This is a genomic window from Lachnoclostridium phocaeense, from assembly GCF_959599685.1.
GTDB lineage: Bacteria > Bacillota > Clostridia > Lachnospirales > Lachnospiraceae > Claveliimonas > Claveliimonas monacensis.
Genome location: NZ_CAUGIN010000018.1, coordinates 1 through 57,671, shown reverse-complemented (window position 1 = coordinate 57,671; position 57,671 = coordinate 1). Strand labels below are relative to the sequence as shown.

At 51.4% G+C, this 57,671-nt stretch carries 54 protein-coding genes, 1 tRNA gene and 1 other RNA gene (1 of these 56 running past the window's edge); 9 read left to right on the top strand and 47 right to left on the bottom strand.

Translation table 11 applies throughout. The annotated features are described in order from the left end of the window. From Q5911_RS09650 to Q5911_RS09595, 12 genes are all read right to left on the bottom strand, one after another. On the bottom strand, positions 1 to 705 hold the start of the coding sequence (locus Q5911_RS09650; RefSeq protein WP_303182539.1) for a PD-(D/E)XK nuclease family protein. It extends 2,682 nt beyond the left edge of the window; only the first 705 of its 3,387 coding nucleotides appear in the window; its start codon is at positions 703 to 705; its stop codon lies off the left edge, out of view. 1 nt (position 706) lies between these two features. Further along, on the bottom strand, positions 707 to 1,966 hold the full coding sequence (gene hflX, locus Q5911_RS09645; protein WP_303182538.1) for a GTPase HflX: 1,260 nt from the start codon (positions 1,964 to 1,966) through the stop codon (positions 707 to 709). A gap of 27 nt (positions 1,967 to 1,993) precedes the next feature. Then, positions 1,994 to 2,521, bottom strand: a complete 528-nt coding sequence (locus Q5911_RS09640; protein WP_303182537.1) for a tetratricopeptide repeat protein — start codon at positions 2,519 to 2,521, stop codon at positions 1,994 to 1,996. Between the two features lie 34 nt (positions 2,522 to 2,555). Further along, positions 2,556 to 4,421, bottom strand: coding sequence for a heavy metal translocating P-type ATPase (locus tag Q5911_RS09635; RefSeq protein ID WP_303182536.1), 1,866 nt, complete (start codon positions 4,419 to 4,421; stop codon positions 2,556 to 2,558). A 28-nt stretch (positions 4,422 to 4,449) separates the two neighbouring features. Continuing rightward, positions 4,450 to 4,809 (bottom strand): ArsR/SmtB family transcription factor, encoded by a 360-nt coding sequence (locus Q5911_RS09630; RefSeq protein WP_303182535.1) that lies wholly within the window; start codon positions 4,807 to 4,809, stop codon positions 4,450 to 4,452. A 122-nt stretch (positions 4,810 to 4,931) separates the two neighbouring features. Next, a complete protein-coding gene (locus tag Q5911_RS09625) occupies positions 4,932 to 7,229 on the bottom strand; it encodes a heavy metal translocating P-type ATPase (RefSeq protein ID WP_303182534.1) in 2,298 nt (765 codons plus the stop codon). 138 nt (positions 7,230 to 7,367) lie between these two features. Beyond that, complete coding sequence (lpdA, locus tag Q5911_RS09620) at positions 7,368 to 8,798, bottom strand: dihydrolipoyl dehydrogenase (protein WP_303182533.1); 1,431 nt, start codon at positions 8,796 to 8,798, stop codon at positions 7,368 to 7,370. Between the two features lie 11 nt (positions 8,799 to 8,809). Beyond that, on the bottom strand, positions 8,810 to 9,478 hold the full coding sequence (locus Q5911_RS09615; protein ID WP_033126834.1) for a uracil-DNA glycosylase: 669 nt from the start codon (positions 9,476 to 9,478) through the stop codon (positions 8,810 to 8,812). Positions 9,479 to 9,511: 33 nt separating this feature from the next. Continuing rightward, positions 9,512 to 10,273: an imidazole glycerol phosphate synthase subunit HisF gene (gene hisF, locus Q5911_RS09610; RefSeq protein WP_033126833.1), complete on the bottom strand. Its 762-nt coding sequence runs from the start codon at positions 10,271 to 10,273 to the stop codon at positions 9,512 to 9,514. A gap of 17 nt (positions 10,274 to 10,290) precedes the next feature. Next, positions 10,291 to 10,896 (bottom strand): imidazole glycerol phosphate synthase subunit HisH, encoded by a 606-nt coding sequence (gene hisH / locus Q5911_RS09605; RefSeq protein ID WP_076779091.1) that lies wholly within the window; start codon positions 10,894 to 10,896, stop codon positions 10,291 to 10,293. Positions 10,897 to 10,960: 64 nt separating this feature from the next. After that, entirely contained in the window at positions 10,961 to 12,418 is a 1,458-nt protein-coding gene (locus Q5911_RS09600) for a sensor histidine kinase (RefSeq protein WP_303182532.1), read from the bottom strand. Then, a complete protein-coding gene (locus Q5911_RS09595; protein WP_033126830.1) occupies positions 12,419 to 13,096 on the bottom strand; it encodes a response regulator transcription factor in 678 nt (225 codons plus the stop codon). It abuts the gene before it with no gap. 316 nt (positions 13,097 to 13,412) lie between these two features. Between Q5911_RS09595 and Q5911_RS09590 the strand changes: the two genes are divergently transcribed. Continuing rightward, positions 13,413 to 13,700, top strand: coding sequence for a hypothetical protein (locus Q5911_RS09590; RefSeq protein WP_303182531.1), 288 nt, complete (start codon positions 13,413 to 13,415; stop codon positions 13,698 to 13,700). A 76-nt stretch (positions 13,701 to 13,776) separates the two neighbouring features. Further along, a tRNA-Ser gene (locus tag Q5911_RS09585) sits at positions 13,777 to 13,868 on the top strand. Positions 13,869 to 13,937: 69 nt separating this feature from the next. Here Q5911_RS09585 and Q5911_RS09580 read toward each other — a convergent pair. The 9 genes from Q5911_RS09580 to Q5911_RS09540 all read right to left on the bottom strand — a co-directional run bounded on the left by Q5911_RS09580 (position 13,938) and on the right by Q5911_RS09540 (position 21,289). After that, on the bottom strand, positions 13,938 to 14,642 hold the full coding sequence (locus Q5911_RS09580) for a hypothetical protein (protein ID WP_303182530.1): 705 nt from the start codon (positions 14,640 to 14,642) through the stop codon (positions 13,938 to 13,940). An 86-nt stretch (positions 14,643 to 14,728) separates the two neighbouring features. Then, positions 14,729 to 15,080, bottom strand: a transfer-messenger RNA (tmRNA) gene (gene ssrA, locus Q5911_RS09575). Between the two features lie 86 nt (positions 15,081 to 15,166). Continuing rightward, on the bottom strand, positions 15,167 to 16,369 hold the full coding sequence (locus tag Q5911_RS09570) for a pyridoxal phosphate-dependent aminotransferase (RefSeq protein ID WP_303182529.1): 1,203 nt from the start codon (positions 16,367 to 16,369) through the stop codon (positions 15,167 to 15,169). 85 nt (positions 16,370 to 16,454) lie between these two features. Continuing rightward, a complete protein-coding gene (locus Q5911_RS09565; RefSeq protein WP_303182528.1) occupies positions 16,455 to 17,009 on the bottom strand; it encodes a zinc ribbon domain-containing protein in 555 nt (184 codons plus the stop codon). A 1-nt stretch (position 17,010) separates the two neighbouring features. Beyond that, positions 17,011 to 17,277, bottom strand: a complete 267-nt coding sequence (locus Q5911_RS09560; RefSeq protein WP_033125166.1) for a hypothetical protein — start codon at positions 17,275 to 17,277, stop codon at positions 17,011 to 17,013. Between the two features lie 18 nt (positions 17,278 to 17,295). Continuing rightward, positions 17,296 to 17,769 (bottom strand): SsrA-binding protein SmpB, encoded by a 474-nt coding sequence (gene smpB / locus Q5911_RS09555; protein ID WP_033125167.1) that lies wholly within the window; start codon positions 17,767 to 17,769, stop codon positions 17,296 to 17,298. Further along, on the bottom strand, positions 17,726 to 19,927 hold the full coding sequence (gene rnr / locus Q5911_RS09550; RefSeq protein ID WP_303182527.1) for a ribonuclease R: 2,202 nt from the start codon (positions 19,925 to 19,927) through the stop codon (positions 17,726 to 17,728). Before rnr ends, smpB begins: the two co-directional genes overlap by 44 nt. A 144-nt stretch (positions 19,928 to 20,071) precedes the next feature. Further along, positions 20,072 to 20,314 (bottom strand): preprotein translocase subunit SecG, encoded by a 243-nt coding sequence (gene secG / locus Q5911_RS09545; protein ID WP_033125169.1) that lies wholly within the window; start codon positions 20,312 to 20,314, stop codon positions 20,072 to 20,074. Positions 20,315 to 20,383: 69 nt separating this feature from the next. Further along, entirely contained in the window at positions 20,384 to 21,289 is a 906-nt protein-coding gene (locus tag Q5911_RS09540) for a LysR substrate-binding domain-containing protein (protein ID WP_303182526.1), read from the bottom strand. A 151-nt stretch (positions 21,290 to 21,440) separates the two neighbouring features. Here Q5911_RS09540 and Q5911_RS09535 point away from each other — a divergent pair, with 151 nt between their 5' ends. Next, entirely contained in the window at positions 21,441 to 22,475 is a 1,035-nt protein-coding gene (locus tag Q5911_RS09535; protein ID WP_281725817.1) for a YeiH family protein, read from the top strand. Position 22,476: 1 nt separating this feature from the next. Here the strand turns inward: Q5911_RS09535 and eno are convergent, their stop codons facing one another. The 20 genes from eno to Q5911_RS09435 all read right to left on the bottom strand — a co-directional run bounded on the left by eno (position 22,477) and on the right by Q5911_RS09435 (position 45,901). Then, entirely contained in the window at positions 22,477 to 23,766 is a 1,290-nt protein-coding gene (gene eno / locus Q5911_RS09530; RefSeq protein ID WP_081957983.1) for a phosphopyruvate hydratase, read from the bottom strand. Positions 23,767 to 23,917: 151 nt separating this feature from the next. Continuing rightward, positions 23,918 to 25,267: a phosphoglucosamine mutase gene (gene glmM, locus Q5911_RS09525; protein ID WP_033125173.1), complete on the bottom strand. Its 1,350-nt coding sequence runs from the start codon at positions 25,265 to 25,267 to the stop codon at positions 23,918 to 23,920. Positions 25,268 to 25,380: 113 nt separating this feature from the next. Beyond that, on the bottom strand, positions 25,381 to 26,559 hold the full coding sequence (locus tag Q5911_RS09520) for a phosphoribosylaminoimidazolecarboxamide formyltransferase (RefSeq protein ID WP_033125174.1): 1,179 nt from the start codon (positions 26,557 to 26,559) through the stop codon (positions 25,381 to 25,383). Positions 26,560 to 26,583: 24 nt separating this feature from the next. Further along, on the bottom strand, positions 26,584 to 27,297 hold the full coding sequence (locus Q5911_RS09515; protein WP_226395635.1) for an IMP cyclohydrolase: 714 nt from the start codon (positions 27,295 to 27,297) through the stop codon (positions 26,584 to 26,586). Positions 27,298 to 27,470: 173 nt separating this feature from the next. Further along, a complete protein-coding gene (locus tag Q5911_RS09510) occupies positions 27,471 to 27,707 on the bottom strand; it encodes an HPr family phosphocarrier protein (protein WP_033125176.1) in 237 nt (78 codons plus the stop codon). Positions 27,708 to 27,855: 148 nt separating this feature from the next. After that, entirely contained in the window at positions 27,856 to 29,379 is a 1,524-nt protein-coding gene (locus tag Q5911_RS09505; protein ID WP_303182525.1) for a response regulator, read from the bottom strand. Further along, the gene (locus Q5911_RS09500; protein ID WP_303182524.1) at positions 29,339 to 31,087 is read right to left on the bottom strand and encodes a sensor histidine kinase; all 1,749 of its coding nucleotides are present in this window, start codon (positions 31,085 to 31,087) and stop codon (positions 29,339 to 29,341) included. The genes Q5911_RS09505 and Q5911_RS09500 overlap by 41 nt, the downstream gene beginning before the upstream one ends. After that, positions 31,088 to 31,819, bottom strand: coding sequence for an amino acid kinase family protein (locus tag Q5911_RS09495; RefSeq protein ID WP_033125178.1), 732 nt, complete (start codon positions 31,817 to 31,819; stop codon positions 31,088 to 31,090). A 17-nt stretch (positions 31,820 to 31,836) separates the two neighbouring features. After that, a complete protein-coding gene (gene greA / locus Q5911_RS09490; protein ID WP_303182523.1) occupies positions 31,837 to 32,340 on the bottom strand; it encodes a transcription elongation factor GreA in 504 nt (167 codons plus the stop codon). A 73-nt stretch (positions 32,341 to 32,413) separates the two neighbouring features. Then, positions 32,414 to 35,128, bottom strand: a complete 2,715-nt coding sequence (locus tag Q5911_RS09485; protein WP_303182522.1) for a translation factor GTPase family protein — start codon at positions 35,126 to 35,128, stop codon at positions 32,414 to 32,416. Between the two features lie 19 nt (positions 35,129 to 35,147). Continuing rightward, positions 35,148 to 35,633, bottom strand: coding sequence for a hypothetical protein (locus Q5911_RS09480; RefSeq protein WP_303182521.1), 486 nt, complete (start codon positions 35,631 to 35,633; stop codon positions 35,148 to 35,150). Continuing rightward, positions 35,588 to 36,259, bottom strand: coding sequence for an MFS transporter (locus tag Q5911_RS09475; protein ID WP_303182520.1), 672 nt, complete (start codon positions 36,257 to 36,259; stop codon positions 35,588 to 35,590). The genes Q5911_RS09480 and Q5911_RS09475 overlap by 46 nt, the downstream gene beginning before the upstream one ends. Before the next feature lie 188 nt (positions 36,260 to 36,447). Then, positions 36,448 to 38,052, bottom strand: a complete 1,605-nt coding sequence (locus Q5911_RS09470) for an amidohydrolase (RefSeq protein ID WP_303182519.1) — start codon at positions 38,050 to 38,052, stop codon at positions 36,448 to 36,450. Positions 38,053 to 38,206: 154 nt separating this feature from the next. Next, positions 38,207 to 39,313: a PTS transporter subunit IIC gene (locus tag Q5911_RS09465; protein WP_303182518.1), complete on the bottom strand. Its 1,107-nt coding sequence runs from the start codon at positions 39,311 to 39,313 to the stop codon at positions 38,207 to 38,209. Between the two features lie 145 nt (positions 39,314 to 39,458). Then, a complete protein-coding gene (locus Q5911_RS09460; protein ID WP_303182517.1) occupies positions 39,459 to 40,253 on the bottom strand; it encodes a hypothetical protein in 795 nt (264 codons plus the stop codon). A 549-nt stretch (positions 40,254 to 40,802) separates the two neighbouring features. Continuing rightward, positions 40,803 to 42,584 (bottom strand): hypothetical protein, encoded by a 1,782-nt coding sequence (locus Q5911_RS09455; RefSeq protein WP_303182516.1) that lies wholly within the window; start codon positions 42,582 to 42,584, stop codon positions 40,803 to 40,805. Between the two features lie 69 nt (positions 42,585 to 42,653). After that, positions 42,654 to 43,103, bottom strand: a complete 450-nt coding sequence (locus Q5911_RS09450) for a very short patch repair endonuclease (protein WP_303182515.1) — start codon at positions 43,101 to 43,103, stop codon at positions 42,654 to 42,656. A 1-nt stretch (position 43,104) separates the two neighbouring features. Continuing rightward, a complete protein-coding gene (locus Q5911_RS09445) occupies positions 43,105 to 44,280 on the bottom strand; it encodes a type II restriction endonuclease (RefSeq protein WP_303182514.1) in 1,176 nt (391 codons plus the stop codon). Continuing rightward, the gene (gene dcm / locus Q5911_RS09440; protein WP_303182513.1) at positions 44,281 to 45,594 is read right to left on the bottom strand and encodes a DNA (cytosine-5-)-methyltransferase; all 1,314 of its coding nucleotides are present in this window, start codon (positions 45,592 to 45,594) and stop codon (positions 44,281 to 44,283) included. Continuing rightward, entirely contained in the window at positions 45,587 to 45,901 is a 315-nt protein-coding gene (locus Q5911_RS09435; RefSeq protein ID WP_150311412.1) for a hypothetical protein, read from the bottom strand. Before Q5911_RS09435 ends, dcm begins: the two co-directional genes overlap by 8 nt. A gap of 118 nt (positions 45,902 to 46,019) precedes the next feature. On the opposite strand from Q5911_RS09435, the gene Q5911_RS09430 reads away from it, so the two are divergent. Next, positions 46,020 to 46,256 carry a helix-turn-helix domain-containing protein gene (locus Q5911_RS09430; protein ID WP_150311413.1) on the top strand — a complete coding sequence of 79 codons (237 nt, stop codon included), beginning with the start codon at positions 46,020 to 46,022 and terminating at the stop codon, positions 46,254 to 46,256. A gap of 145 nt (positions 46,257 to 46,401) precedes the next feature. On the opposite strand, the gene Q5911_RS09425 is transcribed toward Q5911_RS09430, so the two are convergent. From Q5911_RS09425 to Q5911_RS09410, 4 genes are all read right to left on the bottom strand, one after another. Beyond that, a complete protein-coding gene (locus tag Q5911_RS09425) occupies positions 46,402 to 47,943 on the bottom strand; it encodes a MobA/MobL family protein (RefSeq protein ID WP_303182512.1) in 1,542 nt (513 codons plus the stop codon). Between the two features lie 336 nt (positions 47,944 to 48,279). Then, positions 48,280 to 49,575: a virulence-associated E family protein gene (locus tag Q5911_RS09420; RefSeq protein ID WP_303182541.1), complete on the bottom strand. Its 1,296-nt coding sequence runs from the start codon at positions 49,573 to 49,575 to the stop codon at positions 48,280 to 48,282. Position 49,576: 1 nt separating this feature from the next. Continuing rightward, positions 49,577 to 50,200 carry a CHC2 zinc finger domain-containing protein gene (locus Q5911_RS09415; protein WP_303182511.1) on the bottom strand — a complete coding sequence of 208 codons (624 nt, stop codon included), beginning with the start codon at positions 50,198 to 50,200 and terminating at the stop codon, positions 49,577 to 49,579. Between the two features lie 109 nt (positions 50,201 to 50,309). Further along, positions 50,310 to 50,558, bottom strand: a complete 249-nt coding sequence (locus Q5911_RS09410) for a hypothetical protein (RefSeq protein WP_070087366.1) — start codon at positions 50,556 to 50,558, stop codon at positions 50,310 to 50,312. A 181-nt stretch (positions 50,559 to 50,739) separates the two neighbouring features. On the opposite strand from Q5911_RS09410, the gene Q5911_RS09405 reads away from it, so the two are divergent. Together Q5911_RS09405 and Q5911_RS09400 are read left to right on the top strand one after the other, a co-directional pair. Beyond that, complete coding sequence (locus Q5911_RS09405) at positions 50,740 to 51,357, top strand: helix-turn-helix domain-containing protein (RefSeq protein ID WP_083262768.1); 618 nt, start codon at positions 50,740 to 50,742, stop codon at positions 51,355 to 51,357. 29 nt (positions 51,358 to 51,386) lie between these two features. Next, a complete protein-coding gene (locus tag Q5911_RS09400) occupies positions 51,387 to 52,448 on the top strand; it encodes a tyrosine-type recombinase/integrase (RefSeq protein ID WP_070087364.1) in 1,062 nt (353 codons plus the stop codon). Positions 52,449 to 52,633: 185 nt separating this feature from the next. Here Q5911_RS09400 and rpsI read toward each other — a convergent pair whose 3' ends face one another. Both rpsI and rplM read right to left on the bottom strand, forming a co-directional pair. Next, positions 52,634 to 53,026 carry a 30S ribosomal protein S9 gene (gene rpsI / locus Q5911_RS09395; RefSeq protein ID WP_033127024.1) on the bottom strand — a complete coding sequence of 131 codons (393 nt, stop codon included), beginning with the start codon at positions 53,024 to 53,026 and terminating at the stop codon, positions 52,634 to 52,636. Positions 53,027 to 53,054: 28 nt separating this feature from the next. Further along, positions 53,055 to 53,483 (bottom strand): 50S ribosomal protein L13, encoded by a 429-nt coding sequence (gene rplM, locus Q5911_RS09390; RefSeq protein WP_033127025.1) that lies wholly within the window; start codon positions 53,481 to 53,483, stop codon positions 53,055 to 53,057. A gap of 332 nt (positions 53,484 to 53,815) precedes the next feature. Between rplM and Q5911_RS09385 the strand changes: the two genes are divergently transcribed. The 3 genes from Q5911_RS09385 (at position 53,816) to Q5911_RS09375 (ending at position 57,615) form a co-directional block, all read left to right on the top strand. Next, the gene (locus tag Q5911_RS09385; protein ID WP_303182510.1) at positions 53,816 to 55,189 is read left to right on the top strand and encodes an MATE family efflux transporter; all 1,374 of its coding nucleotides are present in this window, start codon (positions 53,816 to 53,818) and stop codon (positions 55,187 to 55,189) included. 156 nt (positions 55,190 to 55,345) lie between these two features. Continuing rightward, the gene (locus tag Q5911_RS09380) at positions 55,346 to 56,653 is read left to right on the top strand and encodes an alpha-amylase family glycosyl hydrolase (RefSeq protein ID WP_303182509.1); all 1,308 of its coding nucleotides are present in this window, start codon (positions 55,346 to 55,348) and stop codon (positions 56,651 to 56,653) included. Positions 56,654 to 56,676: 23 nt separating this feature from the next. Beyond that, a complete protein-coding gene (locus tag Q5911_RS09375; RefSeq protein WP_303182508.1) occupies positions 56,677 to 57,615 on the top strand; it encodes a carbohydrate kinase family protein in 939 nt (312 codons plus the stop codon). The last annotated feature ends 56 nt before the right edge of the window (positions 57,616 to 57,671 follow it).

Genomic DNA, 57,671 nt, shown 5'->3' with positions numbered 1-57,671 from the left:
TTCCCTTCCGTCGATCGTCACTGTGACGATCACATCCCTGCAGATGGTCAGGAGCTCTCCCAGAAGACGATTCTGTACGGGCGTAAACCCGGTGTAACCGTCCAGCACCACTGTGCTCCTCCTCAGCAGGGCGGAATCCCCCGCCACTTTTGCCAGCACATCCAGCAGCTCTTCCTTTGTGGTGTACTTTCCCTTCAGATAGTCCTGGAAGCTCCTGTAGAGAAGTTTTAAGTCCTGCAGCTTAAAGGACAGGTATGAGCCCTCCTGCTCCTCTGCTATGACCTGCTCAAGCTGTTCCTCGCCCACATCGTACTGCATGAACTCGGAGAGGACGGATTTTACCTCGCTGACATAGCCCAGCCTCCGCATGTTGCCCTTCAGCACGGTCAGCTCTTCCTCCAGGTCCCCGCCGATCTTGCGCAGCACCAGGTTCTTCCCCTCGTCATCCAGCACAGGAAAGCCTCCTTTGCCTGTCTCTTCAAAGATCCGGTGAGCCAGGCGCACGAAGCTGAGGACGTCGATATTCATAATCCCCTTCGCAGGGCTCATCATCACAAGGTCCTTCTGGGTCTGCATGGTAAACTGCTCCGGCACCAGGACCAGATAGGAAAGGCCGGGATTTTCCCCGGCCTCCTGTATGATCCTCTCATATAGATAATGGGACTTCCCGGAACCGGAACCCCCAAAAATAAATTTCAATGCCATATTATCTTCCTCCTGACGGATCATGGGTGAGTTTTCCGTAAACATCTACAGGCACATAAGCCCGGACATAGATTCCCTCCTGGGTATACTCTTCTTTTTTCAGTTCCCCGTATTTCCGGATGAGCTGTATCTTACCTGCGTCGCTGTATGGGTAGATCTGCTCGATCTCCACCTTCTGCTCCCGCAACACATCCTCCACACAGGCCAGAAGTTCCTCCACGCCCTCCCCTGTCTTTGCCGAGATGAAAGCAGTCCTCTCCGCCTGGAAATCCCGGGGCGCGTACTCTCCCACAAACCGGTCCTTCTTGTTGAAAGCTGTGATCACCGGCTTATCTGAGGCTTCCAGCTCCCGCAGCGTCTCGTAGACTACATGCATCTGCTGATCCATCTGCGGGTTGGAAGCGTCCACAACGTGGAGCAGAAGATCTGCGTACTTCGCCTCCTCCAGCGTGCTCTTAAAGGCCTCGATAAGATGATGGGGCAGCTTGCGGATAAAGCCCACCGTGTCTGTCAGGAGGACCTCCTGTCCGCCCGGCAGCTTCAGGTTCCTGGTGGTCGGATCCAGCGTGGCAAAGAGCTTGTCCTCCGCCAGGATGCCGGCCCCGGTCAGAGCGTTCAGGAGCGTGGATTTCCCGGCGTTGGTGTAGCCCACGATAGCGATCACCGGTATGCGGCTCTTTGCCCTGGACTCCCGGGTAAGCTGCCGGTGCCGCTTCACCTCTTTCAGCTCTCTTGTGAGCTGGGAGATCCGCCCTTTGATCAGCCGCCGGTCCATCTCCAGCTTCTTCTCACCAGGTCCTCTCGTGCCGATGCCGCCTCCCAGCCTGGACAGAGAGGTGCCAAGTCCCGTGAGCCTGGACTGTCTGTATTTCAGCTGGGCCAGCTCCACCTGGATCTTTCCTTCACTTGTGGAAGCCCGCGCCGCAAAGATATCCAGGATGAGAAGGGTCCTGTCCATGATCTTCACATCCAGCTCATCCTTGAGATTGCCGATCTGGGCCGGTGACAGCTCGTCATCGCAGATGATGCCGTCGGCCTGCGTCTCCCAGATCAGATCTTTGAGTTCTCCTGTCTTCCCTCTGCCAAGGTAAGTGGCCGGGTGAATCTGCTCCCTTTTCTGCAGGACGCGCCCAACGCACAGGGCACCGGCGGTGCGGGCCAGTTCCTCCAGCTCATCCAGTGACTGCTCCGCATCGTCACTGTCCGCCAGGCTCACACCCACCAGGATGACCCGCTCTCTTTTCTCCGCTGTCTCATACATATACGCAAGACTCCTTATCTGGTTTCCTTATCTTGTCTCGAGAAATTCTGCCTCTTTCGCCGCCTTCTCGTCATCCGGATAGTCGGCTGTATAATCTGCCAGCTTGGATCTGGCGCTCTCTATGTCACCTGCCTGCTCGTAGGCGACAATCTCATTGAAGCGCATCTCCTGCATCATCTCCTCGCTGACATCCTCCGCCTCCATACCCAGGCGGAAATAATTCAGTGCATCTGTGGGCTTTTCCAGCTGCATGGCGCAGCATCCCATAAGGTTGTACAGCTCTCCTGTCTTCTCTCCTCCGTTATCCAGAACAGACTGAAAGGCCTCCAGAGCCCCCTCGTAGTCCTGATGCTCCCACTTAGCAAGGCCAAGTCCTCTCCAGCCTTCCGCGTCCTCACTGTCCTCATCCACAGCCGCCTGGAACGTGTCGGCCGCCTCCGCATATTTTCCCTCTTCCAGAAGGGCAGTTCCCTCCTCCAGAAGATTGGAGCCGCACCCTGTCAGCATCAGGGCAGCCAGAAGAACCGCCGCAAATTTTCCTGCCTGTCTTTTCATATTCAAACTCCCTTCGTCTACACTCTCCCCGCCATCAGGCCGAATATTTTACAACGCCCGCCGCATTGATGATGGAGATGATCATAACCCCCACATCTGTAAACACAGACTCCCACATGGTGATATAGCCGGCCGCCGCAAGAAGGAGTACAACAAACTTCATGATCAGCGCAAAATTGATATTCTGGCTCACCACCCGGACAGTCTCCTTAGCAATCCGCACCGCATCCACAACTTTAGGCAGCTCATCCTCCAGAAGAACGATGTCAGCCGCCTCGATAGCCGCGTCAGACCCGAGAGCCCCCATGGCGATTCCTACATCCGCCCGGGCGAGCACCGGGGCATCGTTGATCCCGTCTCCCACACATGCCACTCTCTCCGCCTCATACTGGTACTGCATGAATTCCTCCATCTGTTCCAGCTTGTCTTCAGGCATCAGCTCTGTGTAGGCATAGTCCAGCTGCAGCTCTTTTGCCACCGCATTACCGGCAGCCCGGCTGTCTCCCGTAAGCATGACCAGAACGGCATTGTACCTCTCCCGCAGCATCTTCATGGTCCACCGGGCATTCTCCCGGATCTGGTCCTCGATGACAATATAGCCGGCATACCGGTCTTCACGAGCTACATAGATGACGGTCCCGACGGTCTTCACCTGCTCTACCCTGAGCCCCTGCTCCTCCATCATACGGAGGTTTCCGATATGTACCCTGCTGCCGGCATAGTCGGCGCTGATCCCGTATCCGGGCATCTCCTCCACGTTTGTCACTTTCGAGGCATCATAGGCCCCGCCGTAGGCGTTCATAAGCGACTGGGCGATAGGATGGTTGGAATAGCTCTCCACATGGGCTGTGATCTCCAGAAGCTCCTCCTTCGTGATCCCCTCCGGCCGCACCCGGGTCACTGTGAAAGTACCTTCTGTCAGTGTACCCGTTTTATCAAAAACAAATGTATCCACCTTTGCCAGCATTTCCAGATAGTTGCCGCCTTTGACCACAATGCCCTGGCGGGCCGCCGAGGCGATCCCTCCTAAAAAGGCGATGGGAACAGACAGGATCAGACCTGTCGGGCATGCCGCAATGAGTACGATCATTCCCCGGTAGATCCAGGTCTCCCAGCCGCTTCCGGTGATAAGGAGAGGCGGGCAGACCATGATGAGCAGAGCCGCCAGCACAGCCACGGGCGTGTAGATCCGGGTAAATTTCCTCACAAACCCTTCACTGTCTGCCTTCTGCTTCTGGGCTCCCTCCACCAGCTCCATGATCCTGGACACGGTAGAGTCCTTGTAGAGCTTCTTCACCTCGGCTTCCACCACACCGGTCATGTTGATACTTCCGCTGTAGATCCGGCTGCCAGGGCCCACACTGTCGGGCATGGCCTCACCTGTCAGGGCCTTTGTGTCAAGACTGGTATTTCCGCTTTGGATCACCGCGTCCACCGGAACCCTCTCGCCGGGCTTGATAATGATCACATCTCCCACTTCAAGCTGGGACGGCTCCACCTGCACTTCGCCGCTCTCCTCTTTTCTCGTGGCAAAGGCAGGGCGTATATCTATAAATTTTTCAATCGTCCTCTTTGTCCTGTCCACAGAGACTGCCTCGAGAATGCAGCCCACCTGGAACAGGAGCATGGCAGCTACCGCTTCCATGTAATGCCCCACGGCAAGGGCTCCCACTGTAGCGATCACCATGAGCAGATGCTCTTTCTCCAGCTTTTTCTGGACAAGGCTGCTGCTGATACTATAAAAAGAGCGGAATGCGACCACAAGATACACGGCAAGAAACAGAAAAAAACGCACTTCGTTTTTCATCATCATCTGTCCCGACAAAATAACAGCGGCAACATATAGGATCGCTCCTGCCGCCAGTATACCCGCCTGTATCTTGATTTCCTTCGCCATCATTCCGCCCCTTTTTTGTTATTCTTACACTTTACTCGCTGATATGCTCCATGCCCTGGCTGATGATCGTCTGGATATGGCCGTCAGCCAGTGAATAGAAGACAGCCTTTCCCTCTCTTCTGTTCTTCACAAGCTTCATCTGCTTCAGGATCCGAAGCTGATGTGAAATGGCAGACTGACTCATGCCCAGCAGCTCCGCCAGGTCGCAGACACACACTTCGGCCTGCAGAAGGGCGCAGAGAATGCGGATGCGGGTGGCATCTCCAAACACCTTGTAGAAGTCCGCAAGTTCCTGGATCGTCACCTCTCCGGGCATCTTGGCGCGCACTTCCCGGATGATATCTGTATGTGCAGCCACTACGTCACAGCATTCTGCCTCTGTCTTTTTCATCGTCAGTCACCCTTTCTGAAGTCATCGTTCTGTCTGCCTTATTCATATGAATATCAGTTCATCTGTTAATTATGCCAAAATACCCCTGGCATTTCAACCTTTTCGCCGAAAATCAAGGAAACTTAATACTTTTGTAATACGGTTTTTCCGTACAGGGCGCGGATAGAGTTCAGCACACAGAGCATGGCCACTCCCGTGTCCGCGAACACCGCCATCCACATGTTGGCCATTCCCGCAAATCCAAGGATCATGACCAGCGCTTTCACTGCCAGTGCAAAGACCACGTTCTGCATGGCGATCCGTCCTGTCTTCCTGGCAATGGCAACGGCCTCCGGAACCGCCGTCACCTGGGAGGTCATAAAGACCACGTCTGCCGCCTCAATGGCCGCGTCTGCACCGCTTCCCATGGCAGCCCCCACATCCGCGCCAGCCAGCACAGGGGCATCGTTGATCCCGTCTCCCACGAACAGGACCGCCCCGCTTTCCCGGCGCATTTCCTGCAGATGGGCCAGCTTATCCTGGGGAAGGAGCTGTGCAAACACCTTGTCAATGCCCGCCTCACCGGCCACCGCCCGGGCGCTCTCCTTGCTGTCGCCTGTGAACATGGCCGTCACAAGCCCCTGTTTTTTCATCATGTCTATGGCGTCTTTTGCCTCATTTTTCAGAGAGTCCGCAATGACGATGCAGCCGGCCAGTTCCCCGTCAAAGGCCAGAAGCACCTCTGTGCCGTACTGGTCGTTTGCATACCGGTCCATCTTTACGTGGAACATTTCCATGAGAGCCCTGTTCCCGCAGAGGACTTCTCTTTCCTCCAGAACAGCGTGTATGCCTTTTCCGGAGATCTCCTCCACCTCTTTGGGCCGCTCCAGAGGCATGCCTTTCTCTCTGGCAGCCTCCACAATGCTGGTCCCGATGGGATGGGTGGACCCCATCTCACAGCGGGCAGCTGTCTGCAGCAGTGTATCCATGCTCTCCCTTCCGAAGGGGATCACGCTCTGCACCTGGAATTCTCCTTTTGTGATCGTGCCTGTCTTATCCATGACCACTGCCTTTACATTTTTCAGCGCCTCGATGGCAACGCCTCCCTTAAAGAGGATACCCTTTTTCGACCCGGCCCCAATACCGGAGAAAAAGGCAAGGGGGACGCTCAGGACAAGAGCGCAGGGGCAGCTGATGACAAGGAAAGTGATCGCCGTGTAGATCCACTCTCTCCAGTTCCCGGTTATGAGAGACGGTATGATAGCCGTGGCCACTGCCGCCAGCACTACGATGGGCGTGTAGACCCTGGCAAATTTTGTGATAAAGCGGTCCAGTTTCGGCTTGCTGGCAGCCGCATTTTCCACAGAGTCCAGTATCTTTGTCACCATGGACTCAGCAAGAGGCTTCTCCACTTTCATCTGCAGCACGCCCTGCTCATTGACACAGCCGGACACAAGCCGGGAACCTTTTCGCACAGTCACCGGAACCGGTTCTCCGGTCACAGGGGAGGTGTCGATCCGGCTCTCCCCCTCCGTCACAACGCCGTCCAGAGGGATGCGGTCTCCCGGTCTTACAAGAAGGATATCTCCCACCGCCGCGTCTCCCGCCGGGATCTCGTGCACTTCTCCGTCCTCCAGGCGGCCCACCACCTCAGGACGCATATCCACAGCCTCCATAATCTGAGAACGGCTCCTGGCCACAGCCACATCCTCAAAGAGCTCGCCGACCCGGTAAAACAGCATCACTCCCACCGCCTCAGCGAAATCGCCTATGGCAAAAGCTGCCAGCGTGGCTACGCTCATCAGGAAATTCTCATCAAACACATGGCCTTTTCCCAGATTTTTAAAGGCAGTCCAGACAATCTCCCATCCCAGAAGCACATAGGCGATGACGTAGCACACGGGGGGCCAGAGAGACGGAGCCCCCGCATGCTCGGCAATCTCTCCCGCCGCAAAGAGGACTGCCCCCGCTGCTATGATCAGGATCTCTTTTTTGTTCTCCTGGAAAAGGCTCTTCTTTTCCACTTTCTTTACTGTCTGTATCTCCTCCCTGGGTGTCACCGTCACCTGCTCCTCTATGGAGGCGCAGATCTCCCGGACTCTGGGCAGGAGCTCCTCCTGGTGGTTGGCCGCCACCCGGAGCTGCTTTGTGGCAAAGGTGATGGTGGCCATCTCCACGCCCGGCAGCTCCCGTATCTGCCTCTCCATCTTGGCTGCACAGTTGGCACAGCCAAGTCCTTCAAGAATGTAGACCTTCTGCTCTACGCCGGCAGATACGCCGTCAAATTCCCGGCCTGTGTGGTGCACCTCCTCGTGGGAATGATGGCTGTGGTCATGCTCGTGCCCGCAGGCTTCATGGTCGTGACCATGCTCGTGGCCACAGCCGCAGGCTTCATGGTGGTGCTCATGGGTGTGTTCTGATTCTCTCTTTTCAGCAAGCATTGTACTCCCTCCTGTGTATGTCGTGATATATGAATGATTGTTCATATGTTCATGCTTTAATATAAGCACAAAACGGCACACATGTCAATAGGATAAGCAAAAAAAGAGAGCCAACGCTCTCTTTTTTCTGCACACTCTCTATACCGGGAAGTCTTTTCTGCTGTCCTCCACCGCACAGGAGATGGCCTCATTGAAGGTGGGGTGGGCTCTCATAGCGTAGAGGAGCTGGGTGGATGTAAGCCCATTGGCAAGAGCTGTGGCCAGCTCGCCGATCATATCCGTGGCTCTGGGGCACATGAGTTGCGCCCCAAGCAGCTCATCGCTGTCCGGCGCAAACAGCACCTTGATAAATCCCTCTTCCTCGCCTGTGATGATGGACTGCCCGTTCCCCTGCATCACGTACTTTCCGCACCGCACCGGCACGCCCTTCCTGCGGGCCTCCTCTTCTGTCAGCCCCACGGAAGCGATCTCCGGGTCTGTGTATATGCAGCTGGGGATAATGGAGACCGGCGTAAAAAGTCCTCCTGGAACCATGGATATGATGACGGACGGCTTCCTGCCATTCATCCTTTCCACCACATAGGCAGCCTGGGCTGAGGCCACATGGGCCAGCTGTATGCCGCCTGTCACGTCCCCCACCGCGTAAACGCCCGGGATATTAGTGCGGAAGAAATCGTCCACCACGATCCGGCCTCTCTCCAGTTTTACCGGCACATCGCTCTCAAACAGTCCCTCCGTGGCGGGACTGCGCCCCACCGACACCAGCACTGCATCCACGACCTCTTTATTGTTCCTGCCGTCACAGACAAACCGGCACACCAGCCTGCCGCTCTCTTTTTCCTGCTCGATCCTCTCCAGGATGCTCTCCTTGCAGATCCGGATGCCTCTGCCTGTCAGGATGCGCTCAAGCGCATCAGAAAATTCCCGGTCCATGTTCGGCAGAAGGCGGTCCGAGATCTCCACCACCGTCACTTCCGTACCCAGAGACTGGAAGACTGTGGCCAGCTCCAGCCCTATGACACCGCCGCCCAGGATCAGCATCCGGTCGTACTTGTGGGCGTCCGCGGTGAGAAGCTCCTCACTTGTCATGACACCGGGCAGATCCATGCCGGGCAAGTCCGCAAGGTTCGCCTTCGCCCCAGCGGCCACCAGGATATTTTTCCCCTGGCAGACGGAAGTCGTTCCCACTTCGTCCGTCACCCGCACTTTCCGGTCCCGGCAGATCACCGCGCTGCCCCGGATCAGATCCACATCCAGCTGCCGGAATTCTTCCTCCAGCTCTTCTCTCATGCGGTCCGCCGCCATATCTTTGTACTCATAGATCTTCTGAAGGTCAAAGGAAATCCCCTCTGCGTGCAGGCCGAACATCTCACAGGTTGTCATCTCCCTGTACAGTGTGGCCGCGTGAAGCAGCGCCTTGGCAGGGATGCATCCTCGGTTGATGCAGGTTCCTCCTGCGGGTCCCCTGTCGATAAGGGCCACTGACATCCCCAAACTGGCCGCCTTTCTGGCAGCCACATAGCCTCCCGGCCCTGCGCCCACGATCACGAGATCATACGTATCTCTCATAAATATCCCCCCTACTCAATCTGCCAGTCAATAGGTTCCACACCATTCTCCTCAAGAAACGCGTTGGTCTTGCTGAAAGGCCTGCTGCCAAAGAAACCTCTGTATGCAGACAGAGGGCTTGGGTGCGGCGCCTCCAGGACGAGATGCCGCGGGTTGTGGAGCATGGTCTTCTTACGCTGGGCCGGCGTCCCCCACAAGATAAACACAATGGGCCGGTCCTGCTCATCCAGCACTTTGATGGCCGCGTCCGTGAACTCCTCCCAGCCGATCCCTCTGTGGGAGTTGGCCTGGTGCGCCCGAACTGTCAGCACGGTATTGAGCATCAGCACACCCTGGCGGGCCCATTTCACCAGATAGCCGTGATCCGGTATGGAGCATCCCAGGTCATCGTGGAGCTCCTGATAAATATTGACAAGGGAGGGCGGGATAGCCACTCCCTTTTGAACCGAAAAACACAGGCCGTGGGCCTGCCCCACATTGTGGTAAGGGTCCTGTCCCAGTATCACCACCTTTACATCCTTCAAAGGTGTCAGGTGGAACGCATTGAAAATGTCATCCGACGGCGGGAAGACCAGATGGGTCGCATACTCCTTCTTCACGGTCTCGAACAATTGTCTGTAATAGGGCTTTTTAAACTCTCCCCGGAGAGCTTCCAGCCAGTCATTGGAAATCGCTGCCATGGTTTTATCTCCTTTTAATCTTTTGTAGCCGGATCACAGGCGCACGGGAATTCCCTCGCCCCGGAGGTATTCTTTCACTTCCCGTATCTCCAGCTCCTTATAGTGGAAAAGAGAAGCCGCCAGGGCCGCATCTGCGCCGCCCTCTGTCAGGGCCTCTTTAAAGTGCTCCAGTGTGCCGGCTCCCCCGGAAGCGATGACCGGGACAGACACGGCGTCCGCCACCGCTCTGGTAAGCTCCAGGTCATAGCCCGCCTTGGTACCGTCGCAGTCCATGCTGGTCAGGAGGATTTCCCCTGCCCCCAGCTTCTCCACTTTTGCCGCCCACTCCAGGGCGTCGATCCCCACGTCGATCCGGCCGCCGTTTTTATAGATATTCCAGCCCGTACCGTCGGGACGCCTCTTGGCGTCAATGGCCACCACCACGCACTGGCTGCCGAACTTGTCCGCCGCCGCGCAGATGAGCTCCGGCGTCTGTATGGCGGAGGAGTTGATGGAGATCTTGTCCGCCCCCTCCCGAAGGAGCGCCCGGAAATCCTCCACCGTGCGGATGCCTCCCCCAACCGTGAAGGGGATAAAGACGGTCTCCGCCACCTTGCGGACCATATCCACCACCGTAGCCCTGGCGTCGGAGGAAGCTGTGATATCCAGGAACACAAGCTCATCCGCACCGGCCTCGTCGTAGGCCTTTCCGATCTCGACCGGATCTCCCGCATCTTTGAGATCCACAAAATTCACGCCTTTCACTACCCTTCCGCCTTTCACATCCAGACAGGGAATGATCCGTTTTGTATGCATCTTCTATGTACCTCCGTCTATAGTTCTACAAAATTCTTCAGCATGAGAAGCCCTGTGGAGCTGCTCTTCTCCGGGTGGAACTGGCAGGCAAACACATTGCCCTTCTCCACTGAGGCGTGGATCTTTGTCCCGTACCAGGTGACCGCCTTCACGATCTCCTCTTCTTCCGCCTCCAGATAGTAGGAGTGTACGAAATACACAAATGGTTCTTCCGGCACTCCTCTGAACAGGCGTCCGTTTCCCGACAGTTCCAGCGTATTCCATCCCATGTGGGGAATCTTCAGTCCTTCTCCTCCGGGGATCCTGCGGATCCTTCCCTTCAGTATGCCAAGGCCCTTCGCGCCGGGGCTCTCCTCACTCTCCTCAAAAAGAAGCTGCAGTCCCAGGCAGATGCCAAGGAAGGGGGTGCCTCTGTCCACCACCTGGCGGATCACACCCTCCAGGTCATACTGCCGGATCTTCTCCATGGCATCTCCAAAAGCCCCTACCCCCGGCAGGATCACCTTGTCCGCCGCCAGGATCCGCTCCTGGTCTCTTGTGATCTCCACTTCCTGGCCCAGGTAGTGCATCGCCTTCTCCACACTTTTTATATTTCCCGCATCATAATCAATAATCGCTATCATCTGTCTTCCCGGTTCCTTTCTGTATGTGTCACAGTCTGTACGCAGTTCCAGTCTACCATATTTTCTATTTCACATCCAGCTCAAACCAGAATTCCACGCCGTTATCGTAGTTGTTGACACCATATTCCTGGTGGAAGGAGTCCATAATGGCCTTCACAATGGAAAGCCCGATGCCGTTGCCCCCGTACTCCCTGGTGTGGGCCTTGTCCACCTTGTAAAACTTCTCCCAGATGTGGGGCACATCCTCCTCCGGAATGGGGGTGCCTGTGTTGAACACGGTCACCTTCACCTTGTCCCCGGCGGGGATGATCTTCACATCCACTACCCGGTCTCCGTCCAGATGGTTAAACGCGTTGCTCACATAGTTTCTCACAACCTGCTCCGCCTTGAACTCATCCGCCCACACATAGACCGGATCTTTCTGCCGGAACTGGACCTTGGCCTCCTTCTGCTGGGCCATGATCTCCATGCTCTGGAGCACGCCACGGATCAGTTCCGTCAGGTCAAACCGCTGGAACTCCACATTTTCATCTCCGAATTCAAGCTGGTTCAGAGTCATGAGGTTTTTCACCATCTGGTTCATCTTGGAGGCCTCATCCATGATCACGTCACAGTAGAATTCCCTGCTCTCCGGATCATCGCTGACTCCTTCCTTCAGCCCTTCTGCGTAGCCCTGAATGAGGGCGATAGGCGTCTTCAGCTCATGGGATACATTCCCCATGAAGTCGGTACGCATCTTCTCCATCTTTTCTTTCTTCTCAATATCCTGCTGCAGGCGAAAGTTGGCATTCTTCAGCTCTGAGATGGTGTTTTCCAGCTTCTGGGACATGATATTAAAGTTCTCTCCCAGCACACCGATCTCGCCACCGCCGCCGCTGGTGTACTTGGCATTAAAATCCAGGTCAGCCATCCTGGCAGACAGGACAGCCAGCTCCCGCAGAGGCTCCGTGAGCCGTCTGGAAAAGTACCAGACAAACAGGATTCCCCCTGCGATCACAGCGATACCAACGATCAGAAGGAAGCGGAAAAACAGTCCCATGGTCTCCTGGATACTCTCCAGAGGACTGCGGATAAAGATATTGTAGGAGTTCCCCACTGTTCCCCAGAGGGCGAGATAGTCCACCTGCTGGGTATTATCCCGGAACTCCACCACCTGGTAATTGTCATTTCTCTCCATCACCCGGCTGTCGATCTTATTGAACAGGACGCCGCCCAGCTGCACCAGCAGAATCTGGCTGTCGTGGAGATTGGAAAAACCATTCTCATTGGAAAAATTCCACACGATATAGTAGAAATTGTAGCGTTCTGCCGTGCGGTTGATCTGGCTGACCTCGTCCTCTGTCAGTTCTTCTCCTTCCGCCAGGCTTTCTATCTCCTTGTATAGTTCTTTAAAATTTTCTTCCTTTTCCCTGACATAGTAGGGCTCCAGGCCGGTGCCAACCAGTACAAGGAGAATCACCAGCATACAGACGATCAGTCCCACAAATATGGCGATCATCTGCCTGCGTATTGAATGCTTCATCTATGCCACCTCAAATTTATAACCCATGCCCCAGACTGTCTTGATGTAATTTCCCTTATCTCCCAGCTTGCTCCGCAGTTTCTTCACATGAGTGTCTATCGTCCTGGCATCGCCGAAATAGTCATAGTTCCACACATTGTTCAGGATCTTTTCCCTGGAGAGGGCTACGCCCTTATTTTCCATAAAGTAGGTGAGAAGCTCAAACTCTTTGTAACTGAGCTCTACCACTTCCCCGTCCAGCTTCACAATGTGGGCTGTCTTGTCCAGCTCAATGCCGCCTGCTTCCAGCGTCTCCTGCGCCTCCCCGTCCCGGGTACGCCTCAGGATCGCCTCCACCCTTGCCACCAGGATCTTGGGGCTGAAGGGCTTAGATATATATTCGTCCACTCCCAGGCTGAAGCCCTGGAGCTCATCCCGCTCTTCTCCCCTGGCTGTCAGCATGATAATGGGCACTTTTGAAGACTGTCGCACTTCTCTGCACACCTGCCATCCGTCCATCTTCGGCATCATGACATCCAGGATCATAAGCGCGATGTCTTTATTCTCATAAAAAATATCCATGGCCTCCATCCCGTCCCCGGCCTCCAGCACCAGAAATCCCTCTCTCTCCAGGAAATCCCGGACCAGTTTGCGCATGCGGCTCTCGTCATCGACCACCAGTATTTTCAGCTTTTCCATCAAAATTACCTCCTGCCGCTTCCATTTTACACTATTATAGCAGTATTCTATGTTCCTTTTGTGAAATTTTTTCAGAAATATGGTATAATAACTACATTGTAGTCATTATACCTGCGCATAAAGCGGTTTCTGCGGAACCGCAGAAATCCGCTGCGCATCTGCCGGAGGCCCATGGCCGCTGTGCGGCCATGGTATAATATGAACACTTGGCGAGGTTCTTTCGAGCCTAGTGTGAATATATACCTGGACACTTAGCGAGGTTTCTCACGAGCTTAGTGGCCATGTGACTGTGATAAATGCAAGGAGGAGGACAACCATGAACTGTCCCAGATGTGGAAATGAACTGAGAATAAGCAGAAAGGATCCCAGATTTGGCCTCTGTGATACCTGCAGAAAGAAGTACCGCCTGCCTGAGCAGAAGGCACCTCAGGCACAGGAGGAAGAGGAGGAGCACTATCCGAAATACGCCAACATTCCGCCCAAAGCCGTGCGGGAAAAACGCGAGACCGAGATGCGCCGGGCCTACGACGAGCTTCTCGCCATCGGGAAAGAGGAGCGTGAAGGAAAGAGAGGCCTCTTTGGCCGCAGAAAAAAATCCAAATAAAATCTTTTCTATTTTGGGGGAACATGCTATAATAATCTGTGCTGTTTATCATGTTTGAGACGGGCAGCATGTTTCTGGAGACGTACCGAAGTGGCCGTAACGGGGCTGACTCGAAATCAGTTTATCGGTTTTATCGCCGGTACGAGGGTTCGAATCCCTCCGTCTCCGTTAAAATGACAGAGGGTGTCCCAAAAGTCATGCATTGACTTGAGGGGCACCTTCTTTTTGAAATATCTATCAAACGGTCTCTTCATACAGGTCCGTGAAATAGTCCATCAGCTCGTTAAAGCAGTCCCACTCCTGCTTCACTGTGATGGTCTTCTGCTGCCCGCCCTGTTTGAAATCACGGCGCAGATTGCTGTACTCCCGGATGGCCGCCGCGACTTCCACATCCCGGTTGTCCTTCTGCCGGATGTCTGTCACCCGGATGATATGCCATACATCCTTTCGCCCCGGCAGGTCCAGGATATCGGAAATCCCCCTTATCCGCCCTTCATAAAAGGCTCTGTCCTCCTGACCCCTGTCAGCTATATACTGCCCGATGAGCGGGAAGCCGAGTCTGGATACGGTGGTTGCGGCGGGCCTGTTCTGGTTCATGTACCGGTAACGGTACAGTCCCTGGTCGTAGATGTACACCCACTCTTTCCAATCTCCCGGGTCAATCACATGGACGCCCTGGCAGCGCTCCTCTCTCGCCTTCTGCTCTTTATATTGTTCCAGCTTATCCTTCATATCCGAAGTTGTCTTCCGCGAGTACAGGGGGCTGCCCGCCATTTTCCGCTCCGCATCCCGCAGGGCCTCCTCATGGTCCGGACGCAGCTCCTGGCAGCGGGCGGCCACGCGGCCCTCCCCGTCCACGATCACGCCCCTGTAGTAGTCGCACTGGTAGTCCTTGTGGTACACAGTCTCCACATCCGGGAAAAATGTCCTGTCACTCTTCATAAGCTTCCTCCCTATGCCTTTCTCCTTTTATCGGTGGAATGAAAAAGGGAAACGCCTGCATACCAAGCATTTCCCTTCACTTCCAAAAATGGACCTGGCGGGAATCGAACCCGCGTCCGAAAGCCTTTCCATCAGAGCATCTCCCATCACAGTCATTAGTTTGACGTTCCCTCTGCCGGCCGCCTAATGACAGGCTTCCGGTTTCAGTAGCTTCATAAAGTCTTCCATCCCCTCAAAGCTTTGAGGACGAAGTGCTCCGCCTTGTTGAAGCCGGGATCTTAAGCAGCGGATGACCTAAGGCCGACTGCCGCCAAAATTAGGCAGCGTACGCTAATTCTCTATTGTCTGCGTTTATATTTAATTGGAACTTTTAACGTAGTGTCCCGCTACGGATGGCTTCTCCAACTTCCAAACCCCCGTCGAAACCAGTACAAGCCCGAGCTGTCTGGCCGCAGACGTTTTTGTTGTCTCATTTATTATAGTAACAGACATCTGTCCTGTCAAGTCTTCCCCCGAAGGCTTTTTTACACCTTTTTCTCCTTTTTCTCCAAAAGCCGCAGAGCCGCCTCCATAGCGTCCGCCGCCCTCTCCAGCGTCTCCACGGAAGCCGCGTAGGTGATGCGCAGATGCCCCGGCGCCAGGAAGGCGCTGCCCGGCACTACCGCTACCCGGGCCTTCTCCAGGAGGAATTCCGCAAGGGCCAGATCGTCCGCTATCCTCTTTCCATTATATGTCCGGCCCAGATAATCTGTCACATCCGGCAGGAGGTAGAAGGCTCCCTCCCCGCTTTGGCAGCGGATGCCCTCTATGCGGTTCAGCCGCTCGTGGAGAAAGAGGCGGCGTCTGTCGTACTCCGATGCCATTTCCCTGACACAGTCCTGGCTGCCCTGCAGCGCCGCGATCCCGGCCTTCTGGGAAATGGAGTTGACGGAGGAGACCATCTGGCTCTGGACCACATTGACCGCCTGCACGACCTCCCGATCCGCCGCCAGGTAGCCGAGCCTCCACCCTGTCATGGCATAGGTCTTGGAAAAGCTGTTGATGAGCACTGTCCTCCTTCTGGCGTCACGGGACAGGGCGCTTACGCTCACGTGCGTCCGGCCCTCATACACCATGCACTCGTAGACCTCATCCGACAGGACATAAAAATCATGCTTCTGTGCGAGAAGAGCCAGCTCCTCCAGACTCTCCTTGCTGTACACAGCCCCGGTGGGATTGTTGGGCGTGTTGATGATCACCGCCTTTGTCCGTCCCGTGACTGCCCGCTCGATATGTGCAAGGTCAAGGCTGAAATCCTCCGCCGTCCTCACAGCCACCGGCACGCCACCGGCCATGCGCACCATCTCCGTGTAGCTGACCCAGCAGGGACAGGGGATGATGACCTCGTCCCCCGGATCACAGAGGGCGAGGAGAGCCGCATAGATACACTGCTTGGCTCCCGGGCCCAGGGTGATCTCATCCGGTGCGTACTCCACATGGTTTTCCCGCATGAGCTTCGACGCAATGGCCTCCCTTATCTCCGGCACACCCATGACCGGCGTGTACCTTGTAAATCCTTCCTCAATGGCCTCCTTTGCCGCCCGGCGGATATGGGCCGGGGTATCAAAATCGGGCTCACCTACATTGAGCCCGATCACAGGGATGCCCTCCCTCCTCATTGCAGCTATGCGGTTGGTCAGCTCCACCGTCCTGGACGGCTCCACTTCCTGTATCCTCTTAGAAATCATAGGTCATTCCTCTCACTTATCATATGACTTATTATACAACCACTTTAACACTTTATCAAGTTAAATTTATAAAACCATCCTGCTTTTAAAGTATCTTGAAGGCTCCCACAACGGGCAGCTCCCTTCTCACGCCCCGGCAGGCGTCTACAATGCCCACGATCATGAGGATAAAGAAGACAAGGCTCAGGATACCGCCCACCAGCTCAAGGGGCCAGACAGAGGAGAAAAACGCAAAGCCCAGGAATCCCCCTCCGGACAGGATATCTGCCAGGAGACTCCCGATCCATATCACAAGTCCCTGATCAATGTGGTGTCTCAGATATTCTGAGCTTTTGTTTCCCGCAAGAAGAGGCACGAGGACAAGGATCCCTATGTAGGATAAAACCGCCATCACCTTGTTCGCTCTCACGTCCTCCGGATGAAAATATCCCTCCCTTTGCTGGCCATACGGCCCCTGCTGACTGTACTGTCCCTGCTGGCCGTACTGGCTCTGCTGGCCGCCGTGATCGTAGTACTGCTGGTCCTGGCCCTGCCCCTGCTGATCGTACTGTCCCTGGCCCAGAGGGATCTCGCCCCCGCAGTATGGGCAGTACCGTATCCCGTCATCCACCTTTGCTCCGCACTTCACACAATATGCCATCTTATTTTCCTCCTATGTGCACCGGCTTTTTCTCGTCCTCCAATCCCAGGATCTCCGCAAGGACCTCAATGATGATCTCATTGGTGCAGGACTTGATGTAGCCCATCATGTGAAGGGAGATCTCATCCTGCCGCTGCGCTTCTGTCAGCTCTGTCTTCGCGTTCGTCTCCTGGATGAGCTGGATGAGCTGAGGCGTCAGCTCCTCATACGTCTCGATCGTCGTCTGGGAGACCAGTTTCCTAAGTTCCTCTTTACTCACAGGTACCATATCGTTTCCTCCTATATCCTATCCGAAGTTTCGCACCTTAAATTCCCGTTCTGCCTCTCTCTTCTGGTCCTTCTTGGCAATATCCTGCCTCTTGTCGTAGAGTTTCTTACCCCTGGCAAGACCGATCTCCACTTTCACAAGGCTGCCTTTAAAATAAACCTTTAGAGGCACAATGGCAATCCCCTTCTCCTTCATCTTCCCTGTCATCTTGTTGATCTCCGACTTGTGGAGAAGGAGCTTGCGCACCCGCAGCGGATCTTTGTTGAAAATATTCCCCTTCTCATAGGGGCTGATGTGCATGCCGTAGATCCAGACTTCCCCGTTCTCAATGCGGATAAATGACTCCTTGATGCTGCATTTTCCCATGCGCAGGGACTTGACTTCCGTCCCCGCCAGAGAAATGCCGGCCTCATAGGTATCCAGTATAAAATAATCGTGATATGCCTTTTTATTGTTGGCAATCATCTTCCCGTCTGTCTTCTTTTTCGCCATCTTCCGGCTCTCCTTCCTTCACGATCTCAAAATCTATCGTCCTTTGCAGACAGTCCGCCCCGGTCACCTTCACCCGGATCTCCTGGCCCAGCTTGTAGACCCGGCCCGTGTGGCTGCCCACCATCTCATATCGATCCTCATAATATTCATAGTGGTCATCACTCATGGCTGTCACGTGGACCAGACCCTCCACTGTGTTGGGCAGCTCCACGTACATGCCCCATTTGGTGATACTGGAGACTACCCCGTCGAAGACCTGTCCCATGTGCTGCGACATGTACTCCGCCTTTTTCAGCTTCACGGTCTCCCGCTCCGCCTCCTCTGCCCGGCGCTCTGTCTGGCTGGTCTGCTTTGCCACCTCAGGCAGGATCTTTTCGTAGTGCTCCATCTTCTTCCCGTTCAGCCGTCCCCGCAGGTCATCCTTGATGATCCGGTGGATCTGGAGATCCGGATACCGCCTGATGGGGGATGTAAAATGGGCATAATACTTGGCGGCCAGGCCAAAATGCCCGGTATTTTCCGGCGTGTACTTTGCCTGCTTCATGGAGCGCAGGGCCAGCCGGCTGATAAGGGCCTCCTGGGGCGTGCCCTCGATCTTGCCCATGAGTTTCTGTATTTCCATAGGCTGCACTTTCTGGCTGCCGATGTGCATGGTGTAGCCAAAATTGTTGATAAAGGCCGCCAGAGTCTTCATCTTATCTTCATCCGGCGCCTCGTGAGTCCTGTAGAGAAAAGGCACTTCCCTCCAGAAATACTCCTCCGCCACAGTCTCATTTGCCAGCAGCATAAAATCCTCGATCAGCCGTGTGGCCGCATTTCTCTCGTAGGGCCTGATCTCCACCGGCCGGCCTTTCTCGTCCAGGATCAACTTGGCCTCCGGAAAATCAAAATCAATGGAGCCTCTCCTGTGTCTTCTGTCCCTGAGTATGCCGGAGAGCTCAGCCATCTGCGCGAGCATGGGCACTACGTCCTGATATTTTTCTATCGCCTCCGGGTCCTCCCCTTTCAGTATCCTGCTGACTCCTGTGTAGCTCATCCGGTGATCTACCCGGATCACGGTCTCCGCGATCTCGTGGTCTGTCACATCGCCGTTCTCATCGATGGTCATGATGCAGCTTAAGGCCAGACGGTCCTCCCCCGCATTCAGGGAGCAGATCCCGTTGGACAGGCGGTGGGGCAGCATGGGGATCACCCGGTCCGCCAGATACACGCTTGTGCCTCTCTTTAAGGCCTCCCGGTCCAGGGCGCTCCCCTCCTGCACGTAGTTGGCCACATCCGCGATGTGGACGCCCAGCACGTACCTGTCTCCCTCCTTTGTCAGGGAGACAGCGTCGTCCAGATCCTTGGCGTCCTCCCCGTCTATGGTGACCATCTGCCAGTCTCTTATATCTTTCCGGCCCGCCATATCCGCTTCGCTGATATGGTCCGGAACCCGGCCTGCCTGATTCAGAACTTTTTCCGGGAACTCACAGGGCAGATCGCTCCCCCGCACAATGGACATAATGTCCACTCCGGGGTCATTGACATGCCCCAGGATCTCCGTGATCTTTCCCTCCGGCTTCCTTCCCGGTCCGCCGTAGGAAGTCAGTTCCACAACCACCTTATGTCCGTCCACGGCTCCCCCGTCTCTCCCCTCCGGAATGAACACATCTTCCAGGAAACGCCGGTTGTCCGGGATGACAAAGCCGTAGTTCTTCTTCTTTGTCTTTTCGTAGAGACCTACCAGGGTGGTCATCCCCCTGGACAGGATCTTTACGACACGTCCCTCCTGCCGCTGCCTGTGGCCGTCTCTTCTGTGGCTTCCGTCCCGTGTCAGCGCCACTTCCACCGTGTCGCCGTGGAATGCGCCGCCCGTGTCATCTTCGCCGATGAAGATATCTTCCTCCCGGCCTTCCACAGTGACGAATCCAAATCCTCTGGGATGAGCCTGGTACACGCCGGTGAGTGTCTGCGCCTCTCCTTTGCAGTATTTTCCCTTTTTGCTGACGTAGATCTTCCCCTCATCCACCAGACTGTCCAGCACTTCTTTAAGCTCCCCTCTCTGCTCTTTCGACACCTGGAGCAGTGCTGCCATCTCCTTTTGTTTCATGGGTATATAGAAATCATCACAGATAAATTCATAGATGATCTTCTTTCTCTTCTCAAATGTCCCGTCCATCTCATCACTTCCCTTCTGTCGTAAGTGTGCCCCCGCACAGGGCTTTTATTCTTCGCAGGAGGCCGCTGCCTTTCCCGCAGAATAAAAAAAAGAACACTCCCGTCTATGCAAACAAGAGTGTTCCGCTTTTGTACGTTTCCCGTTTTACGCAAATACCTGCATGTTCAGGACTGCTGCCAGAACAATAAAAAGAATGGCAAGGAACTTGGTAGACTTCACAAGCGCCCCTTCCATGGAACGTCCTTTATTCTGGCCCCAGTATGTGTCGGCCATGCCTCCGATCGTTCCCAGTCCTGCCTGCTTGCCCTCCTGCATCAGAATAATGATTGTGAGTGCAATACAGTCTATGGCAAATATGATCATTAAAACCACTTTTAAAATTTCCACCGTTAACACCTCCTGCGGATAAACCACATTTATTCTAGCACAAGGCGCTCCGTATGGCAAGGGATTTTTTTACATCTGTAAAGGTCCTGCCCCGCTCCCCGCCATCTCATCCAGCAGTTCCATATACTGGCCTGCAAAGAGGCTGTTCTTCCTCCATATGAACGTAAAGTCGTGATACCGCGGAAAACCTTCCAGGCTGACCTGAACCAGGGAGCCTCTCTCCAGCTCCCCTCGCACCGCCGCCTCGTAGAGAAAGGCGATCCCGCCTCCGCCTTCCGCCATCATTTTGATGGCCCCCATGTTGCTGATCTCCACCACGTTGGCGAAATCTCCGATTCCCCAGCCTTCCTCCGAGAGGGCTCTCTCCAGTACTTCCCTTGTTCCGGAGCCCGGCTCCCTGGTGATCAGTGTGTTGTAGAAAAGATCCTGAAAACTCCGGGGCTTCTCTTGGGGCTGCAGAAATCCGGGCGCACAGACTCCCAGGTACTGTTCCCGACGGAAAGTCCGGAAATCATAGTCCCTCTTCTCAAAAAATCCCTCCACCAGGGCAAAATCTATCTCCCCTCGGTCCAGCTTTCCCAGAAGCTCTTCCGTATTGGCAATGGAAAGACGTATCCTGGTCGCCGGATGCCTGCGGATGTAGGATGCCAGGTATCTCCCGATCACGTACTCTCCGATGGTCATAGTGACGCCGAAGATCAGCTGTCTTTCCCCCGCCTTCTCCTCGTCAAACATCCGCCGCAGCGCCATGTCATCGTGCTTCATGGTGGTCACAGCCCCCAAAAGCCGGCGCCCCTCCCCGGTGAGGCTGATCTTCTTGCCCTGAAAGGAAAAGAGCTGGATCCCGTATTCTTTTTCAATGAAATGGATGTGCTGGGTGACAGCCGGCTGGGTGATGTGCAGCTCCCGGGCTGCCTTTGTAAAATTCATATGACTGCACACCGCTAAAAACGTATCCATCCTGAAATCAAGCATAAGTTCCCTCCTTCTTCCCATTCCGCAACAATTCAATAAATTTATTTTATTATATCATAATTTATTATAATTTTACATTATTATTTCTCCGTGCTAGATTTATTGGCAGGCACATAAACAAAAAGACATCCAAAAAGAAAAGAGGTTTACCATGGAATTTTTCAGCAAAAACGCAAAAGGGCTCCTGCTCTGTCTCGTCATCGCGGTTCCTTCCTGGTTCGCAGGGCTCGCCTTCCCCGTCATCGGCGGTCCGGTCATCGCCATCATTCTGGGCATGATCGTCACACTTTTTATCAAGGACAAATCCGCCTTCCAGGACGGCATAAACTACTGCTCCAAGAAAGTCCTGCAGTATGCGGTCATCCTCCTGGGCTTTGGCCTGAACCTGTCGGTGATCCTGGAGACCGGGCGCCAGTCCCTCCCCATCATCATCTGCACCATCACCACTTCCCTTGTCATTGCCTTTGTCCTGAGCAAGGTAATGCACATCCCGGGAAAGATTTCCACCCTTGTAGGTGTAGGTTCCTCCATCTGCGGGGGATCGGCCATCGCAGCCACCGCCCCGGTCATTGACGCGGACGATGAGGAAGTGGCCCAGGCCATCTCCGTGATCTTCTTCTTCAATGTACTGGCAGCTGTCCTCTTCCCCCACTTCGGAAATCTGCTGGGCTTTTCCCAGACAAGCGGGGAGGCCTTCGGCATTTTTGCCGGCACGGCCATCAACGACACCTCCTCCGTGACAGCGGCAGCTTCCACCTGGGACACCATGTTCGGCCTGGGGAGCGCCACCCTGGACAAGGCAGTGACCGTAAAGCTGACCCGCACCCTGGCCATTATCCCCATCACCCTGGTGCTGGCATTTTACCGCGCAAAAAAGGAAAAATCTTCCGCAGGCAGCTCGGTCAGCCTGAAGAAGATCTTCCCCTTCTTTATCATTTATTTTGTCATTGCATCCGTCATCACCACCGCGGCCACAAGCCTGGCCGGTGTGCCGGCGGACTTCTTCTCACCGCTCAAAGAGATGAGTAAGTTCTTTATCGTCCTGGCCATGGCAGCCATCGGCCTGGGCACCAACATTGTCAAGCTGGTCAAAACCGGCGGAAAACCTATCCTCCTGGGGCTGTGCTGCTGGATCGGCATCACTGCCGTCAGCCTTGTGCTGCAGCACATACTGGGCATCTGGTAGGTCAGACGCCGTACCTGGCGGCCATCCCCAGCCTCTCCTCAATGCGCAGGAGCTGGTTGTACTTGGCGGTCCGCTCTGCCCGGCAGGGCGCCCCTGTCTTGATCTGGCCGGCATTGAAGGCAACTGCGATATCCGCGATCATGGCGTCTTCCGTCTCCCCGGAGCGGTGGGATATGATGGTCCTGTAGCCTGCGCTGCGGGCCGTCTCTATGGCATCAAAGGCCTCTGTGAGGGTTCCGATCTGGTTGACCTTGATGAGAATGGCGTTTGCCACATCACGGTCAATACCCTTGCGGAGCCTTTTTGTATTTGTCACAAAAAGGTCATCCCCCACCAGCTGCATATCCCGCTCCAGCCGGGCAGTCAAAAGCTCCCAACCGTCCCAGTCTTCCTCGTCCAGGGGATCCTCGATGGACACCACCGGATAGTCGCTGGCCAGCTCTTCATAGTAGTCGATCAGCTCTTCCACAGACCGGGTTACCTTGTAGCCGTGCTTGCGGCTCTCACCGTCAAACACATACTTCTTCAGTTTTCTGTCATACAGCTCCGAGGCGGCCACGTCCAGGGCGATGCGCACATCCTCCCCGGGGATATAGCCTGCCAGCTGGACGGCCTCTGTTATAAAGCCAAGGACCTCCCCGGCATCTTTCATATCCGGGGCAAATCCGCCCTCGTCCCCCACCGCTGTACTGTATCCGTGTTTGTTCAGCAGCCCTTTCAGATGCTGGTACACTTCCGCGCACATGCGCAGCCCCTCCTTAAAGCAGCAGGCGCCGCAGGGCATGATCATAAATTCCTGTATATCTATCGTGTTGTCCGCATGCCGTCCCCCGTTTATGATGTTCATCATAGGGACAGGCAGAGTTCTGGCGTGAACTCCTCCAAGGTAGGCGTACAGCGGCTGCCCTAAGGCCTGCGCGGCGGCTCTGGCGGCCGCCATGGACACCCCCAGCATGGCGTTGGCTCCCAGATTTCTTTTATTTTCTGTGCCATCCAGACGGGTGAGCAGCTGATCGATCTGGATCTGCTCCAATACATTTTTCCCTACCAGCTCCGGGGCGATCCTGGCGTTCACATTGTCTGCCGCCTGCTCTACGCCTTTTCCCCCGTAGCGCTCCTCCTGATCCCGCAGTTCCACTGCCTCATACTGTCCGGTAGAGGCCCCCGACGGGACGCTGGCCCTGCCCACATATTTCCCGTCTGCAAGGACTTCCACCTCTATCGTTGGATTTCCTCTGGAGTCGAGGATTTCTCTCGCGTACACGTCTGTGATCGGTAAATACTGATACAACATCCTGCTCCTCCTTCTTGTCTTCATCTTAAAATTCATTCAGCCGAAATTTAGTATATCCGTTTTCACAGACGAAAATGCGCCACACAAAATGTGCGGCGCATCTTTTCTCATACGTATCTTTTCTTTTCGTGTTTTTCTCTTTCGGAGATCATGCCTCCACAGCCAGGTTTTCCGCATGCATCACATCCACAACCTGGTCCACATACTTCTCGCAGAGCTCATCTGTCTCTGCCTCCACCATGACGCGGATTACCGGCTCTGTACCGCTCTCGCGCACAAGAATCCGGCCGTCGTCTCCGAGAGCCTTCGTCACTTCCTCCACAGCTTTTACTACAGCCGGGTTCTCACGGGCTGTCTTCTTGTCAGTTACGCGGACATTCTTGAGAAGCTGAGGATAGATCTTAACCTCCTCTGTCAGCTTGGCAAGACTCATCTTCTTCTCCAGCATGACTTCCATAACCATAAGAGAAGTAAGAATGCCATCTCCGGTTGTGGCATGTTTGCTGAAAATGATATGTCCTGACTGCTCTCCGCCCAGAGAGAAGTTGTTCTTTACCATATTTTCGTATACGTATTTGTCTCCCACAGCCGTCTTCTCATACTTCAGTCCCGCCTTGTCGCAGGCCTTGTAAAGACCCAGATTGGACATAATGGTGGTGACAATAGTATCCCCGTTGAGCCGGCCGTTTTCTTTCATGTATTTTCCGCAGATGTAAAGGATCAGATCCCCGTTCACCTCGTTGCCGTTCTCATCCACAGCAATGCAGCGGTCCGCATCGCCGTCAAAGGCAAAGGCCACATCCAGGCCATTGTCCTTCACATATTTTTTCAGCACATCTATATGGGTGGAACCGCAGTTCAGATTGATATTCAGACCATTTGGCTCATTGTTGATCACATAGGTCTTGGCGCCCAGCGCATCATACACGCTCTTGGCAATCATAAACGCACTTCCGTTGGAACAGTCCAGTCCTACCTTGATCCCCTCAAAAGACCGGGTGGCAAGAGAAATAAGATAGCCTACATAGCGGTTTCTTCCGGCCACGTAGTCTGTCGTGCGGCCGATCTGATCTCTCTTTGCCAGGGGCAGTTCTCCTATCTCCCCGTCGATGTACGCCTCGATCTTCTCCTCTACTTCAGCCTCCAGCTTATGTCCTTTCCCGTTGATCACCTTGATCCCATTGTCGTAAAACGGGTTGTGGCTGGCGGAGATCATAATCCCGCAGTCAAAATTCTCTGTCCTTGTCACGTAGGACACACTGGGAGTAGTGGTCACATGGAGAAGGAATGCGTCCGCACCTGAAGCAGTCAGTCCTGCTGCCAGCGCATACTCAAACATGTAGCTGCTGCGCCTTGTGTCTTTTCCAATGACAACTCTGGCCTTGTGATCCTGGCCATAGTACCATCCCAGGAAACGCCCCACCTTGAAGGCATGCTCCACAGTCAGGACTTCATTGGCTTCTCCGCGGAAACCGTCTGTTCCAAAATATTTTCCCATTTGAATTATCTCCTTATCACAGCTAAAATTTTGGCCGATTGTCCGTTTTTTTTGCACAATCGGCCATTCCCTCGTATATTATACTGCGTTTTCTTCAAATATACAACTATTTTCTAGTGATGGAACAGGCGGATACCTGTGAAAGCCATCACCATGTCGTGGCTGTTGCACGCCTCGATGACATTGTCATCCCGGACAGAACCACCCGGCTGAGCCACATACTTCACGCCGCTCTTGTAAGCCCTCTCAATGTTGTCGCCAAATGGGAAGAAAGCGTCGGAGCCGAGAGCCACGTCTGTCATCTTGTCAAGCCACTCCCGTTTCTCCTCCCTTGTGAACACTTCCGGCTTCACCTTGAAGGTCTGCTGCCACTTTCCTTCTTCCAGCACGTCCATGTACTCGTCGCCGATGTACAGGTCGATGGCATTGTCCCTGTCGGCCCGGCCAATCTTATCCAGGAACTGCAGGTTCATAACCTTCGGGGACTGGCGCAGCCACCAGTTGTCCGCCTTCTGTCCGGCCAGCCTTGTACAGTGGATGCGGGACTGCTGTCCTGCCCCGATGCCGATGGCCTGTCCGTCTTTCACGTAGCAGACGGAGTTGGACTGGGTGTATTTCAGCGTGATCATGGCAATGGCAAGGTCGATCTTCGCCTCTTTTGTCATCTCCTTGTTCTCTGTCACAATGTTGTCGAAGAAGTCATCCCCGATGTGGAGCTCATTTCTGCCCTGCTCAAAGGTGACGCCGTACACTTCCTTGTGCTCCAGGGCCGCCGGCACGTAGTCCGGATCGATCTGGATCACATTGTAGTTGCCTTTTTTCTTCTGCTTTAAGATCTCCAGCGCCTCGGGCTCGTATCCCGGGGCAATGACGCCGTCAGACACTTCCCGCTTGATCAGACGGGCTGTATCCACGTCGCAGACATCGGAGAGGGAGATAAAATCTCCGAAAGAGGACATTCTGTCCGCGCCTCTGGCTCTGGCGTAGGCACAGGCAAGGGGAGAGAGTTCTCCCAAGTCATCCACCCAGTAGATCTTTGCCAGGGTGTCTGAGAGAGGCAGTCCCACAGCCGCACCTGCCGGTGAAACGTGCTTGAAGGATGTTGCCGCCGGAAGGCCGGTAGCCTCCTTTAACTCTTTCACAAGCTGCCAGCCGTTAAAGGCGTCAAGGAAATTAATATATCCCGGCTTCCCGTTCAGCACGGTGATGGGAAGCTCGCTTCCGTCCGCCATGTATATTCTGGACGGCTTCTGGTTTGGGTTACATCCGTATTTCAGTTCCAGTTCCTTCATTTCTTATCCCTCCGCATATCGTATTTATTTATTCTTGTTGATGATCACTGACTCATATTTCCCTGTGGCAATGTCAATGTAACGCACGAACAGGGATACTTTGTTGTCCTCATTGAGGCTGCTCCACAGCGTATCTGCGAAGGCGTTCATATCGTCCGGGATGGCGATGCGCTTGGGCTCTCCCTCAAAGCTCGGAAGGGGATTGCCGTCGTGCATGTATGTGTGGATGAAATGTCCCTCTCCGGGCACTGCATTCTCGTAGGCAAATGTATAGCGGCAGCAGCTTCCCGGATCACCGTTTCTGCTCTTCAGGATGGACATGGCGTAGTTGAATTTTCCGCCTTCCACATGCATGATACCGGAAATACGGGGCGTATAGTTGGGAGCGTCGGGCTCAAACTCCCGACTTCTCAGGGCCTGCTCAAAGGTCATCTGCCTGTCCATTCCTTCGTAGATGGTATCTGTCTGGTCTCCGTTTGTAACAATGGTCTTGTTTCCCAGGACCCGCACAGGAGCGTAGATAATAAGGCTTGGATCTGTCAGCTTTGACTCGTCAAAGGCCTGGGTACGGATCCCCTCTCCGTCCTCCACAAAGACACGGTTCCGACTGTTCTCACTTCTCCCCATGATGAAGTATGCCGTGACAGCCTTTGCGCCGTCGGCGCTTCTACCGATGATGATGCCTCTTCCCGGATAAGAATTTTCCTGTAATTCTTTTTCAATTGACAACATTTCCATGAATCATTCTCCTCTTTATCTGGTATTTGCTGTTTTCCAACTTTCTCCATTATATAAGATATACGAATATTTTTCCAGCATTAATCAGTATTAATTATAATTGATTGCTCCGGACAACAAATTCTATAAAACAGAACAGGGAACAGCCTTCTGCTGCTCCCTCATGTTCTTTCTTATGCTATTACGTACCGGCTGATCGCCTTTACCACATCGTCACAATTGTCATCGGAATAAATACACAGCTCCAGAACATTTTCCAGTCCGAGAGCCAGTATTCCAAGCAGTGATTTTGCGTCAACAATTTTTCTGCTGCTCTTCTTCAGATCCATGTTGTATTCATATTTTGAAACAACATTCGTAAAATCCATCACTTCCTGAGGTGTTCTGAATTGTACTTTTACCTGATTCATACATCTTCTCCTTTCCAAAAATTTTCTTAAAACTATATATTCCTTTTTGTCTGCCTTTGTTCTGGGTCAGCATCTATCATATATGATTATTGCCCGGAAGGCAGGCGTATATTTTTTAGAAAGGAGTAATTTTTTAATCTTTTTTTGTCTAAAGATGCATTTTTCTGTATTCCAGCGGCAGCATTCCTACCTCTTCCCGGAAAATACGGCTCATGTATTTCGGATCCGAGTAGCCGGCGGCATCTGCGATCTGCCCAAGCTTCATATTTGTGCTGACAAGAAGTTCCTTGATCCGTTCCATTCGAACATTTTTTATGATCTCGGTAAATGTGTTCCCCGTCTCCTTTTTCAGCCGGGTGCTCAGATATTCGTCAGAGACTCCCAGCTTTGACGCAATCTCCTCCAGTGTAATCCCCTGGCTGTAGTATTCCAGAATCATCTTTCTGGCTTTCCGCACAAGCAGGCTTTCTTCTTCCATCTTCCCTCCTATATTCTCTTCCAGCATATCCAGCAGCCTGTCGAAAATCTCCCGGATCTGATCCCACGTCACCGCCTCCAGGATCTGTTCCATTCTGCGCGACATTTCCGCCGCGTCGGGGACTCTGCGCCCGTACTCCTCCGCTGTATGACAGATGGTATTGAAATACCGGAAACATCCTTCCTTGACCTCCCGCGGCCGGAACCGCCCTTTCCTGCAGTATCCAAGAAAATTACGGACGCATCGCCTCAGTTCCCCGTCGTTTTGCAGTACCGCCTGCTTTGTCATGGTCTCTGTCTCCAGGGGATACTTGAATATCTGCACATCTGCGTCCCTCTCCTCATATACAATAAGCTTTCCTGTCCCCTCGGCCAGGCTGTAGTCCAGCACCCCGCAGAGCTTTACGGCAGTCTCGTGAAACTCCTTCAATCCGCCGCACCACGCCAGTGCCATGACCACCTTCCCCCCTGTCAGACCGGAGAGCATAGGCGCTGCTGCCTTTCTCAGATACTCCGTCGCTTTTTCTCTGTCCTGTACCCGGTAGAGAGCAGCCAGCACAAGCTGCCTTTTTTCCCTTGCCAGCGTACACAGCGAAAAGTATCCGCTTCTCTCCCCCAGCGGCGTCAGCGCACGGCCCACTTCCTCTTCATACTTTCCATACTCTCCTCCAAGCCAGATGATAAAGATGCCGATAAGTCCGTCGGCCAGAAGGCCGTACTCTTCCTCCAGCTTCTTTTTTACGTACGGATCCATTTCTTCTGTCCCTGTCAGCGCGGACAGAAATGCTTTCTTTGGTGTGTATCTGACCTTCTCGTCTTCCTCCTGCCGGATGTGTTTCTCCGCCAGACTCAGCACTGCTTTCAGTTCCTTTACTTTTACCGGCTTCAGCAGATAGCTCTCCACGCCAAGCTCTATAGCCGTCCGGGCATAGTCAAAATCCGAATACGCTGAAAGTACCACGGCCCGGCATACATTGCCCTCATCCCGCAGTGTCCTTAGCATGGTCAGACCGTCCATGCCAGTCATGCGGATGTCCAGTATCACCAGATCCGGCTGCTGTTCCCGGATAACAGCAAGTCCTTCCATCCCGTCGGAAGCCGTTCCCGCCACCTCATAGTCCGGACTGATCTTTGGCAGCAGACCCGCCAGCCCATTACGGATGGCCGCCTCGTCTTCCACGATCACGATCTTCATATGTATCACCCTCTCCTTCTGGTATAGGAACATAAATGTGAACACTGGCAGACTCTCCCTGCCTGCTTTCAAAATGCAGATATGCCTGCTCAGAGTAATACAGCCGCAGACGTTTCCTTACATTCTCCACACCTACATGTCCGCTCCACGTCTGTGTCCCGTCATTCAGCCTGTCAAGCGTCTCCTCATCCATGCCCCGACCGTTATCCTCCAGCAGGATATGCAGAAATCCATCCTCGCAGGTCATGCGAATGTACAGACAGCACTCTCCTTCCTTCCCCCGAAATCCGTAGCGGATGCTGTTTTCCACAAATGGCTGCAGGAGAAGCTTGTGAATCCTCATATTCTGTATTCTCTCTGATGCCTCCACTTTGATCTTGATCTCTTTTCCCAGCTTTTCCTGCTGCAGAAGCACATACTGTTCCAGCCAGTACAGTTCGCTGCGGATGGACGACTCCTCTCCCGCGTTGATAACAGAATACCGGAGGATATCTGCCAGCGCCCCTACCATCTCGCTGATCTCCATCTCATTTTTCTCAATGGCTTTCCAGTTGATGGTATCCAGCGTATTGTAGAGAAAATGGGGATCTATCTGGGCTTCCAGCGCCTGCAGCTCTGCATTTTTCTGTTCCTCCGCAGACTGTTTAAGCTGTACAATCAGCCTTCCCGTCTGTTCAGCCATATCATTAAAGCCTTCCGCAATACGGTTCAGCTCATAAGGACTTTTCGGATTTTCCTCTACCCGCACAGAAAAGTCCCCCTCTCTGGCCGCTGCCATGGCTCCCGCAATATTTCTGACAGAGCGAACCAAAGGCACACTCATAAGATATGCCATCACCGCCAGGATCACCATAACCGCAACAGCTATGAGAACTTCAAAGGCAAGCTGGCTGAACAGAGTATAGTGGTACATCTCAAGAGAGTAAAGCTCTGTGATCTTCCACCCGGTATCCTCCTGGATCATGCTCTGCACATAGTAGTCTCCCCGGGAAAGCTCTTCCGGCTTCCCTCCTATATCGCCAGGATCTGTTGCGCTTATGACTATATCCCCGTCGCTGATAAAGCTCCGGATTCCGTCTTCACCGGCAAGTGTGTTCCTCAGCACTTTCTCGTCCAGCCAGACCACAAGGGTGTCTTCCCTTTCTCCATCTACAGGAGACACAATACGGCAGAAAACACCAAAGATATGAATACTCCCTGTGCCAGTCTGTATCTCATCCGGCACCGGACAGCAGAAAGAGAAGTCTGTTTCCTCCTTCCAGCCCTCACAGGCCGCCATAGCTTCCTCCATCCATCCACCCTCCGGTCCGGACGCCGCCGACACATCGTAGTAAAATGAATCCCCGTTTTCAAGGACAAGTGTCATTCCTGCAGCTTCCGTGCTCTGCCGGCAGATTCTCCCCAGCAGCTCTTCCACTTCCCCTCTGCTTTCCGCCTCCGGCTCCTGCCCCTCCAGCACTTTCTGCACAGCCAGGCAGAACTTTTCGTCCGTCCCTGCCGCGGCAAGCGCATCTCTGTATCTGTCCAGTGTAATATTCAGCAGCTTCTCCGTCTGATCCAGATCACTGTCCACCTGATCCTGGTAGCGGTCTATCAGGATACTCCGCAGACTGACCAGGGCCAGAATAGAGAAAAGAAAAAGAGGAACTGCCGCCAGGAGCAGTATGATCGGCAGCAGCTTCCTCTGAAAGCTTCTTTCTTTTTTCATTTATTCATCCTTCTCATGTGCATACAGACGGCTCTCATCCCGGATCATCACCGTGCCCACTCCGGCCACGCTGAAGAACTCCAGAAGGAGGGCATGCTCCATCCTGCCATCCAGAAGATTGACGCGGTTCACGCCTCTCTCAATGGCAGTCAGTCCTCTCTCTACCCGGGATCTCACTCCCTCTGTCACTTTTCCCTGCTGCAACATCTCCTGCACCTGGGCAACCGTAAGGCGGCTGTACACTTCCGTCCTGGCCTCATCCTTCCAGATCCCTCTGTGGGAGGAGAGATAGACCAGCTTGTCCGCCTTCAGGCCCACCGCCGCGTCCAGGGCCGCGTCAATAGGGTTGATCTCCACATTTTCCGTGTCAATGTCATTGGGCATGATGACCGGAATATAACCGTTGTCCAGCATGATGGCAGGCGTCTCCATGTCCATGCCGCAGATCCCCACCGCCTTGGTGCCGCACAGCTCCAAAAGCTTGGCGATCCTTTTGTTCTCCCGGAACTTATCCACGCCGATGGGGCAGCCGTGCACCACCACCGGTTTCATGCCCACTGTTTTCAGGAGCGCAATGTCCCGCATCAGCTCCTGCTCTCCCACCGGGCTCATGTATTTCCTGCAGCCGTACTCAATGACCGCCACCTGCCGGTTGAAATCCCTGATATAGGGGAGGGCGTCTGTCAGCACCTCCGCTTTTTTCTCTATCTGTTCCAGTATCATCCGATCCATCTTTCTCCTCCTCCGGATCAATATTTCCGTATGGCGTCCCCATCCTCCCCGTCTGTCTTCTCCACGGAGCGGATCACCACATAATAACCTGCATTGTCATTGACCTTCACATAGACTCTGTCCCCTGCCCGGTGTTTCATGATCGCCCTGCCGATGGGGGACTCTATGCTGATCTTCCCATTCAGGGAGCTTCCCCTGACAGATGTGACCAGCTTAAAGACTTCTGTCTCGTCGTCGTCCTCAAAATAAACTTCCACTTTCTTGTCAAGGCCTACCTCGTCGTCCGCCGCGTCATCTTTCACAATGCGGGCTGTCTTCAGCATCCTCTCAAGATAGCGGATGCGGCTCTCGTTCTGATTCTTATCCTTCTTGGCCGCATGGTACTCAAAATTCTCGCTCAGATCCCCGTGGGACCTGGCCTCCTTCACCGCCTCTATGGCATTCTTTCTCACAACCAGCTTTCTGTACTCGATCTCTTTCTCGATCTTCTCCACGTCCTGCCTGGTCAGCTGCTCTCTCACTTCGAAAAACATCCTTTCCGGACATGTAAGTCCATGTCCATTATAGCATAAATTTTCTGTCTGAAAAGGAGGATTACTCCTTCTTTTTCAGCTCCTTCAGCACCTCAGGAGACACATCCTCCAAAAGGTATCTCTTCATCTTCGGGGCGGGATCAAGATGCAGGGCGCGCAGCTCCTTTCGCGCCTCATGGATCTCCGTCAGAAGATCCCTGGCCGAGATGCGGCGGGCCCCCTGGCCCATGATGATGATCTGTTCCATCCCGTCAGAGGTGGCCACCGTTACCTGGTGCTCCCTGGCCATGTCGTGGACTGCCTTTTCAATGTACTGATCCGCCGTCTCCGCCTCACGGGTGTAGACCACATGAATGTTGTGGTATTTCTGCACCTCCCCGGGATTTCCGGGCACCTTGTAGGCGTCAAAGACGAGGATCAGCGTCATGCGCCTGTATCCCTGGTAGTCGCAGAGCACATCCATCAGTTTGTTCCTGGCCGCCTCAATATTATCCTTTGCCAGCTCTTTTAAGTCTTCCCAGGCGAAAATGATGTTGTATCCATCCACCAGCAGGTACTCCCTGCCCTGTTTCTTTGGCGTCCCTTTTGCCTTATATGTACTGTCCTGCGTGCGGACGGTCCTCTTCCATCCGGTCCGCTTCTGCCCTGCATTTCCATAGGTTTGCGCAAAAATAGCCTTCAGCTCCTCCTCGTCGATAACCTCCGAGTGGATGCGCCTCTTTCTCTCCTCTATCCCGGTCAGTATCTCTTCCTGCGGCTCTTCCTCCCCTGTCTCCATCCCTTCCACATGCATGTAGTCCTCCACTTGATACCAGGGCACCACGAACCCTGCACCGTGGGAACAGAACACAGAAGAAGAAGGGTTGTCCAGATCCGCCTCCGGATCATACAGGGACGCGCTGATGACCTCCTCCGGATTGTGGCAGGGCTCGTACCCCTGCAGCCGGCAGGAGAAACGTCCCCGCCCTCCGGTGTAGGACAGCACCTCCCGCATATATCCCTGCATGGTAGCCACAGGAGCGCTGCCTGTCAGCACCGCAGTCTCCTCCCCCACAAGGGGCGCGTCGAATCTTCCGTTCATCCTCTGGACATCGTTCATAGCCCTGCCGATCATCTCCTGGGGCACCTCGATCCGGTACTCGTACCAGGGCTCAAGAAGGACGGAGCGGGCTTTCATCAGCCCCTGGCGGACGGCCCGGTAGGTGGCCTGCCGGAAGTCCCCTCCCTCGGTGTGTTTCTGGTGGGCGCGCCCGGCAATGAGCGTGATCTTCATGTCCGTGATCTGCGCCCCGGTCAACACCCCTCTGTGCTGCTTCTCCTCCAGGTGGGTCAGGATCAGCCTCTGCCAGTTGACATCCAGCATGTCCCGGCTGCAGGAAACGTCAAACTCCAGACCGCTTCCCCTCTCCCCCGGCTCCAGCAGAAGATGTACCTCCGCATAGTGGCGCAGGGGTTCGAAGTGGCCCACTCCCTCCACACTGTCCTCTATGGTTTCCTTGTACACGATGCTGCCTTCGTCAAAGGAGACCTCCGCTCCAAAGCGCTCCCGGATCAGGGACTTAAGGACATCGATCTGCACTTCCCCCATGATCTGGGTGTGGATCTCTTTTGTCTCTTCCCTCCACACAATGTGGAGCTCCGGTATCTCCTCCTCCAGCGTCTTCAGCTTCAGATACAGGCCGTGCACGTCGCAGGCACCCGGCGGCTGCATCCGGTAGGTCAGGACCGGCTCCAGCACCGGCAGGACGGAGGCTGTCTCACATCCCATCCCCTGACCGGAGTAGGTTCCCTCCAGCCCGGTGACAGCGCAGACCATGCCGGCGCCGGCCTCCTGCACCGTCTGAAAACTGTTCCCGGCGTAGATCCGGATCTGATCGATCTTCTGTCCCGTCACCCGCTGGCCGGCAGCCCCCTCTTCACCGGGATCCGCCATGTAGGCGTCCATATTCATTTTCACCCGCAGGCATCCCCCTGTCACTTTCAGGTGGGTCAGCCGCTGACCGGAGGCATCTCTTGTGATCTTGTACACTCTGGCCCCGAACGCTGACTGGCACCCGGGGTACTCCATATACATTCCCAGGCCTTCCAGGAACGCCTCCACTCCCTCCATTTTCAGAGCAGAGCCGAAGAAGCAGGGAAAAATCCGCCTCTCCCGGATCAGCCTGCGGATGCTCCCTCTATCCGGCGCCTTTCCCTCCAGGAAATGCTCCAGCAGCTCCTCATCGTGGAGGGCCATCCGCTCATCAAACTCTTCCGGATCCGAGAAATCCTCGCACTCGTCGGAGAGCCGCTTTTTCAGCTCCTCCATGAGCTTTTCCTCATCTGTCCCCTCCTGGTCCATCTTGTTGACAAACAGAAAGACCGGGATGTGATATCTCTCCAGCAGATGCCACAGTGTCTCCACATGTCCCTGGACGCCGTCCGCCCCGCTGATGACAAGGACCGCATAGTCCAGCACCTGCAGGGTCCGCTCCATCTCCGCCGAGAAATCCACATGGCCCGGGGTATCAAGAAGGGTCACCTTCTTATCCCCGATCACTGTCTCCGCCTGCTTGGAGAAAATAGTGATGCCCCTGTCCTTTTCCATCTGGTCCGTGTCCAGGAAAGCGTCCCGGTGATCCACCCGCCCCAGCCTGCGAATCTGGCCGGTGGTGTATAAGATTCCCTCCGCCAGCGTCGTCTTCCCCGCGTCCACGTGAGCCACAAGGCCCACACAGAGGTGTCCGGTGGTCTGCATTTCTGCGTTTTTTTCTATATTTTCAGACGTATTTTCCATGAAAATACCCCTTTCTGTACTAAGATAATGACTGTATTATCATAGCACAAAAAGGGACGTAAGTCGATAAAGCAATCTTTACTCTGCTTTTCCGCTTGGAATCCGCGGAGATCAGAGGCATCACCGTAGTGGCCGCCGCCTTGCCGGCTTTCATGGAGGCCTCTGACATGATGTAAGGGATGCCTGCTCCGTTGGCAAAGCCCACAAAGACGGAGCCAAGCAGCGTGCCGGTCCATCCGCCCAGAAGCGCCAGCAGCAGATATCCGATCAGAAAGCAAAGGGGCGCCAGGAACTTTGTCTTTCCTCCCAGCAGCCTCTTGGCCCGCACGAACAAAAGGCCGCCGCAGAAGGCGACAAAATCCATGCCTGCCATGATGACTGCAATGTATTTATACGGGATGATCCCCTCAGAGACGGTCTCCATCGCAAAATTAGCCGGGTAGATAAAAAAGGTGGACATCAGAAGGAACATAGCCAGGATGTACATGATATTGACCCGGAACACACCGACGCCTCCAGCAGTCTCCTTCCCCCCCTGTCCTCTTTCGCCTGTGTCTCCTGGGTGATCTTGTCATTAGGCAGATAGAAAAGGCACAAAACAATGCTGATCAGGCCCATCAGATACACCAGGAAGCTGACCCGCCAGCTGATGTTTGCCAGAAGGCCGGACAGTAGTGTGGCGATCACGCCGCCCATCTGGTTCATGGCAGAAGAGTAACCCATCAGTCCCACCTGCTTTTCCGGAGGGAAATAGTAAGAAAGAAGACCTGTGGACAGGGGCATGATGATCCCCACGCCAATCCCCACAAGCGCCCGCATGACGAGCACTGCGAAGATGTTGTCAAAAAGGCCTGACGCGCAGCCCCCTGCCGTATAGAGCAAAAGGCCCATAAGCACCAGTGTCTTGGCACTGAACACTTTGCACAGCTTCGGGAAGATAAAGTTGGTAATGACAATGAACAGGGCCGGCACGCTGATGATCATCTGTACAAAAAGCGGGTTTGTGTCAGAAAAATGTGCCTGAATGACCCGCAGCGCAGGAGCCACAGCCGCACCAGCCATGACCGTCAGCAGAGACAGGGACAGAATGCTCACTGTCAGAGTTTTTCCATGGTTCGTTTGATCAGACAAAAAAATCACTCCTTTATCAAATTTCAAAAAGCACAAAAAAAACGCAAGCCCTGTTTGGACTTACGCATTTTCCGCTACTCAACATACGTATATTAGCACTTTATTTTAAAAAAGTCAAATAGATTTTCAAATATTTTTCTCTCTCTGGGGCGGCCGGGGCCCACACATCCGAGCCCCATCAATGCCCATCAGCTCCGCTGATACACACATTTGCCGCCTTTATAAGTCTGGTCCACCTGCACCTGATCGATCTGTTCAGCCGGGATCTCCAGGATATCCCGGTCCAGGATCAGAAAATCCGCCTTGTAGCCTTCCCTCAGCTGTCCCAGCCTGTCAAATCCCGCCATCTGGGCAGCCTCTTTTGTGTATAGGATAATAGCCGTCTCTATGTCCACGGTCTGCTCCTGTCCGCAGTCTGTCCCGTCCCAGGCCCGGCGGGTCACTGCTCCCTTGAGGTTGGGGAAAGGATCCGAGGGAACTGCCCAGGATGTGGCCGGCGCGTCTGTAGAGAAGCAGAGCTTCACCTGGCTGTCCAGCAGGTCACGCACCGGATAGCACCGCTTCATCCATGCCGGTCCCAGATTGTTCAGATAGCTCTCGATCTCCGCATACAGGAAAATGGGCTGGGTCACAAAACCAATGCCTTTCCGGGCCGCCTTCCGCACACTGTCCGCAGACGGATCTGTAATGTGCTCTACCCGCACATAAGGCTCTGGCCCGTCATTCCACTTTTCCTCTTTGGCTGCCCGGTCCACGACCCGCTCAATGGCTCTGCCGCCCATAGCATGCATGGAAAGCTGACAGCGATTCTCCTTGCAGAACCGGATAGCAGTCTCCATCTGCCTGTCGCTGCACACGGAGATCCCGCAGGAATCCGTCCCCAGATAGGACTCTGCCATCCAGGCAGTGCGCCCCGAGACACTGCCATCCCCTATGAGCTTAAGCCCGCAGACAAAAATCTGCTGCCTCCTGTCAAACCGTTCCCTGGGGATCGAAAAGTCCGGATCATCCATAAAGAAGTCCCACATATAGTACACGCCCACTTCCTGGAGAAATCCTTTTTCGGCCGCCTCCTGGTAAAGCGGATAATTGTCCCCGCTGTCCAGGTTGCCCATATCCGTCACCGCCACAATGCCCTGGGAAGTGAGAAGCCTGCCAAGCTCTGTCAGATTCTCCACTTTCTCCTGCCTATCGGACACAGGCATAAAGGGGAGCACGAGATTTCTGGCATTTTCCTTCAGCACACCTGTGGGCTCTCCATTTTCGTCCCTCTCGATCTCTCCTCCGTCCGGGTCCGGCGTATTGCGGTCTATTCCAGCCAGCTCCAGCGCCCGACTGTTCACGCAGCGGATATGTCCGCATGTGCGGATCACGGACACCGGGGCATCGCTGCATCCTCTGTCCAGATCCCAGCGGGTAATGGATCGCCGCTCTGCAAATTTCCCTTCATCGTATCCCCAGCCCTGGATCCATTTGTCAGGCCCCTGTTCCTGTCTCTTTTCCCGGATCGCCTGCACCAGCTCCTCTATGGAGTGGATCTTGGGCGGCAGGGCTGAGATCTGCCGGCTGAAATCCGCCAGCATGACAGGGTGCATATGGGCGTCCACAAATCCGGGGATCACCCGGCGTCCTCCAAGGTCTACCCGGCCGCATCCCGCCGGAGCCATCTCTTCCACTTCTTCTGCCGTCCCGACTTTGCGGATCAGTCCATCCTCCACAAACATGGCTTCCCCGTAGAGATTGTCCTTATCTGCTGTAAAAATCTTTCCGTTTTCATAGATACAACTGTCCATGAACCTGCTACACCTCCAACCTGAAGCACCATTGCCGCATTTTGAAATAACTATACTCTTTTCTTCTGCCGCCTGTCAATCTCTTCATGGCAAAGGGCGTTTCTGCTCAAAGCCGAAACGCCCTGTTTTCTCTCTGCTTTTATCAACACAAAACCTATGACAGTGTCAGATCGCCGTCTTTTACCCAGCCCATGCGCCGGCACACCTGGTTGATGGCCGGGGCCAGTATGGCCGGAAGCACAAAGGAAATCAGGATCAGTCCCAACCAGTCGAAGGCAGAGGGCGCCATGGCGACTGCTCCGTTGGCGACTGCTGCGTCACTTGGCGCGATCCAGCCAGTCCACACACCCAGCTGTCCGCACAGGCCGCAGGTTCCCATACCGGAATTGATGGCATCTCCGTTCATCTGTAGTTTAAAGATGCAGGTGGCAATAGGGCCGGTAATCGCTGCGGTCACGGTTGGCGCGATCCAGATCCGTGGATTTTTGACAATGTTGGGCATCTGCAGCATGGATGTGCCGAGCCCCTGGCTCACCAGGCCGCCCCATCTGTTTTCCTTAAAGCTCATAACCGCAAAGCCCACCATCTGGGCACAGCAGCCCGCCACAGCGGCCCCGCCTGCAAGCCCGGTCAGTCCCAGGACAGAGCAGATAGCCGCAGAGGAGATGGGCAGTGTCAGCGCCACACCCACAAGCACAGACACCACGACCCCCATCAGGAAAGGCTGCAGCTCCGTTGCCTGCATGATGAGCTGCCCAAAAGCACTGGCAGCAAGGCCAATGGGCGGTGCGATGACCCAGGCCGCACCAATGCCCACCAGAGTTGTGACAATGGGCGTCACCAGAATATCAATCTTTGTCTCTTTGCTGACCGCCTTTCCCACCTCTGCGGCGATAATAGCCACAAACAGTACTGCAAGAGGTCCGCCTGCCTGTCCAAGGGCATTGCAGGCATATCCCACTGTAGCCAGAGAGAACAGCACCAGGGGCGGCGCCTGGAGGGCATACCCGATTGCCACCGCCATGGCCGCGCCGCTCATGAAGGAGGCCATACCGCCAATGGTGTAGCCCACACCGTTGATGGTGATGATCTGGGCAGTCAGAAATCCGATGTGGAACTGGCTTCCGATGGTGTTCAGGATCGTGCCGATCAGCAGTGAGCAGAACAATCCCTGGGCCATGGCGCCCAGGGCATCTATCCCGTACCGCTTAGCCGAGATAACGATATTTTTCCGTTTCAGAAAAGATTTTACTTTTTCCATAACAAACTCCCATTCCTTTAACAAAATATAGTGAATATACAAGTGTCAAGACACATGTATATTCAGTTTACCGCCATACGGAAAGTTTGTCAATCCTTTCCTCTCCTGTTTCCCAGCCTCTTTAATCGAAACCCATTTCACTTTTTCATATCAGATACTTCTCCGCAAGTCTTTTGACCATCCGCAGATCCAATACTGACTTCTCGGTTTCAAATGTTAGTATCAGCTGCTCTCCCGGATAGATCCCGTTTTGCTCGTACGCCTGTATTTTACGGACCGCCCGCTGGGCATATACCGGGTCATCCATCCTGCCGTCATGCTCCCAGTACACTTCCTGCCTTGTCTTTCTGGAAAGGAATGTAAAATCCGGATGTACGATACCAAAGCCTTTCAAGTGCAATGGCCGCTCATATTTATACAGTATGCCGCTTCGCCAGAAGTAATCAGCCAGCAGCTTTTCCGATTTGGAACGCACCCGCTCCCCTCGTTCCGTTAAGATCACTGGCACATCTTCCCGAAATTCTTTCTGCAGGTACTCTTCATTTATCCACGCTTCCAGACGCTGTTCCCACATCGGTTCCACCGGGCGGATCAGTTTTTGCCTCTCTTTGTGTTCATTCAGGAAAAGTCTTTCTATTTCATCATCTTCATAATCTTTTACCATTCTTTTTATCTGGGCCAGCCTTCTCCCGGCCAGCTTTGCCACTTTCTGATCATAAGATTTCTGCGCCAGCCTGCGGACCAGCTGCCCCTCTGTTTTCGAAAGATACTCGCCATTTTTCTGTTTTCCCGGCATGCAGCGGTAATACTGTACGGATTTCCCGCTTCGGGATAAACGCAGCGATCCATCCGGGGCATCTTTCATCCGCTCTTCTGTCTTTTTGAGGATTTGTTCCAGTCTGCTCTGCTCCTTCAGTAACATTTCTCTCAAACCAGCCATATGCTTCCTCCTTAGGGCCATGCAATTTTATACTTTTATTGGATTTACGGTTAGAAATTGATTTTTGATGATTGAACCGTACTTTTTAAGGGTCCTGTACGGTTAAGATTTGATTTTTAAAATTGGAACCGTACCTTTCCACGAGATTGTACGGTTAGAATTTGCTTTTTGAGATCAGAACCGTACTCTTCACAAATTTGCACGGTTGAAGATGATTTTTCCAGATTTTAACCGTAGCTGTGTAAGAATATGTACGGTTAAAATGGCAGATTTTAAGTCAGAACCGCACGCGCGCAGATATTGGCCACGGTGCGGTAAAAAGTTTGAAAAATCCCGGAAGCCAGAATGCTTCCGGGATAAACATACTTCGGTAAATATTAACGTTTGGGTAACCGAAAATGGCGGAAATACGGGGATTCAGCCAGGATTTGTTGCAGATGCGTTACAAACCGTAGAAGACTGAATGCGATTGAGGACACCTCTCTTATTACCCTCAAATGATATAAATTGTGTCTGCTTTTTATTTTCCGTAGTCTTCAACATATATCTTTAGATATATTGATTTATCATGGTTGCATAACTCTCATCACAATCTCCTTCTATATTTATTTGAGTCATAAACTTTTTATCAAGCAACAAAAAATATTCATTAATTAAAGCTTTTTCAAATCGAAATATGTACTCTAATAAAGAACTCTTATATAAATCTTCTTCAATACATATGGTAGAGATATTATTGTAACCTTCCTGTAACATTTTAGCAGATATAAATTCTGGCGTAAAAATTATTTCTGTGTTTTCATCAACAGCTTGTCTGCAATACTCAAAGTTAATACCATAGAATTCATTATAAATATTCCGTTCCATATTTTCTTTTTGCATTTTAACTAATGCTAATATCGTTGTATGAATTGCAAAACTTTTTTCCGCTTCTGTAACATTCATACCAGAAAACAATTTAAAACTTCTTTTATCTTTGTTAAACAAAGCTCTTAACAATAGCAGGCTCATTGCCTGTCCTACTATGCATGGAGACATTATTCTCTTTCGAGGCTCTTTAAAGTCGAAAGCAAAATTGGTTATATCATAGATAACATTGCATCCTGTATGGGCTGACATTCTAAATATATCATATAATTCAGTATAGAGATTTATTTTTTCATTTGAAGTTAAATATTTGTTTTCATAAATATTTTTATATATAATCTCAAAATAATTTCCGTTATAACAATAAAAGGTCAAGTACTTCAATCTATTCTTTTCTATGTAGGTATAATCATTCGACAAGGCAAAATGTTGTTGTAGCTCTATGCCGGTTATAACACTTGATAGTCCTTTCAAATAATTTCTCACTTCATGTTCATTGTTTAAATCCAATATTTTATTTGCCAAATCATCAAATATTTCATTCATTTTATCGTAGGAAACGAAAATATTGTGATAATTTACCCTGTTTAAAATCCATGAATAATATTGCAAAGCCCTCGTATGATTCTTGTGAAAAATGAGATTCTCCAATATTTCTATAAAATCATTGAATATACTCGGTGCATATGGCATATCTAAATGATATTCCTGAAATTGTTTTGGAATATTAAACAGTATTCTATCAATTAACATCTTATACATATTTAAGTTTTTAATATAGGAAATATTATTATCACAAATAAGCTTTAATGTTTCTTCCTTTAAATTAGTTAATAGTTTTGAATCATAATTCCTAGGCGGGATTTTATTAATAATTGTTTTTTCACATTCCCTATAATATTTTGCATATAATAAATTGTGATATCTTTTTGTTGTAACAAATATTGAACCAATTTTTGTAATCAAAAAAATAAGTATATACATCGCAAGAAAAAACAACAAGGATATAATATTTGCATTTTTTTCTTTTATTACCAAAACAATATTTATGATCATTGCAAAATATAGAACAAACATTGGAACGTAAAACTTAAATAGTTTTCCTCCAAATAATAGATCTGTTGCTTTTTCTCCTAAAACATGCTTATTTTCAATGCTTGATACCATAGACAAAATAGCTGTAGTTAGAAAAGTGCCCCCAATTTGTGCAACCACTAAATCTCTATATACATCCTGATATTTTACATCTAAAAGTTTTACAAAATGGCGTGAACTAAAATTAATATCAAGAACATCAAGAAACATCATCAAAAAAAGATATGCTATCATAAGTAGCATAATACTAATAGTGGTTTTCACTTTATACAATTTGGGAGTAATCAAATGTTCATTTAGTTTAAACCATTTCCCATAATCCCATTTTATTTTTTTTGCAAATCGATTTATTCTCTGTATATATTTCATTTTTAATTATTTCTTTCTGTACTAAATTAGTACCATATAGGACACATAAAAAGTTAATAAACCAAAATTTTACAATTCCAATACCTTATCCCGGCTTACCAAAAACATTTTTACTTTTTCTATATAATCTTCATATTTTTCACGGTTTTTCTTCATTTTTTTTACAGTACACTCCCATATAACCAGACACTTTATCCCTCGATTATATAACTCTTCCCGAACCTCACGATCCCTCTTAACATTAGCATCAAATTTTTTCTGCCAGAATTCTATTCTTGACTTTGGCATATAGGCATATTTACATCCTGAATGACGATGCCAGAAACACCCGTGAACAAATATCGCGGTATTGTATTTCCGCAGATAAATATCCGGGTGTCCTGGCACTTTATTTGTATTAAGACTGTATCTGTATCCCTGAGCAAACAGCTGCTTTCTGAACCACACTTCCGGTTTGGTATTTTTTGAATGAATAGCCGCCATATTCCTGCTGCGTTCTTCCGGACTTTTTATATCCATTTTACTTACCCTCAATCATTTTTACATATTCGACAAATCTGGATACCGTCCATATTCTGTCTCTGCGATCCTTGGGATATGTATTTATATAAGGCCTCGGCACAACCAAAATAACATTTTCCGTCTGCATTTCATCCATCTGTGCACCTGATATTCCCTGTTGCAAAGTACAGAGATACTTCGGTCTGTCCCTGAGTCGATCCGCTTCATTTAACACCTGTCTCCAGCGATCCTTACAGGTCGTTTTTGCCGCCAGAGAAATAAGACGTTCCGGCGAAAAATTAAAATCATGATATGCATCCTGCGATGGGAACAGAAAATCTGGTTTTTTGTTTCCTTCCGTTACAGCCTGCGAGGAATACTCAATTTCATTTCCATCGAAAATAGCAGACAGATGATGCTCCAGACTTTTCCCGGCACGGCTCTTTCTTCTGTTCAGCACCGCATTCGCCACTCTGACAAATTCATCCACAGATTGAAAACCTTTTGTAATAATCTCCCCATACCTGGCATATTCCAGAGCACGGAAAAGTGTGTATTCCATATTAGTCCAGCTGATAATTTTTTCATCTGGATTTGTAACTATATACTCTGCATGATCATATGCCTTTTCTTCTATCATTCTTGCAGCTGCCGACATAATCTCCGAAGATGGGAAATCCACATCCAGACCACTGATAAACTCCTGAATTGCCAGTTTCTCCTGTGTTTCTGCTGAAACTTTTCCTGTATCGATCAGACTGTTTGTTTCTGTAGGACTGATACCAAAAGTATCAAGAAATTCCTGTATTTCTTCATCTGTTTCCAGAAAATATCCACTGTAATCTGTATCAGTCTGCTTTGTAAAAACAAACAGAGCTCCTGTCTGTTCCGGTTTCAGGAAAGGGAATCCTCTGCCAAATCTGGTGATACGAAGTTCGTTTTTACTCTCGTAATATGTGAAACTGCTTTCCGTTTCAAAATCATCCTGCCATTTGATTTTTACTGTTCTTTTCGGAATACCTTCCTGTTCCAGTTCCTGACTGGTAAACAGCATTCTGACAGCTGATTTTGAAATCAGAATTCCCGACTGATGACCACCGGTTGCCCCCGTATCATTTGCAGAAAGGAACTTGCAGAATCCCATCTTACTGTTGAGCACGGAATTAATCGCCTGCCCTGCGTATCCCGTCGTCATTTAAATCACCATCCTTTTCAGTTCTTTCTGTTCTGAAGTTTCAAGCTCAGCGATCTCCTTTACAATAAGTTTCGCCACATTTTCCATCAACGGCACTACTACTGAATTTCCAAACTGCTTATAAGCCTGCGTATCAGATACCGGTATCTTAAAATCATCCGGAAATCCCTGCAGTCTCGCACATTCTCTCGGGGTCAGTCTTCTCGGATTTTTCCCTCGCTGGGCAATCAGTATTTCTGATCCGTCTTTGTAATACCTTGCGCTGATTGTTCTCGATACTCCGTTCAGTGGTGCAATTCCATATCCGAAACCATTTCCGGCTGCTTTATGTTTTGCAGCGTAATTCTGAAGATAAGTCCACAATTTATCGGAAAGAGTATACTTGTCATCCACCTTCTTCTCCAGGATATCTCTCATTACCGGTTTCGGATCTTTCGGAGTCAGATTGAATTCAAAATCAACTTCACTTCCGTACCGTTCTCTGTCAAATCCAACAATCACAATACGTTCCCTGTGCTGAGGAACATAATTCTGTCCATCCAGTACAGCATAAAATACACTGTAATTCAATTCATCCAGAGACTCCAGTATAACTTTGAAAGTTCTGCCTTTATCGTGACTGCAAAGATTTTTCACATTCTCCAGCATAAAGGCTTTCGGTCTCTTTTCCTTTAAGATCCGGCACACATCAAAAAAGAGAGTCCCCTGTGTTTTATCTTCGAATCCCGTTGCACGTCCCAGACTTTTTTTCTTTGAAACTCCGGCAATTGAAAAGGGCTGGCAGGGAAATCCTGCAACCAGAATATCATGATCTGGTATGGATGACGCCGGGACCTGGGTAATATCTCCTTCCGGCTGCTCGCCGAAATTTGCAAAATACGTCTGCTGGCTGTATTTATTCCACTCATTGGAATATACACAGTGCCCGCCGGCCCGTTCAAAAGCAATTCTCATTCCACCAATGCCCGCAAACAGATCTATAAATGTAAATCGTCTGTCTTTGACACTCTGCTGCTTTCTTCTCATATCTGTAACATAATAGGCAACTGCCTCACGCACACAGTCCTGCATTGTCTGATCAGTCATTGTGGAATATGTGTTCAGCTCATTGTATAACTCATCATCAATTCTTAAATGTACCTGTTTCATTCTCATCACTCCTGGGAAATATTCTGTACCTGATTTTTCCCTAATTATACTATCAGGCATTCTTAAAATCAAGTACTTTTTTCGAATGTATGTTCTTATTTTGTAAATATTTTTGTCCACATAAAAGGAGGACCGTAATATCAGTCCTCCGTCTAATTTACACATTGTCTGTTGCCGTTTCTTTTTTCTTTTCAGTCATATTCCTGATCATATCCATCATCAGCAGTATGCCCGCCTGCAGCCCTATTTCCGTATACACGCTGGCTGTCTCGCTGCTGAGTTCATTACACAGATCCAGCAGTTCGGACGTCGGATTTTTATCATACTTTCCCACAGCCTTTTCAAATCTCATATAAATCTCATCCAGCCGCTCCTCATAACTCCTGTCATCTTCATCCGGTCCCAGGCCAAACAGAAGATAATCCGCAACTCCCCTGATGGTTGCTCTCTCAAATATTTTATCTACGTTCATGTTCTGCCCATCCTTTCTCTATCGCGAAACATTTCTTTATTACGAAACATTATAATCTCAATACTGCATACAATCAAGATATATTTCTTTATTACGAATTTTCAGGAGTTGTACAGATATGCAGAAACTCAGACCGGATATGGATATTGGACATAATATCCAGCGATTAAGAAAAGCTTCAAACATGACGCAGGATCAGGTGATCGCCCGCCTTCAGCTCATGGGAATTGAAATATCCAAAAGCACCTATGCAAAAATTGAAACCAACCGGATGAACATTAAAGTCAGTGAGCTTGTTGCTCTCAGCAAGATTTTCAGCGCTGATATATCTGAATTTTTTAGCGGACTGGTGTAGACCATCTGACAATCCACCTGCCATTTATTGATCTGTCGACAGCTTCATTCCCGTTCACAGTCGATCAGTACAAATTCATATCAGTTTAGGAAAAGCAACCGTAGCTCTCCGGCATAAAACGGTTGCTTTTCCTGTGAACATTTTTTTACAGACAATCTCTGTCATATCCCCGTTTCTTTGTTCGCTGCCTCTTTTCCAGCTCCCTTTTCTTTTTATCCAGCTGCTCCAGTACACTTTGCCGCTCTGCCCTCTGTTCCGGCTTATTACTTCGGATCACCAGATACTGTTTTTCCGGAACACTTTTCTGATCCCATTCTTTCTGCCTGTTGCGGATTTCTTCCAGTTCCTTCGTTGCAGCTGCATATGCTTTTTTCACTGTCAGCGCATTTTCATATCCATGCAGTCCAGGTATTCCGGCGAGTGTAGCCTTCGCTTTTTTCAGTTCCTGCTGTTTTCCGGCAATCTTCTGATCCAGTTCCCGCTTTTCTTTTCCATGAAACCATTTCCCGTCAATATCCTTCCGTTCTTTCTCCAGTCGGATCAGAACTTTCTCGACAGCATAGATCCTCTGCTCTGCTTTCTTCATCTTCTGCAGAATGTTATCCAGCCTCATTACTTCTGCTTCCTGCTCTGCTGAAGATGGTCTTTTCCCTTTTGCAATCTCCGGCAGCGGCACCGGCGTCACATCAAATTTCAGGTCACGGCGAAATATTGGCTGTCCATTCTCGTCATATTCTGCATTCCGGAGTTCTTTGATATACTGGATAAAGCCTCGCAGCTTTCCAATCGCCTTTTGCAGGATTGTCCGGAAAATCTCCGGTTTCCACCCTGACCTTCGGATGGATTCTGCCACCGGATCTGTGATCTCTTTTTTCTTTGCAAAGCGCAGTTCCTCTTCGGTCACGCCTTCCACTACCGCCCGGTCTACCATGTTGTTCCACTCCTGCCGGAGATAATTATCGATCCGTATCTCCTCTGCTTTCGGATTATTTTTCCCGATCTTTCTGGTGGGAAGATACGGACTGTTCTTATCAAACACCTTCAGTTTCTCCGCCGGATCCTGCACCAGTTCATTGATCAGATCCGTATAGAAATATTTCATATCCTCTGTAAATTTTTTTGACTTGAATTCCGGATTCTTAGGCTGGAAGAAATGTTTTTCATAAACCTCCCCTTTTTTGATGATCCTGCAGCCGGAACGGATTTCTCCATTTTCATCCAGAATTTCTTTCTTCGTCCGGACATGTTTCCCTGTTTCATCGTAAAACATATTTCTTGAGGCGATCTTCTCCACCGGCTCATCATAAGCCTTTCTCTCTGAAAAAATAAGATGGATATGAAGATTGGTTTTCCGTTTATTGTGGTGAAGGGCGCTTGCCACAGCCACGCCGTACCGTTCCACAAATTTCGCAGTAAAATATTTCAGCAGCGTATCATGATCATAATGGATCAGGCCAGGCGGCAGCATGATGATCAGTTCCCTGGCCTCAATACATTTTCCTTCCGTTCCGCTTCTGGCAAAATCCGCCTGATTCTCCTTTGACAGATACTGCCAGAATTTCGGATCCGCGCTGGTATAGGCAGCATACAGATTTTCCTGCCGCTTTGGATCCGAGATATAACGTACCCTGCCCCGGACGTGAGGCAGCTTGACCGTCTGGATAAAACAATTCTTTTCATTTGCCATACATCTCCTTTCCGGCAGTGGTACGTCAGAAATGAACCGGTCTTTCGGTTCTGAGCCGCCCTGCGGGGCGTCCCGGCCCGACGCAGTCGCGAAATACACAGAGTGCAGATCTTCAGATCTGCGCGATGGGTGTATTTCGCTCTCAAGCGCCGAGGGCTTGGTTTCCGGCGTATCCGCCTGTTATTTTATGCCCGTATCCGGGCTGTTTCCTTTTCTCTGGTTTTTAACTTTCAAAGTTTTTTTCATCCTGTTTACAGGTTCTTGTTTACAGATTTCTCATTTTTTGTGTAAACAAACTTTTGTAAACAAAGCTCAAAACATTTTAAAAGTTATCTTTTATTCAAAGGGCAGCTCTGTATTTTCATCTATATTTATAAAGCCGTCCCCGTCTTTTTTCGGATGGATCCGTTTCCAGGAACGCTGAGTTCCAAGACTTCCCGGGAACCGGTGTGTCCCGTGTTTTTCCCATCCGATGATCTCATTATCCATCAGGTCGCCAATCTCTTTGGACTGCCATTTCGGCACCATCCCTTCATGGTGGAACACTTCCTGATAAATAATGGTAGAACATACATAGTCTTCCTCATAACGATCCAAGAACGCCTGGATCATGCCCGTCTGGGTATCTTCCGGCATAAACTCTTTCTGGAGTGCTTTCACATAATCTTCCATATCCGGCGAGAATGTGAGGGAAAAATCTCCGCTGCGGTAGATCTCCATGGCCTCCGCCCATGCCTGCAGGATGTATTCCCTGGACTCTTTCTCATTGCTGTAAATGGTCGTTTCCGCTTTTTCCGGGCATACTCTGACCGGTCCGAACCGGCGGTTTCCTGTCCTGTCAAAGGGCAGGAATGCAAGATCATTGGAAGTTCCGCAGAATACACACTGCCGGTACCGGTCTTCTGCCCGCCTCTCATAAGGGATCCGATAGGTGTCCTTCTGTCTGCTCAGGAATGATTTTGTTTCTTCAATACTCCTGGCATTGGCCACTGCGTTCATTTCTGACATTTCTACAATCCAGTGTCCCTGCAGATATTCATAAACCCGCTTATCATCCAGCCGTTTCACATCATCGGTAAACCACTCATCCCGGATCGCCAGATATTTGAAAAATGTAGATTTCCCGGTTCCCTGTCCACCTACCAGACAGAGCATGATATCATATTTCTTCCCCGGGTCATACAGACGGCTGATGGCAGCAAGCATATGCATTTTCATGATCTCACCGGAATATTCCGGATCAGACGCCCCGAAGAAATGGGTAAGCATGTTGCGGATCCTCGGCGTTCTGTCCCAGATCAGGCTTTCCAGCAGATCAATAATGGGATGGAAGCTGTTATCGTTTGCCACGATATCCACCGCCTTGGCAATCACCCTGTCACTGGTCAGTCCGTAATTCTTTTCCAGATAAAGGGACAGATTGTTCATATCCGTATCCGTCATCTGGACGCCCCGGCGTTTCCATGGAACCTTTTTCATAATGTCAATCTGGCAGGTCATTTCATTTCTGCAAATTGCTCCCTGCAGATACGGATCATGTTCCAGCGCATATTTACAGTTCTGGATGGACTGACGGATCTTTCCTTTCTCTGTCACGTCCAGGTTCTCCCGTATCTCCCCCTGGGTCAGCATTTCATCCTCTGCAATACGCTCTAATTTCCGCATGGACTCTTCGCTGATATCGTTCCATATGCTGCTCAATCTCCGCCACCTCCTTCCGTTTACAGATAAAGAATTCTGTAATTTCTTCTCCGCTTCCGGTCAGAAGAATATCCAGATAATCATTGATCTTCCTCTCGTTTTCCAACGCCTCCAGAAATTGTTCCTGCTCAAAGGCGTCCGGTTCCGATCCGTAGAACCGTTTCCAGAACCGGATCCATGACAGATAGTCGGTCAGGACTTTTACCGCATGCCGGTGCCAGTCTGTCATCTTCTTTTTAACAGAAACCGGATTCCTGTCTCTGTATTTTTTTCGTCCTTCCCGACACTTCTCTGCTGTTACCGGCAGCTGAAAATCTGCGATCAGTTTGCTGGCCGCTTCGTAAGGCAACAGACCGAACAGGCCGGCAGTCAGCCCGATCACATCTCCTTTTGCTCCGCAGGCAAAACAATAATAATTAGTATCAATTTTCATGCTGGGATGATGATCGTCATGAAACGGACAGCATGCCATCTGGTTCCTGCCGACCCGGATCCCGTACTGCTCCGCCGCCTGCCTTGCGGTAACGTATGATTTTACTTCCTGAAATATATTCACTTATAACCTCCTCTGCTGAAATTTTTCATTGTATCTCGCAGAGGTATTTGCTATACTTGAGTTGCTAGGTCAGAGTGTAGCAATACCTCTGGAGAATTTGCCCGTGCGATCATGCATGGGCTTTTTCTTTTGTCACATCCCGGAAGTATCCGGTTTCTTCCCAGACTTTACGGTCCGGGCAGTAATAACTGAATTCGCTGGCGTCCCCCACTTTCATCGCCACACCGAACTTGACGACACCCTGCTGGATGGCAAGCCTCACATAATGAGGATCTTTTCCCATTGCCCGGGCGATCTCTTTGATCGGAACATTTCTGCCTGTAAACGGCGGCAGCTCCACATACATTTTCTTTTCCATTATCTTCACCTCCTTCCGGATTCGATACCCGTATTTTTAGTGCACTTTTCCTCTTGCTATTTCCTTTCTATACACGTGAACCGCACTATTAGTTCGTATTTTATTATACGCATTAAAATTGCGTGCGTCAAGATGTTTTTCTAAAAACCCGCACTTGTAATTCGTATTTTAATGTGATAAGATGGACGAAAGAGAGGTGAATTCAATCATGAAACATGATACGAAACAGATCGGACTAAGAATCCGGACTGCCCGAAAGCAAAAAGGTATGAATCAGACGCAGCTGGCAGCCGCACTTGGCAAATCTCTCCGCACAATCCAGAAATACGAAAGCGGAGAGATTGAAGTATCGCTCGCCATGATCAACGAACTTGCCGGGGTATTGGACACCACTTCTACTTATCTGACCGGCTATGACACGCAGGAGAAGCCGCTGACCAATATGGCAGACGTCATGCAGTTTCTCTTCCAGCTGGATCAGATCCGGGAGCTCGGCTTCCGGATTGATGTGAAACGTCCGCCGGAACACGACCGCTGGGAGTGCTCCATTACCTTCAACGGCAAAGACCTGTCGTCCTCTGAAAATGCAGATATGTGTTTATTCCTGGAAGAATTCAGGGAAAACAGAGAGGAATATGCTGCATATGGCCATTCTGCCAGTTCCTATCAGGACTGGAAAGACAAGACACTGGCCTACTATGCAGCTGTCCCGTTATCCGAAACGGAAACGGAAGAACTGACAGAGGAAGAGCGCATCAGCCGCCGGAACGCCTTTTTAAAGGAGCAGTTCAGATCATAAGTCCTTCAAAAGAAAGGAGCAATGACTGAATGAAATTACCAAACGGCTACGGAAGTGTAGTGAAATTATCCGGAAAACGGAGAAAACCATATATGGTCCGCAAGACAACAGGATACCGGATCGATCCCGTAAAAGAAAAGAAGATTGCAGAATATATTATCATCGGCTATGCCCGGACGAAATCCGAAGGGCTGGAGATGCTGGCTGATTATAATCATAATCCTTATGATACGAAAGCCGCAAAAATGACTTTTTCCGAGGTGTACGAGGAATGGTCAAAGAAGAAATATCCGACCGTATCTGAAAGCAATGTAAAAGGATACACAGCCTCCTACAAGGCCTGTACCCTCCTTTACCACCGGGTTTTCAAAGACCTGAAGCTGGCGGATCTTCAGCAGGTGATCGATACCTGCGGCAAAAATTATCCGACACTGAAGAAAGTAAAGATCCTGTTTAACCAACTGTACGGATTTGCCCTGAAGAATGACATCTGCAACAAAGATTATTCCACCTACGTGGATATCGCACAGTACAAAGACCGGAACCCGAACAAACACAGCAGGAACAAATTTCCCAGGGAAGAGATCGACAGGATCTGGACCATGCAGGATGATAAATATTACCAGATTGTCCTCATGCTGCTCTATAACGGCACCCGGATTTCTGAATTCCTGTCCCTGAAAAAAGTAAATGTACACCTGGATGAGCAGTATTTTGATGTGATCGACAGCAAAACAGAAAACGGTATCCGGAAAGTGCCCATTGCCGACAAGCTGCTCCCGTTCTACCGGAACTGGTACAACTCCTGCCCGGAATGCGAATATCTTCTCCATACAGAAGACGGAAAACCGTTCAAGTACCGCAACTACTTTGACAGTTACTGGACACCCCTGATGGAGCAGATCGGTATCCAGCGGACACCGCACTGCACCCGCCATACCTGTATCTCCATGTTGTCAGAAGCTGGTGTGCAGGAAACGGTCATCAAGAAAATTGTGGGGCATTCCGGAGCCATGACACTGACTGAAAAGGTCTACACCCATCTGGATGTACGGATTCTGATTGACGCCATAAACAGGACACTTGAGTAAAGATATTTTTGTTGCAAACGTGTTACAAACGCGCTGCTAATCCGGTGATTTTCACCCGGTTTTCCCACGTTCCACCACGTTTCCAGGGCGAAAAGAAAAACCCCGGAAACGTGATGTTTCCAGGGTTTGCCTGCAATTTCAATAACTGTTCGATTATCTCTTGGGTAATCCCGATTAACGCTTGCTTAACGTTTGGAGAACTGCGGTGCTCTACGTGCAGCTTTGAGACCGTATTTCTTACGCTCTTTCATACGCGGATCACGTGTCAGGAAACCGGATTTCTTGAGAACCGGTCTGTAATCAGCGTCTGCCTGAAGGAGAGCTCTTGCGATACCGTGGCGGATCGCTCCTGCCTGTCCTGTGTATCCGCCGCCCTTAACATTTACCATAACGTCAAACTTGCCGTCTGTCTCTGTTGCAACGAGAGGCTGGCGAACGATAACCTTCAGTGTCTCCAGTCCGAGATACTCATCGATATCTCTCTTATTTATTGTGATCTTACCTGTTCCAGGTACCAGATATACTCTTGCGATAGATTTTTTTCTTCTTCCTGTTCCATAGTATTTTGATGTAGCCATTTCTTAATATCCTCCTTTCGACCTCTGATTAAAATTTCAGCTCTTCTGGTTTCTGAGCCTGATGTGCATGCTCTGCTCCAGCGTACACATGAAGTTTCTTAATCATGCTTCTTCCTAAAGGTCCCTTCGGGAGCATTCCCTTAACAGCCAGCTCAATCACTTTCTCCGGCTTCTTGTTCATCATCTCTGCCAGAGTAGTCTCTTTCATTCCGCCCACATACTCGGAATGGTTGTAGTAAATCTTCTGATTTAACTTCTTGCCTGTTACTTTTACATCTTTTGCGTTGATCACGATCACGTAATCACCTGTATCGATATGTGGTGTGAATTCCGGTTTATTCTTTCCTCTTAAAACCTTAGCTACTTCTGATGCTAAACGTCCTAATGTATAATCTGCAGCGTCAACTACATACCATTTTCTCTCGATCTTGTCTGGACTAGCCATATAAGTTTTCATTGGTTTACCTCCTGTGAATTGGTTCACTTACTATAGAAATAATATGAAATGTTATATTGAAAGCAGCCAGGTTCCGGGGCTTTGGTGCCTGCTGTTTCTCCTTTTGTCATACTGCATTATTATATTATACGCGCCCATGCGTGTCAACCGTTTTTTTAGGACTTTTTTTCTTTTTTCCCTGGCTTTCCGGCTCCCACATGGCCGGAGATACGCCTGCATGGCAAAAGCATTTTACATGCTTGTATCTGTATACATGATATCTTATAATATCTTCTGCCGGCAACACCCTTGCGCCGGAATTTTGCTTTTCATATACAATGGAGGAAACGCTTATGGCTAAACATATAGATCTTGTAAACGGGCCGGTGCTGCCTTCTCTTTCCAGATTAGCCCTCCCCATCATGGCAACATCCCTGATACAGATGGCCTACAATCTGACGGACATGCTCTGGATCGGAAGACTGGGGAGCAGCGCTGTGGCCTCGGTAGGGGCGGCCGGCATGTACATGTGGCTCTCCAACGGGCTGGCAACCCTGCCGAAAATGGGCGGGCAGGTCAACACAGGACACTCCCTGGGGGCAGGCAGGACAGAAGACAGCGCCTCATTTGCCGCTGCGGCCCTTTGGATGACCACAGCTTTTGGACTGCTGTTCGGCATCTGCTCCATCCTGTTTGCAGATCCGCTGATCGGTTTTTTTAATCTGAACAGTCCGCAGGTCATTCAGGACGCAAAGATCTATCTGCAGATCACCTGCGGCTGTGTCCTGTTCTCCTTTTTGAACCAGACATTTACAGGGATCTTCACGGCAGCGGGAAACAGCCGGAATTCCCTTACCGCCACCCTGACTGGCCTGATCATCAACATGGTGCTGGATCCGGTCCTGATCTTCGGAGCAGGTCCTTTCCCGGCCATGGGTGTTATGGGCGCTGCCATAGCCACCATTTTTGCCCAGTTCATTGTCACCACCGTGTTTGTAATCTTCGCGTTCAGGGACACCGTCGTATTCTGCCATGTCCGCCTTTTCCGCAATCCGGGGAAAAAATACTTCCTCCCGATCCTGCGCATCGGCTTTCCCACCTGCGTGCAGAACATGCTCTTCACAGGGATCTCCATGATGATCGCAAGAATGGTAGCCGGCTACGGGGACGCGGCAGTGGCTGTACAGAAAGTAGGTTCTCAGATTGAGTCCATCTCCTGGATGACAGCAGACGGCTTTGCCGCTGCTGTCAACTCCTTCCTGGCCCAGAACCACGGGGCAGGAAAGCCGGACCGCATCAGGAAGGGGTACAGAAGCGCCATGGGCGTTGTACTCATATGGGGCGTCCTCTGTACCGTCCTTCTGATCTTTTTCCCGGAGCCCATATTCCGCCTGTTTATCACAGAGCAGGATGTCATCCCCATGGGCGTGGACTACCTGGTGATCCTGGGTGTCTCCCAGCTCTTTATGAGCGTGGAGATCACCACGGCCGGAGCCTTTGCCGGACTTGGGAAGACGCTGCCGCCCTCCCTGTCCAGTACCATCCTCACCGCTGCCAGGATTCCCCTGGCCTGGGTCCTTGTGCAGACTCCGCTGGGTCTGAATGGCATATGGTGGAGCATCACCATCTCCAGTATTTTCAAGGGCATTGTCCTGTTCCTCTGGTTCCGCTCCTTCCTGGACAGAGAACTCGGGAAATTCACTTCCCCCGCCGGATATTCTTCATAAACGGACAAAAAGAGCCGGATGCAGACAGAAATCTATGCATTTCCTTCTGCCATCCAGCTCTTTTTTATGATAAATAGATAATTTTATCTATACTTACGCCTATTTTTATAGTAAAATAGACGAAACACGAGCAAACAAGAAAGTGAGGCAGATATTATGTGGGCTTACAACAGTATATTCTATCAGATCTATCCCATCGGATTCTGCGGCGCCCCGGTGCACAACGACGGCGAATGCGTCCCGCGGATCCGCAAACTCATGGACTGGAGCAAATATCTCGAGGACCTGGGTGTGGATTCCGTCCTGCTCAACCCGGTATTCGAGTCAGATAACCACGGCTACGACACAAGAGATTTTAAAACCATCGACTGCCGCCTGGGGACAAATGAGGATTTTGCCGAGGTCTGCAAAGATCTCCATGCACACAATGTAAAAATTGTCCTGGACGGCGTATTTAACCACGTAGGGAGAGGCTTCTGGGCCTTTAAAGACGTGCAGGAGAAAAAATGGGATTCCCCCTACAAGGACTGGTTTGTCATCATCTTTGACGGAAACAGCAGCTACAATGACGGTTTCTGGTACGAGGGCTGGGAGGGACATTTTGAGCTGGTCAAGCTGAACCTGAAGAACCCGGCTGTGGTGGACTACCTTCTGGAATGCGTGAAATTCTGGGTGGACACATTTGACATTGACGGGCTGAGGCTGGACGTGGCCTACAGCCTGGAACCGGATTTCATGCGCAGGCTTAGGGCCTTCACAGGCGGTCTGAAGGAAGACTTCGCCCTGATCGGGGAGGTGCTCTTCGGGGACTACAACCGGATCGTCAACGATGAGATGCTACACAGCTGCACCAACTACGAGTGCTACAAGGGCATTTACTCCAGCTTCAACTCCAGGAACATGTTTGAGATAGCCCATTCCCTGCAGAGGCAGTACGGCTCCGAGCAGTGGTGCCTGTACCGTGGCAAGCATCTTATGACCTTTGTGGACAATCACGACGTGACCCGGATCGCCAGCATCCTCACGGACAAAAATCATCTGCCCCTGACTTACGGGCTTTTAATGGGCATGCCGGGCATTCCCTGCATCTACTACGGAAGCGAGTGGGGAGAGCCGGGAGAGAAATCTCCACACAACGACTACGCCCTGCGGCCCTGCTTTGAGGAGCCAAAGCCCAATGAGCTGACAGATCTTATCAGGAAGCTGATACGCATCCGCCAGAAGAGCGACGCTCTGTGCAATGGCTCCTACCGCAATGTGGTTCTCACCAACCATCAGCTCATCTTTGAGCGGGCCACAGACAAGGAGCGTGTACTGGTAGCCATCAACGCATCCGCCGCCCCCTGGACCGCCAGCCACGGCGACTTAAACGGCACGTTCACAGAACTTCTTTCCGGCACAGAAATGAGCCTTGGGGGAAATCTGGAAATGCCGGCATACAGCATACAATATCTTGCGTTTTAATCACTTTTACACGGGAGGTACACATGAGCCAGCCAAAATATATTGTGATCGGCGCCGCCATCCTGGATATCCTGGCCCGGCCGGTGGATGCTTCAGTCTTTGAGACAGGTTCCCTGCCGGCCGGGACCATCACCATGCACACTGGCGGTGATGCCATGAACGAGGCCAGGGTGCTGGCTGATCTGGGGGCGGACATAAGTCTTGTCAGCAAGGTGGGGACTGACCCGGCAGGGGATCTGGTCCTCTCCGCCTGCAAAGATCTGCATGTGGACACCACTTATATCCGCCGAAATGCCGCCATTCCCACAGGGACAAACATTGTCCTTGTGGACCAGAAAGGGGAGCGCAGCTTTATCACCTGCCCGGACAGTACCCTGCGGAAATTCTTTCCGAAGGACGTGCCGGACGCTGCCCTGAAAGGCGGGGACATTCTCTCCTTTGCCAGCATCTTCGTCTCTCCCCACTTCGGGAACCGGGAGCTGGCAGACCTTTTCTCCCGGGCCAGGGAGGCCGGACTTACTGTCTGCGCGGACATGACAAAGAGAAAGAAAGGGGAGACCATCCAGGATATGCGGGAATGCCTTTCCTATCTGGACTACGTGTTTCCCAACTATGCGGAGGCAGCCCTCCTTACCGGGGAGAAGGACTTTGACCGGATCGGGGACGCTTTCCTCTCCTGTGGCACAGGGCACGTCGTCATCAAGGCAGGGGCAAAGGGCTGCTACGTGTGTACGGAGGGCCTCCGCTTCTGGTCCCCGGCTTACGAGCAGGCACGATGCATTGACACCACCGGCGCCGGAGACACCTTCACCGGCTGTTTCCTCTACGCCCTGGGACAGGGATTTTCCCTGGAGAACTGCGCCCGCTTCGCCAATGCAGGGGCTTCCCTGTGCATCGAACAGACAGGAGCCGTGGGGGCAGGCACAAATATACAAAAGATCATAAAAAGAGCAGGCCTTTAAAGGCAATGTCATTTAGTTAAGGCACTGAAATGATAACTCTCTTTTAGGCAGAACTT

Coding starts and splice junctions, on each gene's coding strand:
- hflX (WP_303182538.1), bottom strand. CDS start 1,966: ATGTATGAGACAGCGGAGAAAAGAGAGCGGGTCATCCTGGTGGGTGTG.
- Q5911_RS09640 (WP_303182537.1), bottom strand. CDS start 2,521: ATGAAAAGACAGGCAGGAAAATTTGCGGCGGTTCTTCTGGCTGCCCTG.
- Q5911_RS09635 (WP_303182536.1), bottom strand. CDS start 4,421: ATGATGGCGAAGGAAATCAAGATACAGGCGGGTATACTGGCGGCAGGA.
- Q5911_RS09630 (WP_303182535.1), bottom strand. CDS start 4,809: ATGAAAAAGACAGAGGCAGAATGCTGTGACGTAGTGGCTGCACATACA.
- Q5911_RS09625 (WP_303182534.1), bottom strand. CDS start 7,229: ATGCTTGCTGAAAAGAGAGAATCAGAACACACCCATGAGCACCACCAT.
- lpdA (WP_303182533.1), bottom strand. CDS start 8,798: ATGAGAGATACGTATGATCTCGTGATCGTGGGCGCAGGGCCGGGAGGC.
- Q5911_RS09615 (WP_033126834.1), bottom strand. CDS start 9,478: ATGGCAGCGATTTCCAATGACTGGCTGGAAGCTCTCCGGGGAGAGTTT.
- hisF (WP_033126833.1), bottom strand. CDS start 10,273: ATGCATACAAAACGGATCATTCCCTGTCTGGATGTGAAAGGCGGAAGG.
- hisH (WP_076779091.1), bottom strand. CDS start 10,896: ATGATAGCGATTATTGATTATGATGCGGGAAATATAAAAAGTGTGGAG.
- Q5911_RS09600 (WP_303182532.1), bottom strand. CDS start 12,418: ATGAAGCATTCAATACGCAGGCAGATGATCGCCATATTTGTGGGACTG.
- Q5911_RS09595 (WP_033126830.1), bottom strand. CDS start 13,096: ATGGAAAAGCTGAAAATACTGGTGGTCGATGACGAGAGCCGCATGCGC.
- Q5911_RS09590 (WP_303182531.1), top strand. CDS start 13,413: ATGAACTGTCCCAGATGTGGAAATGAACTGAGAATAAGCAGAAAGGAT.
- Q5911_RS09580 (WP_303182530.1), bottom strand. CDS start 14,642: ATGAAGAGTGACAGGACATTTTTCCCGGATGTGGAGACTGTGTACCAC.
- Q5911_RS09570 (WP_303182529.1), bottom strand. CDS start 16,369: ATGATTTCTAAGAGGATACAGGAAGTGGAGCCGTCCAGGACGGTGGAG.
- Q5911_RS09565 (WP_303182528.1), bottom strand. CDS start 17,009: ATGGCATATTGTGTGAAGTGCGGAGCAAAGGTGGATGACGGGATACGG.
- Q5911_RS09560 (WP_033125166.1), bottom strand. CDS start 17,277: ATGGTACCTGTGAGTAAAGAGGAACTTAGGAAACTGGTCTCCCAGACG.
- smpB (WP_033125167.1), bottom strand. CDS start 17,769: ATGGCGAAAAAGAAGACAGACGGGAAGATGATTGCCAACAATAAAAAG.
- rnr (WP_303182527.1), bottom strand. CDS start 19,927: ATGGACGGGACATTTGAGAAGAGAAAGAAGATCATCTATGAATTTATC.
- Q5911_RS09540 (WP_303182526.1), bottom strand. CDS start 21,289: ATGCTTGATTTCAGGATGGATACGTTTTTAGCGGTGTGCAGTCATATG.
- Q5911_RS09535 (WP_281725817.1), top strand. CDS start 21,441: ATGGAATTTTTCAGCAAAAACGCAAAAGGGCTCCTGCTCTGTCTCGTC.
- glmM (WP_033125173.1), bottom strand. CDS start 25,267: ATGGGAAAATATTTTGGAACAGACGGTTTCCGCGGAGAAGCCAATGAA.
- Q5911_RS09520 (WP_033125174.1), bottom strand. CDS start 26,559: ATGAAGGAACTGGAACTGAAATACGGATGTAACCCAAACCAGAAGCCG.
- Q5911_RS09515 (WP_226395635.1), bottom strand. CDS start 27,297: ATGGAAATGTTGTCAATTGAAAAAGAATTACAGGAAAATTCTTATCCG.
- Q5911_RS09510 (WP_033125176.1), bottom strand. CDS start 27,707: ATGAATCAGGTAAAAGTACAATTCAGAACACCTCAGGAAGTGATGGAT.
- Q5911_RS09505 (WP_303182525.1), bottom strand. CDS start 29,379: ATGAAGATCGTGATCGTGGAAGACGAGGCGGCCATCCGTAATGGGCTG.
- Q5911_RS09500 (WP_303182524.1), bottom strand. CDS start 31,087: ATGAAAAAAGAAAGAAGCTTTCAGAGGAAGCTGCTGCCGATCATACTG.
- Q5911_RS09495 (WP_033125178.1), bottom strand. CDS start 31,819: ATGGATCGGATGATACTGGAACAGATAGAGAAAAAAGCGGAGGTGCTG.
- Q5911_RS09485 (WP_303182522.1), bottom strand. CDS start 35,128: ATGGAAAATACGTCTGAAAATATAGAAAAAAACGCAGAAATGCAGACC.
- Q5911_RS09470 (WP_303182519.1), bottom strand. CDS start 38,052: ATGGACAGTTGTATCTATGAAAACGGAAAGATTTTTACAGCAGATAAG.
- Q5911_RS09465 (WP_303182518.1), bottom strand. CDS start 39,313: ATGGAAAAAGTAAAATCTTTTCTGAAACGGAAAAATATCGTTATCTCG.
- Q5911_RS09460 (WP_303182517.1), bottom strand. CDS start 40,253: ATGGCTGGTTTGAGAGAAATGTTACTGAAGGAGCAGAGCAGACTGGAA.
- Q5911_RS09455 (WP_303182516.1), bottom strand. CDS start 42,584: ATGAAATATATACAGAGAATAAATCGATTTGCAAAAAAAATAAAATGG.
- Q5911_RS09450 (WP_303182515.1), bottom strand. CDS start 43,103: ATGGATATAAAAAGTCCGGAAGAACGCAGCAGGAATATGGCGGCTATT.
- Q5911_RS09445 (WP_303182514.1), bottom strand. CDS start 44,280: ATGACGACGGGATACGCAGGGCAGGCGATTAATTCCGTGCTCAACAGT.
- dcm (WP_303182513.1), bottom strand. CDS start 45,594: ATGTGTAAATTAGACGGAGGACTGATATTACGGTCCTCCTTTTATGTG.
- Q5911_RS09435 (WP_150311412.1), bottom strand. CDS start 45,901: ATGAACGTAGATAAAATATTTGAGAGAGCAACCATCAGGGGAGTTGCG.
- Q5911_RS09430 (WP_150311413.1), top strand. CDS start 46,020: ATGCAGAAACTCAGACCGGATATGGATATTGGACATAATATCCAGCGA.
- Q5911_RS09425 (WP_303182512.1), bottom strand. CDS start 47,943: ATGGCAAATGAAAAGAATTGTTTTATCCAGACGGTCAAGCTGCCTCAC.
- Q5911_RS09420 (WP_303182541.1), bottom strand. CDS start 49,575: ATGCTGACCCAGGGGGAGATACGGGAGAACCTGGACGTGACAGAGAAA.
- Q5911_RS09410 (WP_070087366.1), bottom strand. CDS start 50,558: ATGGAAAAGAAAATGTATGTGGAGCTGCCGCCGTTTACAGGCAGAAAT.
- Q5911_RS09405 (WP_083262768.1), top strand. CDS start 50,740: ATGGACGAAAGAGAGGTGAATTCAATCATGAAACATGATACGAAACAG.
- Q5911_RS09400 (WP_070087364.1), top strand. CDS start 51,387: ATGAAATTACCAAACGGCTACGGAAGTGTAGTGAAATTATCCGGAAAA.
- rpsI (WP_033127024.1), bottom strand. CDS start 53,026: ATGGCTACATCAAAATACTATGGAACAGGAAGAAGAAAAAAATCTATC.
- rplM (WP_033127025.1), bottom strand. CDS start 53,483: ATGAAAACTTATATGGCTAGTCCAGACAAGATCGAGAGAAAATGGTAT.
- Q5911_RS09385 (WP_303182510.1), top strand. CDS start 53,816: ATGGCTAAACATATAGATCTTGTAAACGGGCCGGTGCTGCCTTCTCTT.
- Q5911_RS09380 (WP_303182509.1), top strand. CDS start 55,346: ATGTGGGCTTACAACAGTATATTCTATCAGATCTATCCCATCGGATTC.
- Q5911_RS09375 (WP_303182508.1), top strand. CDS start 56,677: ATGAGCCAGCCAAAATATATTGTGATCGGCGCCGCCATCCTGGATATC.